54 protein-coding genes and 4 tRNA genes (1 of these 58 running past the window's edge) are annotated in these 57,671 nt (G+C 51.3%); 17 read left to right on the plus strand and 41 right to left on the minus strand.

The window, feature by feature from the left end; genetic code table 11:
• Window positions 1-421: 421 nt before the first annotated feature.
• From hemG to pepQ, 4 genes are read right to left on the minus strand one after another with little or no spacing between them, the layout of a single operon-like run.
• A complete protein-coding gene (hemG, locus tag BM191_RS12340) occupies window positions 422-949 on the minus strand; it encodes a menaquinone-dependent protoporphyrinogen IX dehydrogenase (RefSeq protein ID WP_092878824.1) in 528 nt (175 codons plus the stop codon).
• A gap of 15 nt (window positions 950-964) precedes the next feature.
• Window positions 965-2,416, minus strand: a complete 1,452-nt coding sequence (trkH, locus tag BM191_RS12345; protein ID WP_092878624.1) for a Trk system potassium transporter TrkH — start codon at window positions 2,414-2,416, stop codon at window positions 965-967.
• Between the two features lie 14 nt (window positions 2,417-2,430).
• A complete protein-coding gene (locus BM191_RS12350) occupies window positions 2,431-3,045 on the minus strand; it encodes an IMPACT family protein (RefSeq protein WP_092878626.1) in 615 nt (204 codons plus the stop codon).
• Window positions 3,045-4,376, minus strand: coding sequence for a Xaa-Pro dipeptidase (gene pepQ, locus BM191_RS12355; RefSeq protein ID WP_092878628.1), 1,332 nt, complete (start codon window positions 4,374-4,376; stop codon window positions 3,045-3,047). Before pepQ ends, BM191_RS12350 begins: the two co-directional genes overlap by 1 nt.
• Window positions 4,377-4,557: 181 nt before the next feature.
• On the opposite strand from pepQ, the gene fadB reads away from it, so the two are divergent.
• Both fadB and fadA read left to right on the plus strand, forming a co-directional pair.
• Entirely contained in the window at window positions 4,558-6,744 is a 2,187-nt protein-coding gene (gene fadB, locus BM191_RS12360; protein ID WP_092878630.1) for a fatty acid oxidation complex subunit alpha FadB, read from the plus strand.
• Between the two features lie 10 nt (window positions 6,745-6,754).
• A complete protein-coding gene (gene fadA, locus BM191_RS12365) occupies window positions 6,755-7,918 on the plus strand; it encodes an acetyl-CoA C-acyltransferase FadA (RefSeq protein ID WP_092878632.1) in 1,164 nt (387 codons plus the stop codon).
• An 81-nt stretch (window positions 7,919-7,999) separates the two neighbouring features.
• Here the strand turns inward: fadA and fre are convergent, their stop codons facing one another.
• Window positions 8,000-8,701, minus strand: a complete 702-nt coding sequence (gene fre / locus BM191_RS12370) for an NAD(P)H-flavin reductase (RefSeq protein ID WP_092878634.1) — start codon at window positions 8,699-8,701, stop codon at window positions 8,000-8,002.
• Window positions 8,702-8,724: 23 nt separating this feature from the next.
• Window positions 8,725-10,224 carry a 4-hydroxy-3-polyprenylbenzoate decarboxylase gene (ubiD, locus tag BM191_RS12375; protein ID WP_092878636.1) on the minus strand — a complete coding sequence of 500 codons (1,500 nt, stop codon included), beginning with the start codon at window positions 10,222-10,224 and terminating at the stop codon, window positions 8,725-8,727.
• Between the two features lie 205 nt (window positions 10,225-10,429).
• Here ubiD and rfaH point away from each other — a divergent pair, with 205 nt between their 5' ends.
• Window positions 10,430-10,924: a transcription/translation regulatory transformer protein RfaH gene (rfaH, locus tag BM191_RS12380; RefSeq protein ID WP_092878826.1), complete on the plus strand. Its 495-nt coding sequence runs from the start codon at window positions 10,430-10,432 to the stop codon at window positions 10,922-10,924.
• A gap of 58 nt (window positions 10,925-10,982) precedes the next feature.
• Here the strand turns inward: rfaH and hemB are convergent, their stop codons facing one another.
• The 11 genes from hemB to udp form a co-directional block, all read right to left on the minus strand.
• On the minus strand, window positions 10,983-12,008 hold the full coding sequence (gene hemB / locus BM191_RS12385) for a porphobilinogen synthase (protein WP_092878638.1): 1,026 nt from the start codon (window positions 12,006-12,008) through the stop codon (window positions 10,983-10,985).
• A 36-nt stretch (window positions 12,009-12,044) separates the two neighbouring features.
• Window positions 12,045-12,824 carry a 3'-5' ssDNA/RNA exonuclease TatD gene (gene tatD / locus BM191_RS12390; protein WP_092878640.1) on the minus strand — a complete coding sequence of 260 codons (780 nt, stop codon included), beginning with the start codon at window positions 12,822-12,824 and terminating at the stop codon, window positions 12,045-12,047.
• 60 nt (window positions 12,825-12,884) lie between these two features.
• On the minus strand, window positions 12,885-13,640 hold the full coding sequence (tatC, locus tag BM191_RS12395; protein WP_092878642.1) for a Sec-independent protein translocase subunit TatC: 756 nt from the start codon (window positions 13,638-13,640) through the stop codon (window positions 12,885-12,887).
• 2 nt (window positions 13,641-13,642) lie between these two features.
• Entirely contained in the window at window positions 13,643-14,164 is a 522-nt protein-coding gene (gene tatB, locus BM191_RS12400) for a Sec-independent protein translocase protein TatB (RefSeq protein WP_092878644.1), read from the minus strand.
• Window positions 14,165-14,167: 3 nt separating this feature from the next.
• Complete coding sequence (tatA, locus tag BM191_RS12405) at window positions 14,168-14,425, minus strand: twin-arginine translocase TatA/TatE family subunit (protein ID WP_092878646.1); 258 nt, start codon at window positions 14,423-14,425, stop codon at window positions 14,168-14,170.
• Window positions 14,426-14,542: 117 nt separating this feature from the next.
• The gene (gene ubiB, locus BM191_RS12410; RefSeq protein ID WP_092878648.1) at window positions 14,543-16,180 is read right to left on the minus strand and encodes a ubiquinone biosynthesis regulatory protein kinase UbiB; all 1,638 of its coding nucleotides are present in this window, start codon (window positions 16,178-16,180) and stop codon (window positions 14,543-14,545) included.
• Window positions 16,177-16,782, minus strand: coding sequence for a ubiquinone biosynthesis protein UbiJ (gene ubiJ, locus BM191_RS12415; protein ID WP_092878650.1), 606 nt, complete (start codon window positions 16,780-16,782; stop codon window positions 16,177-16,179). The genes ubiB and ubiJ overlap by 4 nt, the downstream gene beginning before the upstream one ends.
• Window positions 16,783-16,794: 12 nt before the next feature.
• Window positions 16,795-17,550 carry a bifunctional demethylmenaquinone methyltransferase/2-methoxy-6-polyprenyl-1,4-benzoquinol methylase UbiE gene (ubiE, locus tag BM191_RS12420; protein ID WP_092878652.1) on the minus strand — a complete coding sequence of 252 codons (756 nt, stop codon included), beginning with the start codon at window positions 17,548-17,550 and terminating at the stop codon, window positions 16,795-16,797.
• 83 nt (window positions 17,551-17,633) lie between these two features.
• Window positions 17,634-19,145 carry a DNA recombination protein RmuC gene (rmuC, locus tag BM191_RS12425; protein WP_092878654.1) on the minus strand — a complete coding sequence of 504 codons (1,512 nt, stop codon included), beginning with the start codon at window positions 19,143-19,145 and terminating at the stop codon, window positions 17,634-17,636.
• An 81-nt stretch (window positions 19,146-19,226) separates the two neighbouring features.
• Window positions 19,227-19,997, minus strand: coding sequence for a tyrosine-protein phosphatase (locus BM191_RS12430; RefSeq protein WP_092878656.1), 771 nt, complete (start codon window positions 19,995-19,997; stop codon window positions 19,227-19,229).
• 94 nt (window positions 19,998-20,091) lie between these two features.
• Window positions 20,092-20,853, minus strand: a complete 762-nt coding sequence (udp, locus tag BM191_RS12435) for a uridine phosphorylase (RefSeq protein ID WP_092878658.1) — start codon at window positions 20,851-20,853, stop codon at window positions 20,092-20,094.
• Between the two features lie 280 nt (window positions 20,854-21,133).
• Here udp and BM191_RS12440 point away from each other — a divergent pair, with 280 nt between their 5' ends.
• Window positions 21,134-21,973, plus strand: a complete 840-nt coding sequence (locus BM191_RS12440; RefSeq protein ID WP_092878660.1) for a dienelactone hydrolase family protein — start codon at window positions 21,134-21,136, stop codon at window positions 21,971-21,973.
• A gap of 156 nt (window positions 21,974-22,129) precedes the next feature.
• Window positions 22,130-23,239 (plus strand): DNA-methyltransferase, encoded by a 1,110-nt coding sequence (locus tag BM191_RS12445; RefSeq protein WP_092878662.1) that lies wholly within the window; start codon window positions 22,130-22,132, stop codon window positions 23,237-23,239.
• A 55-nt stretch (window positions 23,240-23,294) separates the two neighbouring features.
• Here BM191_RS12445 and metE read toward each other — a convergent pair whose 3' ends face one another.
• Window positions 23,295-25,565: a 5-methyltetrahydropteroyltriglutamate--homocysteine S-methyltransferase gene (gene metE / locus BM191_RS12450; RefSeq protein ID WP_092878664.1), complete on the minus strand. Its 2,271-nt coding sequence runs from the start codon at window positions 25,563-25,565 to the stop codon at window positions 23,295-23,297.
• Between the two features lie 148 nt (window positions 25,566-25,713).
• On the opposite strand from metE, the gene metR reads away from it, so the two are divergent.
• Window positions 25,714-26,655 (plus strand): HTH-type transcriptional regulator MetR, encoded by a 942-nt coding sequence (gene metR, locus BM191_RS12455; RefSeq protein ID WP_092878666.1) that lies wholly within the window; start codon window positions 25,714-25,716, stop codon window positions 26,653-26,655.
• A gap of 15 nt (window positions 26,656-26,670) precedes the next feature.
• On the opposite strand, the gene BM191_RS12460 is transcribed toward metR, so the two are convergent.
• Window positions 26,671-27,525 carry a carboxylate/amino acid/amine transporter gene (locus tag BM191_RS12460; RefSeq protein WP_092878668.1) on the minus strand — a complete coding sequence of 285 codons (855 nt, stop codon included), beginning with the start codon at window positions 27,523-27,525 and terminating at the stop codon, window positions 26,671-26,673.
• Between the two features lie 323 nt (window positions 27,526-27,848).
• On the opposite strand from BM191_RS12460, the gene glpT reads away from it, so the two are divergent.
• Both glpT and glpQ read left to right on the plus strand, forming a co-directional pair.
• Window positions 27,849-29,195: a glycerol-3-phosphate transporter gene (gene glpT, locus BM191_RS12465; protein WP_092878670.1), complete on the plus strand. Its 1,347-nt coding sequence runs from the start codon at window positions 27,849-27,851 to the stop codon at window positions 29,193-29,195.
• A gap of 23 nt (window positions 29,196-29,218) precedes the next feature.
• Complete coding sequence (gene glpQ / locus BM191_RS12470) at window positions 29,219-30,274, plus strand: glycerophosphodiester phosphodiesterase (RefSeq protein ID WP_092878828.1); 1,056 nt, start codon at window positions 29,219-29,221, stop codon at window positions 30,272-30,274.
• A 39-nt stretch (window positions 30,275-30,313) separates the two neighbouring features.
• Here glpQ and yigL read toward each other — a convergent pair whose 3' ends face one another.
• Both yigL and pldB read right to left on the minus strand, forming a co-directional pair.
• Window positions 30,314-31,114 (minus strand): sugar/pyridoxal phosphate phosphatase YigL, encoded by an 801-nt coding sequence (gene yigL, locus BM191_RS12475; protein WP_092878830.1) that lies wholly within the window; start codon window positions 31,112-31,114, stop codon window positions 30,314-30,316.
• Between the two features lie 50 nt (window positions 31,115-31,164).
• Window positions 31,165-32,157 carry a lysophospholipase L2 gene (pldB, locus tag BM191_RS12480; RefSeq protein ID WP_092878672.1) on the minus strand — a complete coding sequence of 331 codons (993 nt, stop codon included), beginning with the start codon at window positions 32,155-32,157 and terminating at the stop codon, window positions 31,165-31,167.
• A 114-nt stretch (window positions 32,158-32,271) separates the two neighbouring features.
• Between pldB and rhtB the strand changes: the two genes are divergently transcribed.
• Complete coding sequence (gene rhtB, locus BM191_RS12485; RefSeq protein WP_092878674.1) at window positions 32,272-32,895, plus strand: homoserine/homoserine lactone efflux protein; 624 nt, start codon at window positions 32,272-32,274, stop codon at window positions 32,893-32,895.
• Between the two features lie 41 nt (window positions 32,896-32,936).
• Here rhtB and rhtC read toward each other — a convergent pair whose 3' ends face one another.
• From rhtC to pldA, 3 genes are all read right to left on the minus strand, one after another.
• Entirely contained in the window at window positions 32,937-33,560 is a 624-nt protein-coding gene (gene rhtC / locus BM191_RS12490; protein WP_092878676.1) for a threonine export protein RhtC, read from the minus strand.
• A 79-nt stretch (window positions 33,561-33,639) separates the two neighbouring features.
• Window positions 33,640-35,466 (minus strand): ATP-dependent DNA helicase RecQ, encoded by a 1,827-nt coding sequence (gene recQ / locus BM191_RS12495; RefSeq protein ID WP_092878832.1) that lies wholly within the window; start codon window positions 35,464-35,466, stop codon window positions 33,640-33,642.
• Between the two features lie 59 nt (window positions 35,467-35,525).
• Window positions 35,526-36,404, minus strand: coding sequence for a phospholipase A (gene pldA / locus BM191_RS12500; protein ID WP_092878678.1), 879 nt, complete (start codon window positions 36,402-36,404; stop codon window positions 35,526-35,528).
• Between the two features lie 187 nt (window positions 36,405-36,591).
• On the opposite strand from pldA, the gene BM191_RS12505 reads away from it, so the two are divergent.
• Window positions 36,592-37,062 (plus strand): thioesterase family protein, encoded by a 471-nt coding sequence (locus BM191_RS12505; protein ID WP_092878680.1) that lies wholly within the window; start codon window positions 36,592-36,594, stop codon window positions 37,060-37,062.
• 105 nt (window positions 37,063-37,167) lie between these two features.
• Window positions 37,168-38,070, plus strand: a complete 903-nt coding sequence (rarD, locus tag BM191_RS12510) for an EamA family transporter RarD (RefSeq protein WP_092878682.1) — start codon at window positions 37,168-37,170, stop codon at window positions 38,068-38,070.
• A 102-nt stretch (window positions 38,071-38,172) separates the two neighbouring features.
• On the opposite strand, the gene corA is transcribed toward rarD, so the two are convergent.
• Window positions 38,173-39,126 (minus strand): magnesium/cobalt transporter CorA, encoded by a 954-nt coding sequence (gene corA, locus BM191_RS12515; protein ID WP_092878684.1) that lies wholly within the window; start codon window positions 39,124-39,126, stop codon window positions 38,173-38,175.
• A gap of 148 nt (window positions 39,127-39,274) precedes the next feature.
• The gene (ysgD, locus tag BM191_RS17570) at window positions 39,275-39,331 is read right to left on the minus strand and encodes a YsgD/CorL family protein (protein ID WP_407927879.1); all 57 of its coding nucleotides are present in this window, start codon (window positions 39,329-39,331) and stop codon (window positions 39,275-39,277) included.
• A 245-nt stretch (window positions 39,332-39,576) separates the two neighbouring features.
• Here ysgD and BM191_RS12520 point away from each other — a divergent pair, with 245 nt between their 5' ends.
• The gene (locus tag BM191_RS12520) at window positions 39,577-40,059 is read left to right on the plus strand and encodes a WbuC family cupin fold metalloprotein (protein WP_092878686.1); all 483 of its coding nucleotides are present in this window, start codon (window positions 39,577-39,579) and stop codon (window positions 40,057-40,059) included.
• Between the two features lie 6 nt (window positions 40,060-40,065).
• Here BM191_RS12520 and uvrD read toward each other — a convergent pair whose 3' ends face one another.
• From uvrD to lptM, 6 genes are all read right to left on the minus strand, one after another.
• Window positions 40,066-42,228 (minus strand): DNA helicase II, encoded by a 2,163-nt coding sequence (gene uvrD / locus BM191_RS12525; protein ID WP_092878834.1) that lies wholly within the window; start codon window positions 42,226-42,228, stop codon window positions 40,066-40,068.
• Between the two features lie 108 nt (window positions 42,229-42,336).
• Complete coding sequence (gene yigB, locus BM191_RS12530) at window positions 42,337-43,053, minus strand: 5-amino-6-(5-phospho-D-ribitylamino)uracil phosphatase YigB (protein ID WP_092878688.1); 717 nt, start codon at window positions 43,051-43,053, stop codon at window positions 42,337-42,339.
• Window positions 43,053-43,961 carry a tyrosine recombinase XerC gene (xerC, locus tag BM191_RS12535; protein ID WP_092878690.1) on the minus strand — a complete coding sequence of 303 codons (909 nt, stop codon included), beginning with the start codon at window positions 43,959-43,961 and terminating at the stop codon, window positions 43,053-43,055. The genes yigB and xerC overlap by 1 nt, the downstream gene beginning before the upstream one ends.
• Complete coding sequence (locus BM191_RS12540) at window positions 43,958-44,662, minus strand: DUF484 domain-containing protein (RefSeq protein WP_092878692.1); 705 nt, start codon at window positions 44,660-44,662, stop codon at window positions 43,958-43,960. Before BM191_RS12540 ends, xerC begins: the two co-directional genes overlap by 4 nt.
• Entirely contained in the window at window positions 44,659-45,483 is an 825-nt protein-coding gene (gene dapF / locus BM191_RS12545; RefSeq protein WP_092878694.1) for a diaminopimelate epimerase, read from the minus strand. Before dapF ends, BM191_RS12540 begins: the two co-directional genes overlap by 4 nt.
• Window positions 45,484-45,510: 27 nt before the next feature.
• Window positions 45,511-45,705 carry an LPS translocon maturation chaperone LptM gene (lptM, locus tag BM191_RS12550; RefSeq protein WP_092878696.1) on the minus strand — a complete coding sequence of 65 codons (195 nt, stop codon included), beginning with the start codon at window positions 45,703-45,705 and terminating at the stop codon, window positions 45,511-45,513.
• Between the two features lie 174 nt (window positions 45,706-45,879).
• Between lptM and cyaY the strand changes: the two genes are divergently transcribed.
• A complete protein-coding gene (cyaY, locus tag BM191_RS12555) occupies window positions 45,880-46,200 on the plus strand; it encodes an iron donor protein CyaY (RefSeq protein WP_092878698.1) in 321 nt (106 codons plus the stop codon).
• Window positions 46,201-46,237: 37 nt separating this feature from the next.
• On the opposite strand, the gene BM191_RS12560 is transcribed toward cyaY, so the two are convergent.
• The gene (locus BM191_RS12560) at window positions 46,238-48,793 is read right to left on the minus strand and encodes a class I adenylate cyclase (RefSeq protein WP_092878700.1); all 2,556 of its coding nucleotides are present in this window, start codon (window positions 48,791-48,793) and stop codon (window positions 46,238-46,240) included.
• Window positions 48,794-49,091: 298 nt separating this feature from the next.
• Here BM191_RS12560 and hemC point away from each other — a divergent pair, with 298 nt between their 5' ends.
• The 4 genes from hemC to hemY are packed head-to-tail and all read left to right on the plus strand — an operon-like array spanning window position 49,092 to window position 53,147.
• Window positions 49,092-50,033, plus strand: coding sequence for a hydroxymethylbilane synthase (gene hemC / locus BM191_RS12565; protein WP_092878702.1), 942 nt, complete (start codon window positions 49,092-49,094; stop codon window positions 50,031-50,033).
• Complete coding sequence (hemD, locus tag BM191_RS12570; RefSeq protein WP_092878704.1) at window positions 50,030-50,770, plus strand: uroporphyrinogen-III synthase; 741 nt, start codon at window positions 50,030-50,032, stop codon at window positions 50,768-50,770. The genes hemC and hemD overlap by 4 nt, the downstream gene beginning before the upstream one ends.
• A 23-nt stretch (window positions 50,771-50,793) precedes the next feature.
• The gene (gene hemX / locus BM191_RS12575) at window positions 50,794-51,954 is read left to right on the plus strand and encodes a uroporphyrinogen-III C-methyltransferase (protein WP_092878707.1); all 1,161 of its coding nucleotides are present in this window, start codon (window positions 50,794-50,796) and stop codon (window positions 51,952-51,954) included.
• A 2-nt stretch (window positions 51,955-51,956) separates the two neighbouring features.
• Window positions 51,957-53,147, plus strand: a complete 1,191-nt coding sequence (gene hemY / locus BM191_RS12580; RefSeq protein ID WP_092878836.1) for a protoheme IX biogenesis protein HemY — start codon at window positions 51,957-51,959, stop codon at window positions 53,145-53,147.
• 598 nt (window positions 53,148-53,745) lie between these two features.
• On the opposite strand, the gene BM191_RS12585 is transcribed toward hemY, so the two are convergent.
• The 8 genes from BM191_RS12585 to wzxE all read right to left on the minus strand — a co-directional run.
• Window positions 53,746-53,822: transfer RNA gene (locus BM191_RS12585), tRNA-Pro, on the minus strand.
• A 26-nt stretch (window positions 53,823-53,848) separates the two neighbouring features.
• Window positions 53,849-53,935: transfer RNA gene (locus BM191_RS12590), tRNA-Leu, on the minus strand.
• A 13-nt stretch (window positions 53,936-53,948) separates the two neighbouring features.
• Window positions 53,949-54,024, minus strand: a tRNA-His gene (locus BM191_RS12595).
• 112 nt (window positions 54,025-54,136) lie between these two features.
• A tRNA-Arg gene (locus BM191_RS12600) sits at window positions 54,137-54,213 on the minus strand.
• A gap of 175 nt (window positions 54,214-54,388) precedes the next feature.
• Window positions 54,389-55,132 carry a lipopolysaccharide N-acetylmannosaminouronosyltransferase gene (gene wecG / locus BM191_RS12605; RefSeq protein WP_092878709.1) on the minus strand — a complete coding sequence of 248 codons (744 nt, stop codon included), beginning with the start codon at window positions 55,130-55,132 and terminating at the stop codon, window positions 54,389-54,391.
• Window positions 55,133-55,162: 30 nt separating this feature from the next.
• Window positions 55,163-56,506, minus strand: a complete 1,344-nt coding sequence (wzyE, locus tag BM191_RS12610) for an ECA oligosaccharide polymerase (protein ID WP_092878711.1) — start codon at window positions 56,504-56,506, stop codon at window positions 55,163-55,165.
• Complete coding sequence (locus BM191_RS12615; protein ID WP_092878713.1) at window positions 56,503-57,573, minus strand: TDP-N-acetylfucosamine:lipid II N-acetylfucosaminyltransferase; 1,071 nt, start codon at window positions 57,571-57,573, stop codon at window positions 56,503-56,505. The genes wzyE and BM191_RS12615 overlap by 4 nt, the downstream gene beginning before the upstream one ends.
• Window positions 57,570-57,671: the 3' portion of a lipid III flippase WzxE gene (wzxE, locus tag BM191_RS12620; protein ID WP_092878715.1), read on the minus strand. The gene runs 1,149 nt beyond the window's last position; only the last 102 of its 1,251 coding nucleotides appear in the window; its start codon lies off the right edge, out of view; the stop codon is at window positions 57,570-57,572. The genes BM191_RS12615 and wzxE overlap by 4 nt, the downstream gene beginning before the upstream one ends.

A 57,671-nucleotide genomic window follows, 5' to 3' on the forward strand; every position in this document is an offset into this window, starting at 1 on the left:
TCAATTTAAAAGCGTCTGATGCTCAAAGAATTAAACTCTTCATCCGTTAAAACGGATGATTACGTAATGAATTTACGTGTTCACTCTTCAAGACTTGATACATCAAATAGTTTTGCGATATCAATCCTGCGAGTGCCCACACAGATTGTCTGATAAATTGTTAAAGAGCAGTGCGACGCGGCGCTGAGCCTGCTGTCGCGAGGTGGCGTATATTACGCTTCACCGCTGAAGAGTCAAGGTTTTTTTCCTTCCCTCTCACAAGAAAATGAATCACTTCATTACCTTGCTGACCCGACCGCGTTACCGCTTTACCGTGTCAGTGGTGGCGCATTATAGGCAGCTGACAAGCGCTGGCAAGTGTTATTTGTAAAAAGAAATCCGATCGTATCAATTTTAGTCAGCTTAGTTAATTTTAATTCACTTAGCCTGATAAGGCTGCGAAATCTTGCGCAAAGCGCCTTACCTGCTGCCAGTCCGTATATTCCACCTCTTTACTGGCATTGGTTTCACCCCCGGTTATGCGCATAATAAATTGAATCGTGATGCGGTCAAACCAGCTATAACGGGGATAACGTAACGCACCAGCAAAGACGGCGCAACAGTCAGGCTCCCAAGGCGTACTAAGCAGAAACTTGCGGGTATAAACGTTAGTTTGGGGGGTTCGTTTTTCCGGCTTTCTTGCTGTCAGGTTGACGGAAAAAAAACCGCTGATGCGCTCCCGCAAGGCCGGCAAATTATTCGCAACAAATTTGGCCACTGCCGGATGAAAACGACCATAGCGTATGGAGGCACCGATCAGCACGCGATCATAATTCTCCCATTCAATGTGACTGGCGTGCAAAATATTCACAATGTCACAGGGATAAATATGTTTAATTTCCGAGGCGATTGCTGCAGCGATTTCACGAGTCTGGCCATCTCTACTAGAAAATATAATCAGTGTTTTCAACATTGTCACTCCCTGTTATTCACGCCAGAAGGTAGGGGTAAACAACACCAGCAGTGTGAAAACCTCCAGTCGTCCGAACAGCATAGTTAAAATAAGTATCCATTTTGCGACATCGTTCATCGACGCGAAATTATCCGCGACGACACCCAGACCGGGTCCCAGATTGTTGAGCGTAGCGGCTACGGCGGCAAATGCAGAGAAATCGTCCACCCCAGTAGCGATAATAGCCAACATACTCAGGATAAACACTAGCGCATAAGCGGAGAAAAAGCCCCAGACTGATTCAAGGATCCGTTCGCTCAGAGCACGATCCCCCAATTTGATAGTATATACCGCGTTGGGGTGAACCAAACGTTTCAGCTCACGATAGCCCTGCTTAAACAAAAGCAGAATACGAATAACTTTCAAGCCGCCACCGGTTGAGCCGGCGCAGCCGCCAATGAAAGCTGAGCATAACAGTAACACAGGCAAAAACAGCGGCCAGCGAGCGATGCTATCAGTAGTAAAGCCCGCAGTAGTGGCCATAGATACAACCTGAAAAAAAGCCTGATTGAGTGTCTGACCAAAACTGGTATAGACATGATGAAAATACAGCACCAGCGTACAAACGATCACCAGCGTCAACTGCACACCAATGAACATACGAAACTCGGGGTCGCGCCAGTAAACTTTCAAACTACGCCCGCTGAGCAATGCAAAGTGCAAACCGTAATTGCAGCCAGAAATAAGTAAGAAAATAGCAATGATGGTGTTAATTGTAGGGCTATGAAAATAGCCAATGCTGGCGTCATGGGTAGAAAAGCCACCAATCGCAATGGTGGAAAAACTATGGCTAATTGCATCGAACAAGGACATTCCAGCCAGCCAAAGGGAAATTGCGCAGGCTACGGTAAGCAGAACATAAATAAACCATAATGTTTTCGCCGTTTCGGCGATGCGTGGACGCATTTTATTATCTTTTAACGGCCCGGGCATTTCTGCACGATAAAGCTGCATCCCCCCCACGCCGAGAATTGGCAGAATAGCTACCGCCAATACAATGATCCCCATACCGCCAAACCATTGCAACATTTGACGATAGAATAAAATAGCTTTAGGCAGAGAATCCAGCCCTACCAAGGTTGTTGCGCCAGTAGTCGTCAATCCGGAGAAAGATTCGAAAAAAGCGTCGGTGACAGAGAGGTTTGGACGTTCGGCAAAAATAAAAGGCATCGCGCCCACGCTACCAAGAACCGTCCAGAATAAAACAACGATCAAAAATCCTTCACGTGGCTTAAGCTCACCACGCTGTTTACGATTGGGCCACCATAATAACAGGCCAATAGACAAAGCTATGAAAAAAGTCTGGGTAAATGCTCGCCCCGCACCATCACGATAAATAAGCGCAACTAAACCCGGTACGATCATAGTTCCAGAAAAAAGAATGACCAGCAGGCCCACAATGCGGGTGATGGCGCGAAAATGCATGAAAGTTCCTTACCTCATTGATCCAACGGCTTAATACTGAGCGTGCCACGACTAAGATCGGTCAACCGCGATTTAAAACCATTGACCTGGCTAAAAGGCAGCGCCAGTCTCAGCACCACCCGATCGGTAAAATCCGAGCTGACCAGCGAACCTGAAGCCCATCGAATTAACCTTTCAATATCAGCCAGCTGCGAATAGTCGCAGTAAAGATGGAAGGAGAGCATCGGCATCTTGAGCTGACGTTTTAGCAGCTTTAACGCTTGCTGAACGCCATTGCCATAAGCTCTGACCAGGCCACCGGTTCCCAGCTGAATCCCGCCATAATAGCGGATGATCACGGCGGTAATTTCACCAATGCCACTACCCATAAGCTGCGCCAGCATCGGCTTGCCCGCCGTACCTGATGGCTCACCATCATCTGAAAAGCCCAGTTTCTGTGAATCTATCGGTGCCCCCGCAACCCATGCCCAACAATGATGGCGAGCATCAGGATGCTGCTCACGGATGACTTGTACAAAACTACGCGCAGCTTCCACCCCTTCAGTATGCTGGAGTAACGTAATGAAGCGGCTTTTTTTTATCTCTTCACTGAAGCTAACAGCTTCTGCGGGAATATCGTAGGCATCCATTATTTCAGATTAAGATCACGGGTCATATTTTCAACGCGAGTATGATGAAATACCACGTTATCTTCAATGCGAATACCACCATAAGCTTTGAAGGCGTCAATAAGCGACCAGTTAAAATGCTGGCTCAAACGCCCCTCACGCCAGGGGGCGAGCAAAGACTCGATAAAGTAGATCCCCGGCTCAATAGTCAGCACCATGCCGGGTTCTATCACACGGGTGCAGCGTAGAAAGGGATATTGCTCCGGGGCGGTCAAATGCATTCCACTATCATCCTGCATAAAACCGGCAACGTCATGCACCTGTAATCCAAGTGGATGGCCCAATCCGTGAGGCATAAACGGCCCAGTAATATCTTCGACTAACAACACCTCTTCGCTAAGCCCTTTCACCAGATCATGCTTTAAAAGCAACCGGGCGATGCGCTGATGCATTTGTAAATGATAATCGCTATAACGCACGCCCGTTTTAAGATCAGCAATCAATGCCTGCTGCTCGTTGTCAATATCTGCCAATAGTGCAGCAAATTCGCTGCCGGGCTGAGCCGCATAACTGCGCGTAATATCCGCTGCATAACCATTATATTCAGCACCAGCATCCAAAAGAAAACTATAAAACTTTTGTGGCGCCTGCTGGTCAAGCTGAGTGTAATGCAATACGGCTGCGTGTTCATTTAACGCCACGATATTACCGTAAGGTACATCAATATCACGGTGTCCTGTGGCACTGAGGTAGGCCACATTAATATCAAACTCGCTCATTTCAGCCTGAAAAGCCTCTTTTGCCGCATGATGACCCAATACAGCGATTTTTTGCGCCTGTCGCATGCAGGCTAGTTCATAGCCAGTTTTATAAGCGCGGTAAAAATGGAGATAATCGATCAGCGCCTGAGGGTTGATATTACAGGCCTTGAAGCCCAGCTGGGAGGCTCGCTGAATAACCGGGCCGATATAAGCAACGTTGGTGCGCTGAGTAGGGAGCAGCCTCGCAATATCATCAGCATTACGCAATACGATAATATCGACTTCATTGCGCCAGAAACTTTGCGGTAGCGGCTTCACGTTATGCCAGTAATCTATTGGCGAATAAAACCACAGTTTGGGCTTATTAACACCATCAATCCATAACCAGCAGTTGGGTAAATCTGTTAGCGGAAGCCAATGTTTAAACTGCGGATTAACTTTGAATGGATAATGATGATCGTCGAGAAAAGCTGTCAGTAACTCGCCTGAATGAATCAGCATTGCATCCAGTTCAGTTCGCGCCAACGCCTGTTGCGCCCTACCTTGCAAAATTTGCAGATGCTCCTGATACAGCGCAACCAGTGAATCCATCCCATACCTCCGATTAAGTCATTTGCCAGCATCTTACCATAGCAGGCCAAACATTGGCTTTATCAGGTCATTGTGATCGTCACGGCAATTTATAGATATTTTTTTGCATTTTATTAACATCCATCTCACACTCAACTGAACTGGTAAGACCAGATAACTTATGTAGCTTCAGGAGAACACCATGCTCTATCAAAGCGAGACCCTTTCTCTGGAATGGATCGATGAGGGTATTGCGGAGTTAGCCTTTAACGCTCCCGGTTCGGTCAATAAGCTGGATACGCAAACCGTTGGCTGCCTGCACGAAGCTATCAACGTGCTCGAACAGCAACCCCGGCTAAAAGGCGTACTGCTCAGCTCACGAAAAGCAGCGTTTATTGTCGGTGCTGATATTACTGAATTTCTCGCTTTGTTTGAGGCGCCAACTGAAAAGCTGACCCGATGGCTGGACTACGCCAACAACATCTTCTCACGTCTGGAGGATTTACCCGTTCCGACGCTCTCTGCCGTGAACGGCTATGCACTCGGCGGCGGCTGTGAATGTATTCTTGCCACAGATTTCCGACTGGCGACGCCGAATGCGCGCATTGGTTTACCGGAAACCCAGCTGGGTATTATACCGGGCTTTGGCGGCTCGGTACGTCTACCGCGTCTGTTAGGCGCCGACAGCGCGTTGGAAATCATTGCGGCGGGCAAAGACATTACGGCAGATCAAGCACTTCGCACAGGCCTGGTCGACGCAGTTGTCACACCAGAGAAGCTGCATGGTGCCGCACTGAAAATGCTAAAAGCGGCCATGAATGATGAGCTTGACTGGCAGGCGCGCCGGGCGCCTAAGCTGGCACCGCTTAGCCTTAGCAAAGTTGAAGCTGCCATGAGTTTTACCACGGCAAAGGGGCTGGTGATGCAAACAGCAGGCAAGCATTATCCTGCGCCGATGAAAGCAGTCGAAACCATAGAAGCTGCTGCTGGTTTCGAGCGCAACGAGGCATTGAAACTTGAAACGGAGAGTTTTGTCACTCTGGCACAGAGCAACCAGGCACGGGCGCTGGTCGGTATTTTCCTTAACGATCAGTACGTAAAAAATAAAGCGAAAAAGCTAACGCAAAACACCAATCTACCTGAGCGAGCCGCAGTGCTGGGCGCGGGCATCATGGGCGGCGGCATTGCCTGGCAGTCAGCGTGGAAAGGCGTACCTGTAATACTGAAAGATATTAACCCGGACGCGCTGGTGCTGGGTATTAATGAAGCGGCGAAACTACTTAACAAACAGCTTGAACGTGGAAAAATTGACGGTCTCCAGCTGGCAAAAATAATGGGGAACATTCGGCCAACCCTGAGCTATGACGAATTTGATCGGGCAGATATCGTGGTTGAAGCCGTGGTTGAAAAGCTGACGTTAAAAATGCAGGTACTGGCAGAGACAGAAGGGACCCTGTCGGAGAATGCCATTCTTGCCTCCAATACCTCAACTATTCCTATCAGCCAGCTGGCACAAGCCTTAAAGCGCCCCTCACAGTTCTGCGGTATGCATTTTTTCAACCCAGTGCCGCGTATGCCGCTAGTGGAAGTCATTCGTGGTGAGAAAACGGCTGACAATACCATCGCTAAAGTCGTGGCATGGGCCAGTCAAATGGGAAAAACGCCCATTGTCGTTAATGACTGCCCGGGTTTCTTTGTCAACCGCGTACTTTTCCCTTACTTCGCCGCCTTCAGCCTGCTGTTACGGGACGGCGCTGACTTCCGCCAGATTGATAAAGTCATGGAAAGTCAGTTCGGCTGGCCAATGGGGCCAGCACGCTTACTGGATGTCGTCGGCCTTGATACGGCACATCACGCCCAGCAGGTTATGGCGCAGGGGTTCCCGCAGCGGATGCAAAAAGATTATCGTGACGCCATTGATGTTCTGTTTGAAGCCAAACGCTACGGTCAGAAAAACCAACGCGGTTTCTATCTTTGGCAAACCGATAATAAAGGCAAACAGCAAAAGATAAGCGATCCTGTGGTCGATGAACTGTTAAAAAGCATCAGCCAGCCGCAGCGGGTTTTCAACGATGAAGAGATAATCAGTCGAATGATGATCCCCATGCTTAACGAGGTGGTGCGCTGCCTGGAAGAAAGAATTATCTCCAGCCCGGCGGAAGCAGATATGGCGTTGGTCTATGGCCTCGGCTTCCCACCCTTCCACGGTGGCGCATTCCGCTATTTAGACTCCCTGGGTAGCGACAAGGTGTTGGCACTGACAGCGCGTTTTGTCGGGCTTGGGCCGCTTTACCAGCTACCTGAAGCGCTGCATGAAAAAGCCCGCAGTGGCGGCCATTGGTATCCGCGACCTGCTGCTATTGATGACGATTTATTAAAAACGGCCTGAGGAAAACAGCATGGAAAAGGTAGTAATCGTTGACGCTATTCGCACCCCGATGGGCCGTTCCAGGGGAGGTGCCTTTCGCCAGGTGCGCGCTGAGGATCTCTCCTCTCACCTGATACGTTCGCTGTTAAACCGCAACCCGTCTGTCGTGGCCGCAGAACTTGATGATATTTACTGGGGCTGCGTACAGCAAACCCTTGAACAAGGATTTAACATAGCGCGTAACGCCGCCTTGTTAGCAGAAATTCCTCATCACGTTCCGGCAACAACCGTAAACAGGCTTTGTGGCTCATCGATGCAGGCACTCCATGATGCCGCAAGGGCCATTATGGTTGGTGACGCTCGCCAGTGCCTGGTCGGCGGCGTGGAGCATATGGGACATGTGCCCATGAACCACGGGGTGGATTTCCATCCGGGTCTTAGCCGTACCGTGGCCAAAGCGGCTGTCATGATGGGGCTGACGGCTGAAATGCTCGCCCGTATGCATGGTATCAGCCGCAATATGCAAGACAGTTTTGCTGCACGCTCTCACCAGCATGCCTGGGCCGCAACCCAGGCCGGACATTTTTCCGCTGAAATTATACCGACCAACGGTCATGACGCCGACGGGGCGCTGATGCGCTATACCAGTGATGAGGTCATCCGACCGGATACCACCACAGAGGGCCTGGCCGCGCTCAAACCAGCATTTGATCCGGTTAAAGGCACTGTTACCGCAGGTAGCTCTTCCGCACTCTCAGATGGCGCTGCAGCCATGTTGATAATGGGCGAGCAGCGCGCTAAAGCGCTGGGACTGAAACCTCGTGCACACATCCGCGCAATGGCGGTCGTTGGCTGCGATCCGTCGATAATGGGTTATGGTCCGGTACCTGCGACACAACTTGCGTTAAAACGCGCTGGTCTTAGCCTAAGCGATATCGGGCTTTTTGAAATCAATGAAGCCTTCGCCGCGCAGGCTCTACCCTGTATTAAAGATCTTGAGCTGATGGAGCGGCTGGATGACAAAGTTAATCTTAATGGCGGGGCGATTGCACTTGGTCACCCTCTTGGCTGCTCCGGAGCACGTATCAGCACCACCCTGCTCAATCTGATGGAGCGAAAAGATGTACAGTTTGGCGTGGCAACCATGTGCATTGGCCTCGGTCAGGGCATTGCTACCATACTCGAGCGCGGATAAGAGGCTGGTAAAAAAGAATACGGTGGAGTGGCTCGAAGATGGCAAACAATTTCCGCCGGGTAGCCGGCGGTTTTTTGAATCTCAGATAAAAGCAAACGCATCACCATAAATTGCCGCCCCTTCAGCATCACGCTCGGCACAGAAGCGTTCACGGGCAATTTTCGCCATCTCAAAGCGACCGGCAATATAAATATCATGTCCTGCCAGCGAGGGATAATCCTGCATCACAGCCGTAAGTACGGTGCCACTTCGACCCGGCCAATCCTCTTGCGGCTGCTCGACAACCGGCACCACATTGAGATTGGCATGACGCACAGCCAGCGCATTGAGCTCTACGAGATCATAGAGATGTTTTATCTCGCGGCCGCCCCAGTAAAGCGCAATATGACGGTTGGGCTGCTGCGCTAGCGCGGTAAGCAGTATTGAGCGCACATAAGAAAAGCCAGTACCACCAGCAATCAGAACCAGCGGCCGCTCGCTGTCTTCGCGTAACCATGCATTGCCATGAGGTATATCAACGATTACCTTACGTTCTTGTTTAATACGATCCATTACTGCCATGGCATAAAGATTATGTTCAGAGGCTCCAATATGCAGCTCGATGATATCTTTTTCCATTGGCGTTGATGCCAGCGAGAAAGGACGCTTGTCGCGCTCATCCATCACCACCATAAGATACTGGCCAGCACGAAAATTAAAATCAGCGGCTGGCACCAGTCGCACCCGGTAAACGGTATCGGCAATTGCCTCAACGGACGTTACTTTACAGCTCAATATTGTCATGCGTTCGCTCTGCAGGGTCGTAATTAATTCAGTTTGTCCGTTTTTGTAGCGGACGTATTTATAATTGCCAGCTCGTCCCATATAGCATCAATGCGCGCGGTAACATCGGGATCTTTACGTATCGGTCGTCCCCATTCGCGCGTGGTTTCACCCGGCCATTTATTAGTGGCATCCATACCCATTTTAGAACCCAAACCGGAAACGGGCGAAGCAAAATCCAGATAATCAATCGGCGTATTTTCCACCAAAACCGTATCTCTGGCCGGATCCATACGGGTTGTAATTGCCCAGATGACGTCGTTCCAGTCGCGAGCATTGATATCATCATCACAGACAATAACGAATTTGGTATACATAAACTGACGCAAGAACGACCAGACGCCCATCATTACGCGTTTTGCATGACCGGCATACTGTTTTTTCATTGTAACGACCGCCAGCCGGTATGAGCAGCCTTCAGGCGGTAGATAGAAATCAACAATTTCCGGAAACTGTTTTTGCAGAATCGGAACAAAAACCTCATTTAGCGCAACACCCAGCACCGCGGGTTCATCCGGCGGACGACCGGTATAAGTTGAGTGATAGATAGCATCACTGCGCTGCGTAATATGGGTTACCGTAAATACCGGAAAACTGTCCACTTCATTATAGTAGCCGGTATGATCGCCATAGGGCCCTTCCGGCGCTACCTCGCCAGGCTCAATGTATCCCTCAAGGATAATTTCAGCGCTAGCCGGAACGTCGAGCTCATTGGAAACACATTTAACCACTTCGGTTTTTGTTCCACGCAGCAGGCCAGCAAATGCATATTCAGAAAGCGTATCCGGCACCGGTGTCACCGCCCCGAGAATCGTTGCCGGATCGGCACCCAGAGCAACAGCTATCGGAAAGCGTTTACCCGGGTGTTGCTGGCACCACTCCTGAAAATCCAACGCCCCCCCGCGATGGGACAGCCAGCGCATGATCAGTTTATTCCTGCCGATAACCTGCTGGCGATAGACTCCCAGATTCTGGCGCTCTTTGGCTGGCCCGCGAGTGACGGTTAACCCCCAGGTAATCAGCGGCGCGGCATCATCTGGCCAGCACTGCATAACCGGTATGCGCCGCAAATCGACATCATCGCCCTGCCATATCTGCTGCTGGCAGGGCGCGCTGCGCAGCCGTTTGGTTGGCATATTCAGCACCTGCTTCCACTGAGGGATCTTGTCGAAAAAATCACGAAAACCACGTGGCGGCTCCGGCTCTTTAAGAAAAGCCAGTAGCCTGCCAACATCACGCAGCGCGCTGACATCTTCCTGCCCCATACCGAGCGCAACGCGTCCGGGCGTGCCAAATAAATTGCACAGCACTGGCATGCTATATCCTTTCGGATTTTCAAACAAAAGGGCCGGGCCGCCAGCGCGTAACGTACGGTCGGCGATCTCAGTCATTTCGAGGTAGGGATCGACAGACTGTTTGACTCTTTTCAGTTCCCCGCGCTGTTCAAGCAGGGCAATAAAATCGCGTAAGTCGTGGTATCTCATGACTTCTCTTTTTACCATCTGTGGGACTGATCATTATAGAGTTCAATTTTTTATAGTGATACCTCAGCAGTGGCTAACGGCTCAATCCGACAACATCGGCGCACATCTGGAAGACGACCTTATGGTGGTTGCCAGCTGGCCCGGCAGTCACTATCATTATCCATTTATTATTATCAGCCGCCTGATAGTGGGAAAACGACGTATGATGGGATCCTGGCATCTTCTGTACTGCAAACGTGGTCAGCTAATGCGCGCTAGAGAACACCTTGAGCGCCAGAGCGTGAATTGCCTCAGCCCGATGATTACAATGGACAAGCTGGTGCGGGGAAGACGTACTCAGGTTAATGAACCGCTGTTTCCTAACTATCTGTTCATTGAATTCGATCCGGAAGTGATTCATACAACGACCATCAGTGCAACCCGTGGCGTCAGCCATTTTGTTCGCTTTAGCAATCATCCCGCCACCGTGCCACCGGATGTCATTCAGGGGTTACAAAACAAAGCGCCTAAAACCGGCATTGATCCAGCACTACCACAGCCAGGCGACCAAGTTGTTATTACTTCCGGCGCTTTTGAAGGGCTGCACGCTATTTTTACCGAACCGGATGGTGAAGCTCGTTCGATGCTATTGCTCAACCTGCTTAATAAACAGGTCACACACATCATGGAAAATAAACAGTTCCATAAGTTAGTACACTAATAGGTTTGCAAATCTGTAAACATCAAAAAAAACGGGCCGGACATCCGACCCCGAAAGCTTAACGTGCTTGCATCTTTTCATTGTGAAGCCACTGCGCTACTCGTTTAGAAAAGTAGGTCAGTATGCCGGTTGCCCCGGCACGTTTAAAACAAAGCAGCGACTCCATCACCGCTGGCTTTTCTGCCAGCCACCCGTTCTGTATCGCCGCCATATGCATGGCATATTCGCCCGAGACCTGATAAGCAAAAGTCGGAACACCGAAGGTATCTTTAACGCGGCGTATGATGTCCAGGTAAGGCATACCCGGTTTGACCATCACCATATCAGCACCTTCCTGCAAATCCTGGGCAATTTCCTGCAAAGCTTCATCGCTATTAGCCGGATCCATCTGATAGGTCATTTTATTGCCGCCTTTCAGATTGCCCGCAGAACCGATGGCATCGCGAAACGGACCATAATAGCAGGAAGCGTATTTTGCCGAATAAGCCATAATCTGAGTATTAACCTGTCGTTCTGACTCCAGACGATCGCGGATAGCGGCAATACGTCCATCCATCATGTCGCTGGGAGCGACGATTTCGGCTCCGGCCTCGGCGTGGGAAAGCGCCTGCCGCACCAGAATCTCTTTAGTTATATCGTTGATGACATAACCCTCGTGATCAATGACTCCATCCTGACCGTGGGTCGTATAGGGATCGAGAGCAACGTCAGTTAACAGCCCCAGTTCTGGTACCGCATCTTTCAATACCCGCACGCTACGCTGTACCAGTCCATCGGGATTATAAGCCTCATCAGCCTGTAGAGATTTCTTATCCGCCTCGATAACCGGGAACAGCGACAGAACCGGAACGCCAAGTTTGGCAACCTCTTCTGCTTCTTTTAACAGCAGATCGATAGTCATACGATAGACGCCTGGCATTGAGGGCACTTGTTGCTTCTTATTCTGTCCTTCCATCACGAAGACCGGGTAGATCAGGTCATTAATGGTCAGCTGGTTTTCCGCCGCGAGGCGGCGGCTGAAATCATGACAACGAATGCGACGCAGGCGGCGTCCGGGAAAGCTCCCTGGAAACACATAACTCATTTTTCTTTTCTCCGGATTACTAGAGGCCCGGCCTTGTCAAAGTTGAAAAAGTCGGCGCGTATTTTCATTAGTTTTCTGCGCCAGCATTTCAGCCTCTTCACCACGCCAGCGGGCAACCTGCTGAACAATATGGGGCAGAAAACAGGGTTCATTCCGGCGAGAAACCGGCTGAGGGCGTATATCGCGCGGTAGCAGATACGGTGCATCAGTCTCCAGTAGCAGTCTGTCCAGCGGTATACACGGCAAAAGCGCTCGTTGCTCAAGGCCACGGCGCTCGTCGCATACCCAACCGGTAATGCCGATATGAAGCCCGGCAGCAAGGCATTCGTCCAGCTCAGCAAGGGTGCCGGTGAAGCAGTGGATCACCGCCCCCCTCAGCTGCGGTATCCACGGCTTTAATATTGCCATAAAGCGTGAGTGCGCATCACGGCAGTGAAGAAAAACGGGTAATTGCAGTTCACTCGCCAGCGCCAGTTGAGCATTAAAAGCATAAGCCTGCTGTTCGGGAGTGGAAAAATTACGGTTAAAATCAAGCCCGCATTCACCCATTGCCACCACCTGCGCGTGGCGGGCAAGACCACGTAGCGTTCCTGCTATTTCGGCTGACCATTCACTGGCATGATGTGGATGGACTCCTGCCGTTGACCAGCAAAAGCCCTCATTTTCACAGGCAAGAGCCAGCGCCTGTTGGCTCTCCAGCGCGTTGGTCCCGGTAATTAATATGCCGGTGACACCCGCATCACAAGCCCTTTTAATCACCTGACAGCGATCTTTGGCAAATCGTGTACTGGTAAGATTTACACCAATATCAAACATGAGCCTTCCAAACATTAACCGCCCGTATGGGCGGTTGTGTCATATCTGTGGTCGCCAGACTTACAATTCTGATTCAGGCTCTTCATCTTTACGACGATTTTTACCCACATAAAAGCGCGAGAAGAAAACACCGATCTCAAACAGCATATACATGGGAATTGCCAGTAAGGTTTGTGAAAATACATCCGGGGGCGTCAGGAACATTGCAACAACGAAGGCACCAACCAGAATATAGGGTCGCTTTTTTTTAAGATCCTCTGGCGAGGTTACCCCACTCCAACACAGCAGCACAATCGCTATTGGCACCTCAAATGAGACGCCAAACGCCATGAAGAGCGTCATAACAAAATCAAGATAGTTACTGATATCGGTTGCAATCATGACGCCCTGTGGTGCGGTTTTGGAAAAAAAACCAAAAGCGATGGGGAAAACCACAAAGTAAGCAAAAGAAACACCAATATAGAACAACAGTGTGCTGGAGAACAGCAGCGGCATAATCAGCTGTCGCTCATGGCGATACAGTGCAGGAGCAACAAATGCCCAGATCTGATAGAGGATGATTGGCACGGCAAGAAACACCGAGACAACGACAGTAAGCTTGATCGGCGTTAAAAAAGGCGATGCTACACCGGTTGCAATCATACTTGCGCCATGAGGCAACTGGCGGATAAGCGGTGAGGCGACCAGATGGTAAATATCGTTAGAAAAATAAAGCAGGCAGAAAAAAATCACCACCACCGCAATGATGCAGTTCAGCAGGCGTTTTCGCAGCTCGATCAGGTGGCTGATGAGCGGTTGGGTATCTTCAACGTCCATGTTTAGCGTTCATCACTAACTTCTGAAGGAGACGTAGTGTTGCGCACAGTAGCGTTCCTCGGAGTGGCGCCAACGTCAACCTGCGGCACCGAAGTTTCAGGCGACTGCTCAGGCGCGCTCGCCTGATGGTTGGCTTGAGCGGGCGTAGCACCGTCATGAGACTCTGTCGGGTCTTTTAACAGAGGATTATGGATGGTGTGAGCCTGCTGATCATGCTCTTTTTCCGGATCATTAAGATAGGTACGTCTAAGTGATTCCGCTGAATGTTTCAACTCATCCATTGATGCTTTTAGTTCCGGAGAAAGGCTGTCTTTACTTGCCTGTTCAACCTTCTTGAGGCTGTCTTGTAACTCATGTAACTTCAGCTCTTGCGCCAGCTCGTTCTGGACGTTCGCCGCCAGCGACCTCATTGCACGGATCCAACCCATAACGGTTTTTACCGCAACTGGCAATCTTTTTGGCCCCAATACCACCAGACCAATAATAAACACCAGCAGTAACTCACTAAAGCCAATGTCGAACACGGTTTATACCTGCTCTTTATCTTTTTTAATCTCGTCTTTAACGACTGTTTCCTGTGGTTGATCGTGGGTCACTCGCGCATGGAAGTCCGCATCCTGCCCGGGCTTTTTCTCTGTTTCATCGTCGTCACTCATCGCCTTCTTAAAGCCCTTAAGAGAAGCACCAAGATCGGAGCCCAGGGTACGCAGCTTTTTGGTACCAAACAATAAGACCACGATTACCGCGACAACAAGTAAATGACCAAAACTTAAACCACCTAACATTATTCGCCCCCATATATAAAGAAAGTTTTTTGCAGTATATAACAGCTCAAACCTCGCTGACGATGCTATCAACACGTTCAGAAGAGATTCATGCGGGTTATTTACGCTTCATGACAATTATTCAGTCCGACGCCAACCCACCAGCCAGCAGACGATCCCGCCTGCTATCAACAAAGCCGGAAACAGATCCAAGCCTGGGCGTTGTAATAGTATTCCAGTGCCGCTAAGGAGCAGCGTCGCACCAACGCCGAACAGGTAGCGAGACTGACTATGGCGCGTCCGCTCAATTCTCAGGTCATTGGCTAATTTATCAACGCTATGCTGCAGAAGCTTATGCTGGCGCAAGCTATCATAAAATAACTCCGGCAACTCAGGCAGTTTCTCCGCCCAGAAAGGCGCTTTATCTTTCAGGGCACGCAGCACCGCCGGCAAACCAATTTGTTCTTTGATCCAGTTTTCAAGAAATGGCTTGGCCGTTTTCCATAAGTCCAGCTGTGGATAAAGCTGACGTCCCACACCTTCCACATACAGCAACGTTTTTTGCAGCAAAACTAGCTGTGGCTGGACCTCCATATTAAAACGACGGGCGGTATTAAACAGATTAAGTAGAACGTGGCCAAACGAAATCTCAGCTAGCGGCTTTTCAAAAATAGGTTCGCATACGGTACGAATAGAAAATTCAAAGTCTTCAACGTTAGTATCAGGCGGTACCCAGCCGGAATCGACGTGAAGCTCAGCCACCCTGCGATAATCACGATTAAAAAAAGCGATAAAATTTTCGGCCAGATAGCGTTTGTCTTCTTTGTTTAGCGAACCGACAATGCCGCAATCTATACCGATGTACTGCGGATCCTCTGGATGCTCATAGCTAACAAAGATATTGCCTGGATGCATATCCGCATGAAAAAAGCTGTCGCGGAAGACCTGGGTAAAAAACACCTGCACACCACGCTCGGCCAGCAGCTTCAGGTTTACACCATGCTGCTCAAGAGCCACCAAATCGGAAATAGGAATACCGTAAATGCGCTCCATAACCAACATATTTTCGCTGCAATAATCCGGAAACACCTCGGGTACGTACAGCATTTTACTGTCTTCAAAATTGCGCCGTAACTGAATTGCATTAGCAGCTTCGCGTAACAAATTCAGCTCATCCAGCAGCGTTTTTTCATAATCAGCTACCACTTCAAGCGGCCGCAGTCGCCGGCCATCATGCAGTAGTCGGGGCACCCAGCGCGCAAGGCGATAAATCAGCTTCATATCCGCTTTGATCACTGGCACGATATCAGGACGAATGACTTTGATCACCACTTCGCGCCCGTTTTCACGCAGTGTCGCGGTATGCACCTGAGCAATAGATGCCGAAGCCAGCGGCTTCACTTCAAAATTATCGAATACGGCGCTGACCGGCTGGCCCAATGACAACTCAATCTGCTGCTGTGCTTTGTGCCCATCAAAGGGCGCGACCCTATCCTGAAGCATTGCCAGCTGATCGGCGATATTCGGTGGGAACAGGTCGCGGCGGGTAGACATCAGTTGACCGAATTTTATCCAAACCGGTCCCAGCTGCTCCAGAGCCAGGCGCAGACGTTCGCCTAATGGTTGTCCTGCATGCTTATCAGACAACCAGAAAAGGCACTTACGCCATAACCGCAGTGGAATAGCAAAGCGCGTTTTGGGTATCAGCTCATCCAGTCCATAGCTGAGAAATACGCTAATAATATAATAGAGACGTCGAATTTCACCCGGGGTCATTGCGCCTCCAGCTTGTTGAGTCGGGCGTCAAGGTCAAGCAGATGACGTTCGATTGATTCAACTTCATCCGCAAACCAGGCAGCCTCCAGCCCACCCGGCGCCAGACGCCACTCTTCGGTGATCGTCTCGGATAAATAACGTTTTTTACGCGCCGCATCCCGACCTAAAAACGCCAGATTCTTTTTCAAAATCACGCCAAGCCCGTGAGCAGCCACGTCGCCCATCCAAGGGGCAAGGTATTCAGCCGGATCAAATTCAGCAAGATCAATTAGCGCGGAAAACTGCTGTACGACCTGTAAGTCACCATCGACTTTCAGCTCACCGCTGCGAATCAAAACCGACAACTGCTGACGGTCACGAAGTTTCTTCAGCGTAGAGAGGCGAGTGTGTACGCGACAGTCAGCCTGGTCTTCCCAGACGCTGATAACATCAACCTGATGCTCACTGAATAATAAAATTAGCGGATGGGAAAGGCCCTGCAATTCAAGTGAAAGGCTACGGCCAGCAAGGCGCTGGCGGGCAGATTTCAGCCCGCGGTCGCGATAGAAAACGTAGTTGAACACTGTTTCCAGCCCAGCGGTCAACAGCGGCATGATAGTCATGAGCTTTCCTGCTTAAAACTTAAATCCACGATGCAGCGCCACTATGCCGCCAGTCAGGTTGTGAAAGCTGGTGTTTTCAAAACCAGCCGACGTCATCATCTGCTTGAGCGTTTCCTGATCCGGATGCATGCGAATTGATTCCGCCAGATAACGGTAGCTTTCTGCATCTTTCGCCACCAGCTCACCAATGCGCGGCAAAACGTGAAACGAATAAGCATCGTAGGCTTTGCTCAGCGGCTCAAACACTGGGCGGGAAAACTCCAGAATTAACAGCCTCCCGCCGGGCTTCAGCACCCGAAACATAGAGGCCAGCGCTTTGTCTTTATCCGTTACGTTGCGTAAGCCAAATGAAATGGTAATGCAATCGAATGTATTGTCGGGAAAGGGCAACGCCTCGGCATTGGCTTGCACATAGCTGACATTACCCAGTACGCCTTTATTACGCAGCTTATCGCGCCCCATTTTCAGCATAGAACTATTGATATCTGCCAGAACAACTTCACCGGTTTCACCAATAATGCGCGAGAACTTAGCGGTCAAATCGCCGGTTCCCCCAGCCAGATCCAACACTTTCTGCCCACGCCGTACGCCGCTGCAATCGATTGTGAAGCGTTTCCAGATGCGATGTATTCCCAGCGACATCAGGTCATTCATGAGATCATATTTTGCCGCCACGGAGTGAAAAACATCGGCAACCATTCCGGCTTTTTCTTCTTTCGCCACAGTGCGAAATCCGAAATGTGTCGTTTCCTCGTTATTATCTGCCATGCGCTTTGCCTACTGGATTATCTTACATTCTCGTATTGCCACAGTGTACCAGAGTCCATCTAACCTGACACCCTGAGGACGGGCTATTGCTGGCGCTGTCGCACGGTTTTATGCGGCATCGGGCTGTCATCTTGCTCATCGCCATTTTCAACCGCCGCTTCATCCTCTTCCTTTTCCGGCATCGCCTGCTGCGCCAGTTTTGGATTAATCGGACGCTTAATATCGACGCCAAGCTGGCGGAAGCGTTCGCTCTGGGCGATCAGATTTCCGCGTCCTTCACTCAGTTTTTTCATCGCCTGCCGGTAGCTTTCGCCCGCTCTATCGAGATTTAGCCCGATGGCGCTCATATCATCAACAAATAATCGCATCTTGTCGTAAAGCTTTGAGGCGCGTTCGGCAATCAATTGCGCATTGCGGCTTTGCTGTTCATAACGCCAGAGATTGCTGATTGTACGTAAAGCCACCAGCAGCGTTGTGGGGCTGACCAGCATAATATTCTGCTGTAACGCTTCATTAATCAGCTCAGGCTGGCGATCTATCGCCAGCAGAAATGCCGGTTCTACCGGAATAAACATCAGCACATAATCAAGCGAGCGTAAACCGGGTAATTGTTGATAATCTTTACGGCCCAACTGCCGTAAATGGGCGCGAATAGCGGCGATATGCTCGCTAATCGCCAGTTCACGAACGGCTTCATCCTGTGCGTTGAAGTAACGTTCATAGGCAATCAGCGTCATCTTGGCATCGATAATAACATCTTTATTTTGCGGAAGATGAACGACCACGTCCGGTAGCATTCTGCTTTGGTTTTCCAGTTGGATAGCGACCTGCGTGTCATATTCGTAACCTTCACGCAGCCCTGACGCTTCCAGCACCCGGCTGAGAATGACTTCACCCCAGTTACCCTGTGTTTTATTATCACCTTTGAGTGCGCGGGTCAGATTGATGGCCTCCTGCGCCATTTGTGCATTCAACTGTTGCAAATTTCGAATTTCATGAGTCAGCGTATGACGCTCCCGCGCCTCCTGGCCAAATCCCTCCTGAACCTGGCGACGAAATCCCTCCAGTTGTTCTCGCAGCGGCGTTATCAATGCATTAATACTTTGACGATTTTGCTCATCCACACGCCGACCATTATTTTCAAAAATACGATTTGCCAGGTTCTCAAACTGCGCGTTCAGACGCTGCTCACTGTTGACCAGCAATCGCTGCTTTTCTTCCTCGGCCAGACGGGTTTCCTCCAGACGAATCGAGACTTCGCGTAGCTCAACTTCCTGAGCGCTGTTAACTTCCAGCTGATTGCGCAGCTCTCGACTCAGCTGGTCGCACTCATTACGCCAGTGGTCAAAGTAATGAAGTTTTTCCTGAGCGGCGCTGAGCGTACCCTGCATCTGACGCAGCTCCTGTTGCTGCGCTTCATTTTGCAACAGCAGACGCTGACGCTCTGTTTCGGACTGCTGGGCGCTGTGCGTTATCAGGCGCAGCTCCCCCTGAAGCTGCCCCAGAGTCTGCTGATGGCGTAAATGCACCACCCCTGAACCAACCAACAGTCCAGCCAGTCCTGCAACAATAAAATAAACCGCCGTTATATCCATTCCGCTCTCCTACTATCCGGCTAACGAAAAAAGGTAGAGCGGCACTGTATGAATGTCCAGATAATTTGTTAAAGCAGAGTTTCAGGGAAGCAAAAAACGCCGCTGTAATAGCGCACGTGCTGAATTGTCCAACTGAAATTCTTGTGCCAGCCAGTCATCGATTGAGCCGTAGTGTTGTTCAATTTCCTCAAACGCCGCTTGCAGACAGGATCGATGGACTGATAGCACATATTCGAGCTTACCAAGGCCGCTGGTATCTAATTTTGCGGCAAAAAGCGACAGCATGCGATCGCGAAAGGGCGCCAGATTTTGCTGCGTCTGTAAATAATCCCGCATTACCGTTTCTTTACTGGCACCGAGCGCAAACAGCACCAGCGCACTGCCAATTCCGGTGCGGTCTTTACCGACCGCGCAGTGTTGTAATAATGAAGTTGTGGTTGGATCGCGTAGCAGTGCGCTGAGGTGACGATAAGCAGGATTATTGAATGGCAGCAGTCGATACAGTTCCAGCATAAAGGATTCTGCGTCAAAGTCGTGTATCGCCTCACCGACCAGGGTATCCAGGCTGGCGCTGACTTTGGCGCTCAGCGGATTCGCCGGCATGACATGATAAACAGCGCCAGGCCAGAGTCTATCCGGGTGCAGTTCACTTTCACCCGCATCGCGATAGTCTACGACGTGTATCAACGGCAGCCCGGCGAGCTGAAGCAGATCGTCATCGCTCAACTCGTTAAGTGCTCCGGAGCGAAACAAACAACCGGGCCGGATCAGACGTCCATCCTGGGCAGGCAAACCGCCAAGATCGCGGAAGTTGATACCGTGCTGCGGATTCACCGGTGAAGAGATTGCCATACTCAGTTCCTTTTGTTGAATTTAATGTCGTTATCGCAATCTCAATAGACGAAGCCTGAAGCGACTTCGTGACAATGCGTGCCATCCTGCAGATTCAGACCAGACGACGGGCCGCCTCAACCACGATTTTCACCGCGTGGCTCTCAGTTTGCTTCATCATATCTGCATCGGGGATTTCCTGCTGAGTACGGTTAACAATGACTCCGGCCACCATGCCCGCACGCAGGCCCTGGCTGGCACACATTGTCAGCAACGTCGCAGATTCCATTTCATAGTTCATTACGCCCATCTGCTGCCACTCTTCCATTGAATGCTGAAAGCGTCTCACCACGCGACCTGAAAAGGTATCATAGCGCTCCTGGCCCGGATAAAAGGTATCTGACGAAGCGGTAATACCTACGTGAAGTTCAGCACCTGATTCACGCGCAGCGGATACCAGCGCCGTGGTACATTCAAAATCGGCAACTGCAGGAAACTCCATCGGTGCAAAGTGCAAACTCGCGCCATCCAGACGAACCGATCCGGTCGTCACCAGTACATCACCAACATTAATATGGGGTTGAATCGCCCCGGTCGTCCCCACCCGCAGGAAAGTACGGATGCCCAGCTGCGCCAGCTCTTCCACGGCAATTGAGGTAGACGGACCACCAATGCCGGTAGAACACACAATGACCGACTTACCATTCACCTGCGCACGCCAAGATGTAAACTCACGATGTGAGGCGAGATGCACCGGATTATCCATCAGCATAGCGATCTTTTTAACGCGCTCAGGATCGCCGGGAACGATAGCCAGGGTTGCTCCCTGCATATCCGCGTTGGTAAGTCCCAAATGGAAAACATCAGACTGTGCCATTACAAACTCCTGTCTACACTGATAAAGGGTAAGGCTGAGTACTCTACGCGATCTGATAGTGGTGAAATGTGACTTCTATCATCACCCTAGATACAACTAATGCAAACCAAAAGTTAATTAGTGATTAATGTCACACTTAATCAGCGTTCAGGAGAGATTTGACACAAAACGTGTCCACCGGAAAGTCGTGCGATGTTAATAGAGCAAGGTTGGCTGGCAATGCATTGACAGCAGAAAGACTACCTATACCGTTGTGTTCAGGACAGAGATGGAGAATCCGATGAAAAAAGACGATAGCAGTATGCAAAAAGCAGTTCATAGCGGATTCACCCCGGCCGTTTCACCCGTCGCTTCTACGACGATTATCACCAATGGCCCGGCCATACAGTCCGGAGAAACCTCAATACCCACCCAGGGTGAAAATATGCCGGCCTTTTACGCTCGTCCCAACGCTGTGGGAGAAATACCGCTGCCCGTCGTGCTGGTAATTCAGGAAATTTTTGGCGTTCATGAACATATTCGTGATATCTGTCGCCGCCTGGCGGGCGCAGGGTACCTTGCTATCGCTCCTGAACTCTATTTTCGCCAGGGCGATCCCGGTGAATACCACGATATCAATAAATTACTTCATGAACTGGTCAACAAAGTCCCTGATGCCCAGGTGCTGGCTGACCTTGATCATGTCGCCAACTGGGCATCACGTCATGATGGCGACATGCGTAAAATGGCGGTGACAGGATTTTGTTGGGGCGGCCGCATTGCCTGGCTATACGCTGCGCATAATCCCCAGCTGAAAGCCAGCGTGGCCTGGTACGGTAAGTTAGTGGGTGATAAGTCCATGAAGCAACCTGCACAACCGGTTGATATCGCTGTTGACCTCAACGCACCGGTTCTTGGGTTATACGGCGGTAAGGATGACAGCATCCCTCAGGACAGTATTGATACCATGCGCCAGGCACTGCGAGCCGCCAATGCCAAAGCAGAAATCATTGTTTATCCTGACGCCGGTCACGCTTTCAACGCGGATTATCGCCCCAGCTATCACCCATCCTCAGCGCAGGATGGCTGGCAGAGAATGCTGGATTGGTTCAAACAGCATGGTGTAGCTCCACACCGTTAACTAGACGTCGTTTAGGATATTTAGCTCGCCTTGCGACGGCGTTTACAGGGCATCACGCCGGACATCAGCTCCGGCGCATGACATCTTTGCTCCTGGCGTTGACCCAACGACGTCCAGCCTCTAACATTGTTTCCGCATACCAAGGGGACAACCAGCATGGCCTATGCCGCCGGTATCGTTCGCGATGCCATCATTGATTTTCTTACCCAGCATCAGCGCGAGGCTTCAACCAGCGAGATCACGCACGCCGTCAGCCGCCTTATTGGACCGGTGGCTTCATCATCTGTGCGCTCCTATCTGAATCTGAACACCCCCGGCCTGTTCACCCGGGTGGCGCGGGGTCACTATCGTTTAACGTTAACCGGCGAAACCGCTCTTAGCGGCGATTTTGCGCTGGCCCATGCCGGAGATGCCCGACTGATTCATGCAGATTGTTTCGATTGGTTGGCTCAGCAGCAGGAGAATCGTTTCCAGGCCGTTGTGACCGACCCGCCCTATAGCCTGCTTGAGTACAGCCCGACGCACACTGCAAAGCTGCGCGCCGGGAAAGGCGGCATCTGGCGCCTTCCTCCCTCTTTTGATGGCCGACAGCGCGCTCCGCTTCCTCGTTTTACCGTACTGAACGCCGCCGATCGCGAAAACCTCTGGCTATTTTTCGCCAGACTGGCGCATAGCCTGCATCGCGTTATCGTTCCGGGAGCCAACGTAGTGGTGGCTTCAAATCCGTTGCTTTGTCATCTCGTGGCCTCAGCAATGTCCAGCTCGGGCCTGGAGTTACGAGGCTACCTGGTGCGTCAGGTAATGACTATGCGCGGCGGGGACCGACCCAAAAATGCCCATAATGAATTTAATATGGTCTCCGTCATGCCACGTTCGCAGTGGGAACCGTGGGTACTGCTGAGAAAACCACTTGAAGGAAGAGCCCAGGATAATTTGCGGCGTTGGCATACCGGTGGTTTTCGCCGCCCTGCCACGGATAAACCTTTTGGCGATCTTATTCGTTCCCATCCCACTCCTGCCGGAGAAAAACGCATTGCTCCTCACCCCTCTCTCAAGCCTCAGGGTTTTATGCGCCAGCTGGTACGCGCCGTTTTGCCGCTGGCACAGGGAGAGGTGCTTGATCCTTTTATGGGCGCGGGTTCAACACTGGCAGCAGCCAACGCAGTCGGTTATCGCAGCGTGGGGGTTGAGATTGACGCAGATTTCTATCAGATGGCAAAGCAGTCTGTTCAACGGCTCAGCGCGCTCAAACTAAAAAATGAATAGAACTAGGGCATCCAATAGATGCCCTGCTCAGAAACACGCTAGATTAACAACACGCTTAACGCACGGTGGCTCGCAGGTTTTGCGCGGCTTTTACCATATTTGCCAGCGCCTGGCGGGTCTCCGTCCAGCCGCGGGTTTTCAGGCCGCAATCCGGGTTTACCCACAAACGTTCGACCGGAATACGCCGGGCGGCTTTCTTCAGCAAATCTTCCATCCAGGTAACATCAGGAACGTTAGGCGAATGGATATCATAGACGCCAGGGCCGATTTCATTCGGATACTCAAACTCCTCAAATGACTCCAGCAGTTCCATATCTGAACGCGACGTTTCAATCGTGATCACATCGGCATCCAACGCAGCAATGGAGTCCATGATGTCATTAAATTCGCAGTAGCACATGTGAGTGTGGATCTGCGTGTCATCTTTGGCAACCGCCGCATTAAGACGGAAGGCTTCCACCGCCCAGGCCAGGTATGCGGCCCAGTCCGAACGATGCAGCGGCAGGCCTTCACGCAGCGCTGGTTCATCAATCTGAATAATACCAATTCCGGCGCTTTCCAGATCGGCGACTTCATCACGTAGCGCCAGGGCAATCTGCTTCGCGATAGTTTCCCGCGTCACATCTTCACGCGGGAAAGACCAGCAAAGGATGGTTACCGGACCCGTCAACATGCCTTTCACTGGTTTGTCGGTCAGGGTTTGCGCATACCTTGCCCACTCAACGGTGATCGGCTCAGGACGGCTGATGTCGCCGATAATTACCGGGGGTTTTACGCAGCGTGAACCATAGCTTTGCACCCAGCCGTTTTGCGTAAACACAAAACCATCCAGATGCTCACCAAAGTATTCAACCATATCGTTGCGCTCAGCCTCACCGTGTACCAGCACGTCAAGTCCCAGCCGCTCCTGCTCTACAATGGCCTGCTTGATATGCTGCGCAATGCCGGTGCGATAATTACCGCCGTCGATACGTCCCTGTTTAAAGTCCAGACGCAGGCCACGGATCTCCGTGGTTTGTGGGAAAGATCCGATGGTAGTGGTCGGCCAGGACGGCAGCTGAAAACGCGCCCGCTGTGCCTCAGCACGCACTGGATAGGCACTATCACGCTGGCTGTCTTTGCTGGTGATGGTCGCAAGGCGTTTGGCAACGGCAGCGTTATGGACGCGGCTGGAATCACGGCGGGCGCGGATCGGTGCGCTCCAGGTTTCAAGCGATGCGGGATCGTTATTGTTCAGCGCACGGCTTAATAGCGCCAGCTCAGCGCATTTTTGCAGGGCGAAAGCAAACCAACTCTTCACCTCATCATCAAGTCGGGTTTCAACGCTAAGATCGATTGGGCTATGCAGCAGCGAACAAGAGCTGCCAATCCATAACTGCTGGCGTTTACCAACCACTGCCTGCAGGCGTTCAAACCAGCTGCTCAAATCGGCACGCCAGACGTTACGGCCGTTAATTACGCCCAGCGAAAGTAGCCAGTCAGCCGGAACTTGTGCGTGTAGCTTCGCCAGATCATCTTTTCCGTGAACCAGATCGACGTGTAAACCCTGCACCGGCAGGCGACAGATAACGTCCAGGTTCTGTCCAACGCTGTCAAAATAGGTAGTCAGCAGCAGCTTAACACGTCCTTGTAGCGCATCGTAGGCCGGTTTGAATGCTTCCTGCCACACTTGTGGCAGCTCGAGTGCCAGCGCGGGTTCATCGATCTGCACCCATTCAATCCCACGTTTTGCCAGCTCGTCCAGCACCTGTTGATAAACGGGCAGAATGGCATCAAGCAGCGTCAGGCGATCAAACTGGGCGCCCTTCACTTTGCCAAGCCACAGGTAGGTTACCGGGCCAAGCAGAACCGGTTTCACGTTGTGACCCAGCGCCAGCGCCTCATCGACCTCGTCTAACAGCTGTGTCCAACTCAGTTTAAACGTCTGATTTTCGCTAAACTCCGGCACCATGTAGTGATAGTTGGTATTAAACCATTTGGTCATTTCTGCCGCTGCAGCAGGTTCACCTGTCGGAGCACGGCCACGTCCTATGCGGAACAGCGTATCAAGATCAACCGAACCCTCTTTATTTTGATGGCGAGCCGGAACGTTACCGAGCAGAAGACTGGTTGTCAGTACGTGATCGTACCAGGCGAAATCGCCTACCGGAACCAGATCCACACCCGCTTGCTGCTGCTGCTGCCAATGCCGGGCGCGAAGCTCACGGCCAGTTGCCAGCAGTTCTTCCTGAGTCGATTTACCCGCCCAATAGCTCTCCTGGGCTTTTTTCAACTCGCGACGTAAACCAATACGAGGAAATCCGAGGGTATGGTTCAGAATTGTCATTACATTATCCTCTTTAACAGTGCGTGCCGGGGTCACTATTTATAAGTCCCTCGGGTCATTTAGCCATCCAGATGTTTACACATCTATATTCTGTAGGTATTGTTCAATCCTCAAGCGCAAAATATTCATGCTGATATGAAGGACTCTCATGATTGAACTTAAACACCTGCGGACGCTGCAAGCGCTGCGTAATACTGGCTCGCTGGCAGCGGCTGCTGCTCAGCTCCACCAGACACAGTCAGCACTCTCACATCAGTTCAGCGATCTGGAGCAGCGTCTGGGTTTTCGCCTGTTTGTCAGAAAGAGTCAGCCGCTGCGCTTTACCTCACAGGGAGAGATTTTGCTACAGCTGGCCGAGCAGGTGTTGCCACAAATTCAGCAGGCTCTGCAAACCTGTCATGAGCCTCATCAAACAGCATTACGCATTGCCATTGAGTGCCATAGCTGCATTCAATGGCTGACACCGGCGCTGGATAACTTTCGGCGCAACTGGCCACAGGTGGTTATGGATTTTAAATCCGGCGTAACCTTTGATCCTCAGCCGGCTCTGCAGCAAGGTGAGCTGGATGTAGTACTCACCTCCGATATCCTGCCGCGCAGCGGTTTACACTACTCGCCGATGTTTGATTTTGAAGTCCGGCTGGTGCTGGCGCCAGACCATCCACTGGCACAAAGCCCCCATATTCGTCCGGAAGACCTGATCGCTGAAACGCTGATGATTTATCCGGTACAGCGCCAGCGGCTCGATATCTGGCGCCATTTCCTGCAGCCTGCTGGCATCAGCCCGTCACTGAAAAGCGTTGATAACACGCTGTTACTGATACAAATGGTTGCGGCGCGCATGGGCATTGCCGCGCTGCCACACTGGGTGGTTGAGAGTGTTGAACGCCAGGGTCTGGTCGTGACAAAAACCCTTGGCGAAGGTTTGTGGAGCCGCCTGTATGCGGCGGTACGTGACGGCGAACAGCGCCAGCCAGTAACAGAAGCCTTTATGCGATCCGCGCGTCAGCACGCCTGCGATCACCTGCCTTTTGTTCGAAATGCCTCGCGTCCCGGAACGCCGTTGCCACAGCGTGATGCAGCGTCATAATACCGGTTATTCTCGTTATCTACTGGCGACTATCCAGCGTTTATGTACCCACAGCGAGGCAAAAATTACCACCGCGCCAAGCAAAAAGCTGGGCCAGTGCGGCCGTTGCTGCCAGATAGCCAGGTTCACCAGCAGCCCCGCCGGAACATGCATATTATTCATTATGCCCAGCGTACCGGCATCTACCTGAGTGGCACCGTAGTTCCACATGAAATAACCCAAACCGGAAGCAACAACACCCAGCCAGATTAATACGCCCCACTGAAATTTTGTCGTCGGCAGCTGATGAAGGTTGCCCCAAAGAGCAAAAGCCGGGATGGCGACCAGCACTGCACCAACGTAAAACCAGGAAAAAGCCGTATGCTGCGGCATAGGACGTATTTCCTGCAGGCGCTTATAGCCCACCATGCCAATGGCGAAAATAATATTTGCCAGCTGCACCAGCAATAAACCAAACCAGAAATGATCGCTGACTTTGTCATAGCGAATAATCGCCGCCCCCAGCACCGCCAGCAGCGCACTAAAAATGTAGCCCGGTCGCACACCTCTGCCCCGTAGCAGATCATATATCAGCGTCACATAAAGCGGCGTCATGACGGTAAACAGCAAAAACTCGGTCACGCTCAGGTACAGATAGGCCTGAAAACTGATGAGATACATAAATCCCAGCTGTAACGCGCCCACGACCATATACAGCAGCAGCGTTGAAGCACGATAACCACGCCAGCGCAGAAACGGCAGAAAAACCAGTGCGGCAAGCGCCAGCCGGAAAAGTACTGAAAACCAGCTATCAACCTGGCCTGCCAGATATTCCCCAATCAGACTGAATGAAAAAGCCCACAACACAGTAGTAATAATAAGAAATGTCACAGCAAACGACCTTTAAACATCATGGAGGCTTACTTTAACTGATGTTTTGTCATTCCGTGTCGATATTTCATTTACATCTGGTCACCATTAAACCACAGCCAAAACACGCTTATTGGCGCAAATAAATCCATAAAACGAATATTTCTCAAAAAAACGAAAATTAAAATGGAATATTCATCACATAAAACCATCATTCCATGAGTGAATTATCACAAATCATGAACGACACCGTAGTCATGAGATCCTAAAAATGCAACATTTCACCACTATATGTAACAGAGATGCATCGTAAGAAAAAAAATACATACTATCGGAGTCTCAGAATGCTCAGCATATTCAAACCCGCCGCGCACCAGCCCTATGTCACTGCAGATCGGGTCGATCCACTGTACCGTCGTCTGCGCTGGCAAATATTTATCGGTATTTTTTTCGGCTACGCCGCTTATTACCTGGTACGTAAAAACTTCGCACTGGCTATGCCTTATCTGGTTGAACAGGGTTTTTCTCGTGGCGATCTGGGTTTTGCGCTGTCAGGGATTTCTATCGCCTATGGGTTTTCTAAATTTATCATGGGTTCGGTATCCGACCGCTCAAACCCTCGCGTTTTTCTTCCTGCCGGGCTGATAATGGCGGCGGCGGTGATGCTATTTATGGGTTTTGTTCCCTGGGCGACCTCCAGCATTGCGGTGATGTTTGTCCTGTTGTTTTTATGCGGCTGGTTTCAAGGGATGGGGTGGCCACCTTGCGGGCGCACGATGGTTCACTGGTGGTCACAAAAAGAGCGCGGCGGTGTTGTTTCCGTCTGGAACTGCGCTCACAACGTAGGCGGTGGCATTCCCCCCCTGCTGTTCCTTCTTGGAATGGCCTGGTTTAACGACTGGAAAGCCGCGCTTTATATGCCGGCTTTTGCTGCGATCCTTATCGCCCTGATTGCCTTCGTGCTAATGCGCGATACCCCACAATCTTGCGGCCTGCCACCCATTGAACAGTATAAAAACGACTACCCGGTAGATTATGACGAAAAGCATGAAAAGGAGTTCACCACCCGGCAAATTTTTATGCAGTACGTTTTACCCAACAAGCTACTGTGGTACATCGCTCTGGCTAACGTGTTTGTCTATTTACTGCGTTATGGCATTCTTGACTGGTCGCCGACTTACCTGAAAGAAGTCAAACATTTCACCTTAGATACCTCATCCTGGGCCTATTTCTTTTATGAGTATGCAGGCATCCCTGGTACCCTGCTGTGCGGGTGGATGTCCGATAAGGTATTCAGAGGCAACCGTGGAGCAACGGGGGTGTTATTTATGACACTGGTTACCGTCGCTACCGTGATTTACTGGCTCAACCCTGTGGGTAATCCCGGCGTAGACATGGCCTGTATGATTATTATTGGCTTTTTTATTTATGGCCCGGTGATGCTAATTGGTTTACATGCCCTGGAGCTGGCACCGAAAAAAGCTGCCGGTACGGCGGCAGGCTTTACGGGCCTGTTCGGGTATCTCGGTGGTTCGGTAGCAGCCAGCGCCATCGTCGGTTATACCGTCGATTATTTTGGCTGGAATGGCGGCTTTATGGTCATGATTGCCGGTGGCGTGCTGGCCGTTGTTCTTCTGTTTGCCACCATGCTTAACGAAAACAAGCATAAGCGCGAAATCAATCAGGACTGAATTGATCCCGGGAGAAAGACATGATGAAGCCGCTAATTACCCTCACCCTGCTGGCAGCGGCCTTTGCGGTCAGTGCAGAAACCAACGGTAAAGCTGTCATTGCTCATCGCGGTGCCAGCGGTTATTTGCCCGAGCATACGCTGGCAGCCAAAGCGATGGCCTACGCTCAGGGCGCAGATTACCTCGAACAAGACCTGGTAATGACCAGGGACGATCGCCTGGTCGTCTTACACGATCACTACCTCGATCGCGTGACCAACGTTGCCGAACGTTTCCCCGAACGGGCGCGTAAAGATGGGCGTTATTACGCTATAGATTTCACGCTGGCAGAGATTAAGAGTCTGAAATTTACCGAAGGCTTTAACGTGATAAACGGCAAAAAAGTGCAAACTTTTGCCGGACGCTTTCCTGTGGGAAAATCCGACTTTCACGTTCACTCCTTCGAAGATGAAATCGAGTTCGTACAGGGCCTGAACCACTCTACTGGCAAAAATATTGGTTTGTACGTGGAAATTAAAGCACCGTGGTTTCACCATCAGGAGGGAAAAGATATTTCCAGACTGGTGCTTAAAACGCTGAGTCAATACGGCTACCGCCACAAGCAGGATAACATCTGGCTGCAATGCTTCGATTTCAACGAACTTAAACGCATAAAAAACCAGCTGGAGCCTGAATTAGGTATGAACCTCAAACTGGTGCAGCTAATCGCCTATACTGACTGGGATGAAACGCAGGAGCTAAAAAACGGCAAATGGGTGAACTACCGCTACGACTGGATGTTCCAGCCTGGCGCGATGACGACGCTGGCGCAATATGTTGATGGCATCGGCCCCGATTATCATATGCTTGTTGACGCCAACCGCAGCAAACCCGGTCACCTGCAACTGACTTCAATGGCCCAGGCCGCTCATGCCAGCAAGCTACAGGTCCATCCTTATACCGTCAGGGCCGACCAACTTCCTGCATGGGCTGGCAACTTCAACGACGTCTACGATGCGCTTTACAATCAGGTAAAGGTTGAAGCTTTATTTACCGATTTTCCGGATAAAGCCGTTTCATTTCTACAGCATCAGCATTAGCCACGGTCTGGCGCTGCCCGGCAACGGACAGTGCCGGAACTACACGCCAAACATGTTGCGCAGATAGTGCGGCACCGCGTCATCCGCATTGCTGCCGATAATTTCCAACTCCGGCAGTCGGGCCTTCAGCTTTGGTGCACCATTTTGCATGATGCAGCCTCTGCCCGACATCGACAGCATTTCTACATCATTCATTCCATCGCCAAAGGTGATGCACTCTTGCAGGGAATAGCCCAGCCTTTTTGCTACCGCTTCCAACGCATGGCCTTTCGATACCCCGCCCGCCATTACTTCAAGACAGGTAGGCAAAGAGAAACTGACATTCACCCGATCGCCCCAGCGCGCCAGCAGCGCCTGCTCAATGGGGTCCAGCTGGTCTGGATCGCTGCAGGTGAAAAACACTTTGCTGATGCCGTCTGTGGGTAGTCCTCCGTCCTGATAAATCTGATAAGCAAAATTGGACTCTCTGAAAAAGTCCTCTTCTTCAGGCCGATCGCGATTTAAAAACCATGCCTCATCACGATACACATTGGTAAATACGTGAGGATGATGGTAATGCATGGCAACCAGCTCGCGTGCAATATCCTCTTCCAGATTTTGGCTGAATATCAACTCACCATCAGTATTGTGTACCCTGGCACCGTTTGAGGTAATCATGTAAGCGCTAATCCCAAGGTTGTCGCGCATTTGCCCAACATCAACATAATGACGGCCGGTGGCAAAAACAAAGTGAACGCCTTTCTGCACCAATAAACGCAGGGTTTGGTAAGTAAAAGGGGTTAAACGGTGGTCGGGGTTTAATAAAGTACCATCTAAATCAGATGCGATAATCGGATAGATCATTCCTCTGGTTTCTCCTTCTCAGAACTACAGTCAAAAGGCCTGGAAATTTAATCAAACTGGTCAAAAAAAGTGATGACGGTATTGAGCGCTTCTGTTCGCATTACATCGCTTTCAAACAGGATCTCATGGCGCGCCCCGTAAATAACCCTGGGCACGCCGCCCAAGCAGGGATTGCCGGTCTCGTCCAGTAACTGACAAAATCGATCCTGCGCTTTGTTATCTACCACTTTGTCACCTTCGGCTTGCAGCAGCAGCAGCGGGGTTTTTATCGCTGAGACGTTACCCAGTACCTCTTCTCCCGCCCTAATGCCTTCACGTACCCAATGATGGGTCGGCCCACCGATACGCAGTGCAGGATCATCGCAATAAAAACGCAGGCTGCGACGATAGCGTTCGCGGCTGTGAGTCAGATCATTGAACCTAAAGGGTCGTGGCCGCCAACGCCCCGTCCCCAGTGCATAGGTCTGGCTTAGTAGCGGATGCTTTTCCGCCCAAGTCAGGATGGGAATCGCTAACCAACGTGGCAGCGGTAAGAAAATACCGAACATCGGCGCGCTCAACGCAGCGGCATCAAAAGCAAACGGATGACGTATCATCAGCAAGGTCGCTATGGCTCCCCCCATAGAGTGCGCCAGCATAAAGCGCCGACGGTAGCGCAAACTGGTCATTTCCAGCTGCCAGAGCGCTTCCAGATCATCGACATAATCGGAAAAAGAATCCACATGACCGCGCTGCTTATCATCCAGCATTCTGCCTGAGCGCCCCTGCCCACGATGATCAATAATGATAACGTCATATCCGCAGTGGAAAAGATCGTAGGCTAATTCCGGATACTTCACGTAAGTTTCATTGCGACCCGGACAAAGCAGAATAACCCGCTGATGTTCCGCACTGATGAAGTGGACATAATGGATCGGCACGCCACCGACCCCGCTAAAACACTTTTCTTCACGACGCTGCCAGAAATCCAGCAGCTGCCCGGTAACAAAAGCCGCAAACGTTTTTTCACGCTCCAGCCAGGCTTGTTTATGGTTGGTCATTGGAAGGCGCATCCTTAAACTGGTCTCCCGGTGAAACAACTTGCCAGAATCCATAGCGTGCCGCTAAACATTAACGTATTGTGTCACAAATTGGCACATACAGGGAACGTAACCATGACCATCCAATGGTGGCTGGCTTACCTTTTAACAACAGCTATTCTCAGTTTTTCACCGGGCTCCGGCGCCATCACCACCATGAGCACCGGTATCAGTCATGGATACCGTGGAGCATGGGTTGCTATCGCCGGTCTGCAAACCGGAATGATAGTGCTGATCGCGCTGGTGGGTGTTGGTCTGGGCGCCATTTTTTCGCAATCGATGCTGGCCTTTGAATTAATGAAATGGGCGGGAGCAGCCTATCTTTTCTGGCTGGGAATAAAACAGTGGCGCGCGGCAGGTGCAATCGACCTCTCCGCACTATCCCAGTCACTACCACACCACAAACTGTTCAAACGCGCCTTCCTGGTAAATGCCACCAATCCGAAAAGCATTGTGTTTCTGGCCGCACTTTTTCCTCAATTTATCCAGCCGGGCAGACCGCAGACCTTACAATACCTGGTATTGGGCGTCACCACCATTGGTGTTGATATAGTGGTCATGACTGGCTATGCCGCCCTTGCAAACCGCATTGCGCACTGGATTAAAGGGCCACGCCAGATGCGGATGCTGAACCGGATTTTTGGCAGTTTATTTATGACGATCGCCCTTTTGCTGGCATCCGCCAGGCGTATCGCCTGAACCTGAACCGCAAAACTATCACGCAGAAGCGGATGGTTTTTTCAACGGGACAAGATGAGATGAATACCGAAACCGGCAAACAGAACGCCAGCGCATCCGTCTATCCATTTAGCAATACGCTGATAGCCCTGACGCATTTTTGGCAGGGCAAAAATCAGCGCTACCAGAGTAAACCACGCGAACGTTTCACAACCAATCATCGCGAATAAGCCCCAGCGCGCACCGGCGCCAATATCGTTGCCAACGAACAGAGAGAACACGCTGCCAAAATAGATTACCGCTTTGGGGTTAGAAAGGTTAGTCAGCAGTCCTTTAAAAAGGCTTCGTCCCTGAGGCTTCACGATCGGTGCGGCATTTTGCGTCGGCCCCTGCTTGTGCTGCTGGCGCGCCGCACACAGCAACTGCCAGCCCATCCACAACAAATAAAGGCCGCCAGCGATCATAATGGTCTGATGCAACCATGCCATACGTTGAAGCACAAGATCCAGCCCTAACAAGGCCACTGCGGCCCATACCAACACGCCCAGCGTTATACCCAGCACTCCCAGCATGGTGTCTTTACGAGAACGGCTGGCTGCAGTCTGCGATACAAAGAAAAAGTCCGGGCCAGGGCTCATCACCGCAAACAAGTGGACGATGGCAACGGTTAAAAATAGGGTGAGCATGACGTTATTCCGGTTGTTCTGCTAAACAACCGTCTACTATGTGTCTGGCGGCAAAAAATGGCAAGCGACGACGATAATTTTATTCATCACCGTCTACGTGCTCACGGATCATAATCATAAATGGCTTGCCAAAGCGCTCCAGCTTACGCTGCCCTACGCCATTTATACTGAGCATTTCAACGGCGGTGAGCGGCATCTGTTCCGACATTTCGATCAGCGTAGCATCGTTAAAGACTACGTAAGGCGGAATATTCTCTTCATCAGCGATAGCTTTACGCAGCTTACGCAGCTTGGCGAACAGCTTACGATCGTAGCTACCACCATAGCTACGCACCTGGCTACTGCGTGGTCGGGCGCTGCTAAGACGCGGTACTGCCAGCAACAGAGGCGACTCGCCTCGTAAAACCGGGCGGGCCGCTTCAGTGAGCTGTAGCGCGGAATGCTGCGTTATATTTTGCATCACCAGCCCCAGATGGATTAGCTGACGGATTACGCTTGTCCAGTGCTCCTGGCTAGATTCACGTCCGATACCATAAACCGGTAGCTTGTCATGCTGTAGTTCGCGGATACGTTGATTATTAGCTCCGCGCAGAACTTCAACCACATAGCCAAGGCCAAAGCGCTGGCCCACACGATAGATGGTTGACAGCGCTTTTTGCGCTTCGACTAGACCATCGTAGCGTCGTGGTGGGTCGAGGCAAATATCGCAGTTCTCACAGGCTTTTTGCCGATTCTCACCAAAATAATTCAGCAGTACCAGCCGCCGGCAGGTTTGCGCCTCAGCAAAGGCGCCCATAGCATTCAGCTTGTGGCGTTCAATATCCTGCAATGGCCCGGGGACTTTTTCTTCAAGACAACGTCGTAGCCAGGCCATATCGGCAGGTTCGTAAAATAGCAGCGCTTCGGCAGGCAGCCCATCACGTCCGGCGCGTCCGGTTTCCTGGTAATAAGATTCGATATTGCGCGGAATATCGAAGTGCACCACGAAGCGAACGTTTGGCTTGTTAATTCCCATCCCGAATGCCACCGTGGCGACAACGATTTGTAAGTCGTCCCGCTGAAACGCTTCCTGCACGCGGGCACGGTGATCGTTATCCAGACCGGCGTGATAAGCACCAACGCTAATTCCACGGCTTTGCAGACGAGCGGCCGTATCCTCTACTTTTGCCCGACTATTGCAGTAAATGATGCCGCACTTACCGCGCTGCTCCTGCACATAGCGCATAAGCTGTTCGGTAGGTTTGAACTTTTCCACCAGCGTATAGCGAATGTTCGGTCGGTCAAAACTGCTTATCTGAATCAGTGGGTCCTGCATCAACAGCAGGCGGGCGATATCCTGACGCGTTGTTTCATCGGCAGTGGCGGTCAGCGCCATTACCGGCAGCGCCGGAAAGTGCTGGCGCAACTGCCCAAGCGCGCCGTATTCGGGACGAAAATCGTGTCCCCACTGAGATATACAGTGCGCCTCATCAACCGCCAGCATGCCGGGCTTCCAGTGCGCAAGGTGGTCAACAAAGTTATCCATCATCAGCCTTTCGGGCGCGATGTACAGCAGCTTAATCTGCCCGCTGCGGCAGCCAGACATAACCGCCTGCTGTTGTTCCCGGCTCTGCGTAGAGTTAAAGCAGGCCGCAGCGACGCCGTTAGCCAACAGCTGATCGACCTGATCTTTCATCAGAGAAATAAGCGGTGATACAACCAGCGTTAACCCGTCGCGTACCAGCGCCGGTATCTGATAGCAAAGGGATTTTCCTCCGCCGGTAGGCATTACGACCAAACAATCACGGCCACTAAGTGCCGCCTGAATGATTGTTTCCTGACCCGGACGAAAATGCTGATAGCCGAAGGTATCCCTTAAGACCTGCTCTGCCAGCATTTCCTGACTTAAAATGGCAGCCGTAGACACATGCTCCCCAGAATGACGTGTATAAAACATAACAGGCGGGGCCTGAGCCCACCTGACAATTAAAACAGATCGTTTAACATCACACCAACACCAATGCGCGTCTGGCGATGATTGTAATCGATAAGCGATTCGCCGTAACCGCTAAACAGCTGGGTATAAAAACGAACGTGCTCACTGATGGGATAACTCCAACCCAGTTCTGCTCCGCCGTAGCCGCTGTTCCAGTTGTAATTACCTTGCGCGCTGAAAATACTCTCGCCCCATTGATAGCCTAGCTTGAGGCGATAGTATCCCACGTACTTGGTGATATCCCGGTTATCATCGTTACTTTCACTTTCAGGAACACGATACCAGGGCTTAACTTCCGCCAGCCAATTCCCGTTTTGTGCCATCAGGCGCGCGTAAACGCGATTCCAGCTGCGTGAAGTGGGTTCTGAACGCCCATTGGACTGATGATTGAGCCCGACTTCGACATCGCGCAGCGTCCAACCAGCAACGCTGTAATCGGTCGCCCAGCCGAGAAAAATTTGCGGCTCATAGTCAGTTTCTCTGAACGGTGACGACGCGCTGCGGTTAGAGAATTGCCACCAAGAACGCTGAGTGTATGACGCAGCCAGAACGGAGTTATCACCCAGAACGCCGCGCCACAGCGGAAATGCCAGACTTAACTGAAACTTAACTTCGTCTTTTTTTGCTTTATCTGACCAGTTATAAGAGTCTATCGCGTCTTTATTCATGTTACTGGTGTAAGTGTAAAGCACATAGTTGCTTTCATAAGGGTAAAGCAAAAAAGGATTGTCGTGATTCTGCAACAAGTTAGCAATGATACTCCCCTTCACCACCGGTTTGTCATGCACATCTTTAATCGTTGCTTCTTTGGCATTGGCGACTACGGGCAATAGAAGCACAGTCATCAGAAATCCTTTCAACACCCACATAGATTTCTCCAGAGAAATATAATCGCAAAATAATTAATAAAGGTAATAAAAAAGCAGGCCATTCTACACAGAATCTGCACGTTCCATCAGGAATGATTTCCGGATGTGGAAAGCACACCATCACACGCTTAAAATGCCTCAGCAAATAACATAATCATTACATTCGATCTAACAAGGAAAGGCTGCAATGTCCGGCAATCTGCTCAGCTCTCAGCAAGCTCGCCAGCTGATTAGTGATATATTTGTTAATCATATGCCCTTTAATCAAGCGCTTGGCATGAAGTTGCTAAGTCTCGAACCTCATTTCGCCCAACTGCTAATCAAAAATCAGCAAATGCTGGTTGGCAATGTTACGCAAAAAATTTTACATGGCGGCGTTATTGCCGCCGTACTTGACGTTGCCGCCGGGGTGGTTTGCGTCACCTCGGCACTCACCTGTCACGATCACATTGCAGAAAATCAATTAAAGCAGCGTCTGGCGCGTATGGGTACTATTGATCTGCGCGTTGACTATTTACGCCCGGGGCGCGGCGATCATTTCATCGCCAGCAGCAGCCTGCTACGCGCCGGAAATAAGGTATCGGTTGCACGGGTGGAGCTTCACAATGACACCGGTATCCATATTGCCAGCGCCAGTGCAACTTACATGGTTGGCTAGCCTGTCGACGTGTTTTAACGAACAATTGGTGCGGATTATCCGTTTAATTGTTATTTAAGAACACCGATTATAGTTGATCTTTATTATTGATTTTTAAGGTTTTTCATGGATACACAACAAACCCGGCAGGGTATTCTGTATGCTCTCGGCGCTTATTTTATCTGGGGTATCGCGCCGGCCTATTTCAAAACCATTCAGCAAGTATCTCCCGATGAAATTATGACGCACCGGGTCATCTGGTCATTTTTCTTTATGCTCATTCTGTTAAGTATCAGCCGTAGCTGGCCTAACGTACACGTCGTCCTACGTCAGCCTCGCAAAGTGCTGCTGCTGGCGGTAACTGCGATCACTATTGGCGGTAACTGGCTGTTATTCATCTGGGCGGTTAATAACCATCATATGCTTGAATCCAGCCTGGGTTACTTTATCAATCCGCTGGTGAATGTGCTGATGGGCATGTTGTTTTTGGGAGAACGCTTCCGACGTTTACAATGGCTTGCCGTAGCACTCGCGTCCTGTGGGGTGATTATTCAGCTATGGAAGTTTGGCTCTGTCCCCTGGATTTCTCTCGGCCTTGCGCTAAGTTTCTCTTGTTACGGATTAATGAGAAAAAAACTGGCGGTCGATGCCCAAACGGGCATGCTGCTGGAAACCAGCTGGCTACTCATTCCCTCGGCGCTTTACCTGTTTTGTATCGCCGACAGCCCAACCAGCCATCTTGCCAACAATACGCTGTCGTTGAACCTGTTGTTGATGGCCGCAGGTATTGTTACCACTATCCCCCTGCTGTTTTTTACCGCTGCCTGCGCCAGATTACGTCTCTCCACCGTTGGCTTTTTCCAGTATCTCGGACCGACACTCATGTTTTTACTGGCAGTAACATTTTACGATGAGACGCTCAGCCAGGATAAAGCCATCACCTTTGCCTTTATCTGGGGCGCTCTGGCGCTGTTTATCCTGGATGCGCTGCTGGCAATGGGGCGTAATGCCGCGCAAAGAGTCACCTGACCGTGTTAATTCTCTCTACAACCAATGGGCATGAAGGCCGTTGGTTGTAGAGAATGATAAGCAGATCAATCCCCTGCCTGTCTCACATCGCTGCGTAGCAACTCACAGCCAGTTACGCCGTTTAAAATAGAGGTAAGGTGCCAGTCCGGCCAGTATCATCAGCGAAATAGCGCCCGGATAGCCAAAGCTCCAGTGCAGCTCCGGCATAAAGTCAAAGTTCATCCCATAGCTGGATGCAACTAACGTTGGCGGCAGGAAAACAACTGACACCACCGAGAAGATTTTAATGATCCGGTTCTGCTCAATGCTGATGAATCCCATAGCAGCCTGCATCAGGAAGTTTACCTTCTGGAACAGTGACTCATTGTGGGGTAGCAGCGATTCGATATCGCGTAGTACCTCTCGCGCCTGCTCCAGCTGGTTAGTCGGCAAGCGCGCCTTACGTATCAGGAAATTAAGCGCACGCTGAGTATCCATCAGGCAAAGACGCACTTTCCAGCCAATATCTTCCAGACCAGCGAGGCGAGCCAGCGCCTGATCAAATTCATCCCCCTGATGGCCTTCCATCAGTACACGGCTTAGCTTCTCCAGCGAGGTGTAAATGCTTTCAATTTCATCCGCCAGCTGCTCAATTTTGGTTTCAAACAGATCGAGTAACAGCTCAAAAGCGTTGCCATCAATGAGCGTCTGATTACGCGCGCGCATGCGGTAAAGTCGGAAGGCTGGTAGTTCACGTTCGCGCAGGGTGTACAGGCGCCCTTCACGCAAAGTGAAAGCTACCGTACTGTTGCCTGCATGATCTTCGGCATCTTCATAAAAGAAAAAAGAGTGGATGTGCAAACCATCTTCATCTTCAAAAAAGCGAGCGGACGCCTCGATATCTTCCAGTTCAATGCGGGTCGCAAGACTCTGGCCCAGCTGGCTTTGCACCAGATTTCGTTCGTCTTCCTGGGGTTCAATCAAATCGACCCAGAGAGAAAGTTGCAGATCGTCTGGCTGTTCATCAAGTTCCAGGCGCGTCAGACGACTGTCATCCAGTTTAAAAGCGCTCAGCATTGCAGTACTCCCAGCTCATGGTCACAGACGGGGTATTAAGCTTGAACACGGAGGAAGCTGACGTTTCTGTCAGCATGTGGTGCTGACTCAGAGCGACGGGTATGTGGTCGCCAAAAACCACTAAGGTTATCAGCGCAGAGTGATAGCCTTAGAAGTTGCACCTGTTGGTCAGGTGGTTGAGCCAGCATCTACTGGGTGTGTCCAAGGCAATTGTCCCTTCAGGATAATGGTGCGCGCATGTTACGCCGGGATGAAATCATCGTCAACCGCAGCAGCGGCGAAAGGCTGGTTATTCATTAACCTGCCGTACTTTCAAACTCTTTATAGTTTAGCAGCTCATCACCTTGCCAGAAGCAGACTGGCATCTAACTTACGCGGGCCGATCCCTGGAGGACAAAATTCTGCTATGTTAACGCTCTTTCTGACCATGCTTAGGCGACGAAACCACACATGAAACACCTTACCCCGAATGATTTAGCTACGCTGAGCCAGAAGGCCGCCAGCGCCGTGCGTTTGCGCAGTAACCTTAACCTGCACGCTGAGCTGAGCGATCCGGTACAACGGCTGGCGATCGCCATGGAGCCGGGAACCTATATTCGCCCCCATCGTCATCTGCAAACCTGGGAAGTGCTCACTCCCCTTACAGGGCGCTTTGTCGTGCTGCTATTTAAAGATGATGGCAGCGTTTTGCAACGCGTAGTGCTCGGCGAGGACGCCCAGCTGATTGAAATACCGGCCGGAGCCTGGCACGCGGTGCTTTCACTGGACAACAATGGCGTTATTTTTGAAGTAAAACAGGGCCCATATTTGGCGCTAGACGAGGAGCATTGTCAGAGCTGGGCGCCGCGGGAAGGTGAGGCGGGCTGCGATCAGGTAGTAGACTGGTATCGTACAGCCAGCATCGGCGAGCGGTTCAGCCCGGAGAGTGCCTGAGGTTTCTTACTCTGTTTCCAGTCTGGCATAGGCGGCAACCAGCCATTTAATGCCCTGCCCCTGAAATGCCACCTGCAGACGACTGTGCTCACCGCTACCCTCAAGATTGATAATGGTACCCTCGCCAAACTTAGCATGGCGTACCCGCTGACCCAGCGCAAAACCACTGTCATTTTTAGCCACCGGCGTTCCCATTCGCTGGTGGCTCACCGGACGGCTTACGCTGGCGCGCAGGCGAACCTCTTCAACGCAGGTTTCCGGCAGTTCACCAATGAAGCGCGAGGGGCGATGATAAACCTCTTTGCCATACAGGCGCCGGGTTTCCGCATAGGTGAGTGTGAGTTTTTGCATCGCGCGGGTGACGCCAACGTATGCGAGACGGCGCTCCTCCTCCAGACGCCCTCCCTCTTCCAGTGACATCTGGCTGGGGAACATCCCCTCTTCCATGCCGACAATAAAAACCTGCTGGAACTCTAATCCTTTAGCTGCATGCATCGTCATCAGCTGCACGGAGTCTTGCCACTTATCGGCCTGGCCTTCTCCGGCTTCAAGAGCCGCATGAGAGAGAAACGCCTGCAACGGCATCAGGTCCTGATCTTCATCCTGATAGCTGAACTGGCGCGTGGCGTTGACCAGCTCCTCCAGGTTTTCGATACGAGCCTGGGCCTTTTCGCCCTTTTCCTCTTCGTACATTAACCATAGCCCGGAGTCTTTAATCACCCGATCGGTCTGTATGTGCAACGGCAGCTCTGCGGTGTCGTAAGCCAACGCGTCCACCAGCTCGCTAAAACGCTGTAGCGCTGATGCTGCACGCCCTGCCAACGCTTTTTCCTGTAATAATGTACGGCTTGCCTGCCACAGCGTGATGCCGCGATCGCGCGCAGTCTGACGCACCACATCAAGTGTACGATCGCCAATGCCACGCGTCGGCGTATTAACCACTCGTTCGAAAGCCGCATCATCATTGCGATTGGAAATCAGACGCAAATATGCCAGCGCGTCTTTAATTTCCTGACGCTCAAAGAAGCGCATGCCACCATAGATACGGTAAGGCATGCTGGTCTGCAGTAGCGCCTCCTCCAGCACGCGCGACTGGGCGTTACTGCGATAAAGAATGGCACAATCGCTGAGCGCGCCGCCATTTTCCATCCAAACCTTGATGCGATTCACCACAAAGCGCGCTTCATCCAGCTCGTTAAAGGCACAGTACAGAGATATGGGTTCACCATCGCTACCGTCGGTCCACAACTCCTTACCAAGCCGACCGCTGTTATTGGCAATCAGGGCATTGGCTGCGGTAAGTATATTGCTGGTCGAGCGGTAATTTTGCTCAAGACGTATGGTTTGCGCACCGGGAAAATCACGAAGAAAACGCTGAATATTTTCCACCTGCGCGCCGCGCCAGCCATAAATTGACTGATCATCGTCGCCAACGATAGTCACGCTACCGCTGTCGCCGGCCAATAGCCTGATCCAGGCATACTGAATGCTGTTGGTATCCTGAAATTCATCCACCAATATACTGGCGAAACGTTCGCGATAGTGGTTAAGAATATGGGGCTTTGTCAGCCACAGTTCGTGGGCTCGCAGCAGCAGCTCAGCAAAGTCTACAAGCCCTGCGCGATCGCAAGCCTCCTGATACGCCTGATAGATGCGCAGCCAGGTCTGCTCGACGGGGTTACCGTAGGATTCAATATGGTCAGGTCGCAAGCCTTCGTCTTTTTTACCGTTGATGTACCACATGGCCTGTCGCGCAGGCCATTGTTTCTCATCAAGATTCATCGCCTTAATCAGGCGCTTTAACAAACGTAGCTGATCTTCACTGTCCAGGATCTGAAAATCCTGAGGCAGCCGCGCATCAAGATGATGTGCACGCAGCAGGCGATGTGCAAGGCCGTGGAAGGTGCCAATCCACATCCCTCCCTGGCTGGTGCCAATTAGCTGTTCAATGCGATGACGCATTTCCGCTGCGGCTTTATTGGTGAAAGTCACCGCCATTATCGAATAGGGTGAACAGTGCTCCACCGCCAGAAGCCAGGCGATACGATGCACCAGCACACGGGTTTTACCACTGCCTGCTCCGGCCAGCACCAGCATATTGCCGCGCGGGGAGGCTACGGCTTCACGTTGTTTATCGTTAAGGCTGTTGAGCAGGTCAGAAACGTCCATAAGCACCATCAAAGTTGCGCAGCGTTCGCCGCATCACTGGATATTTATCCACTAAACTTTATCCCGCAACCGGGCGTATGTCACGTCAATTGCGCGACGCGACCGGGATTATACCAGCGCAGTCAGCGATGCCAATTGAGTGATTTCGAGTGTGGGAAGCAGGCGTGAATCGGCGATCTTCAGCAGATTACCACTACGCAGATTAATCCAGCAGGCCTGCATACCACAGCGAACCGCACCGGCCACATCAGTCGTCAGATCGTCGCCAACGTGCAATATCTGCGACGGCGTAAGTCCGAGGCGCTGTACGGCAACACGGTACATATCATCGCAGGGTTTAGCCCGCCCATCCGGGCCGGCCCGCAGTACAAACTGGAAGTATGACTCAAGGCCTAAACGCGCTGGTTCCGCATTACCATTAGTGATAGCGACTAGAGGAAAATGCTGCGCCAGCACCGCCAGCGTGGTATGCGTTTCCGCCGGTACCTGCACTTCGCTTCGCCATCGGGCAAATACGGACATGACCTCTGCAGCGCCGGACGTTGCCTGTCCAGGGGTTAACCCTCTGGTCTCCATCGCTCGCACCACGGCTCGCCGACGCCATTCGGTCACGTCGTGATAGATATCCGGCTCCTCCTCTAGCAGCCGATCGCGGATTTCCTGATATGCAGCTACGCTGAAGTCCTGCATAGCTGGATGCCAGGCTTGCAGCGCGGCGTGTGACTCCGCCGTGGTTTTACGGATCACCGGCCTATTGTCATACAGCGTATCGTCAAGGTCGAAAGTGATAGCGGCTAGAGGACACAGTGGGCGGTAGAAGTGCATCAGGATTTCCCTCGTTTTGCCCTCGGATGGGCGGCATCATACACCGATGCTAAATGTTGAAAGTCTAAATGCGTGTAGATTTGGGTGGTGGTAAGATTCGCATGCCCCAGTAGCTCCTGGACGGCACGCAAATCACCGCTTGATTCGAGCATGTGAGTAGCAAAGGAGTGGCGTAATTTATGCGGATGGACATGACTGCTGACTTGCTGTCTGACACCCCATTGCGCGAACCGCTTTTGTACACTGCGCGCGGAAAGACGCCCACCATTTTTGGATAAAAACAACGCGTTGTCTTCCGGCTCCAGTAGCTCGCGCCACTCCAGCCAGTGCTGAAGCCAGCTTACGGCCGTGGTACCAACAGGCAGACGACGCTCCTTACTGCCTTTACCCACAACCCAGACTTCGCCGCTGTCGAGATCGAGGTGACTCGTGTCGAGACCAACCAGCTCGGAAAGACGTAATCCCGCGCCATACATCACCTCCAGCATCGTCCGGTCACGCACAGAAAGCGGATCGTTAAGATCAAAATTGAGTAGCTGACTAACTTCATCAACATCCATATTCTTAGGCAGATGGCGACCCGACCTCGGTGTGGTAACGCTTTTCGCCGGATTAACTTTCAGTTCGCCCTGACGCACTAACCAGTCAAGTAAGCTTCGGAGTGCCGAGAGGCGCAGTGCCAGGCTGGATGCCTGCAGGCCATCACGACGGCTACGGGCCGCCAGGGCGCGTACTCGCGTTACGTCAAGATCACGCCATGCCATGACGCTCATCTCTGCAGCAAGTGCAATGACCGCCATCAGTTGACGCCGGTAGTTTTTTTGCGTCAGAGGGCTGAGCTGGCGCTCAATTTTGAGATAGCGCAGAAAGTCTTCAACTGCAGGCGTCAGCGGCGAATCAAGGCTCATACCCGCTCAATCCAGCGCAGCAGTATATCTGGCATTATAGCGCTCAGATGCTGCAACAGCACCGTGCCCATACCCGTCTGATAGTGCTGAGCGTCACGGCTACTAAAAATCAGAACCCCGAGCTCGCCACGCTCTCCCATCAGAGACATTGCCACTGAACCAATCGCTTTTGCTTGCGGCAGCAGTAACAGTAGCTCCGGGCCATTCAGGCTACCCAAATAGTGTTGCTGCTTGCCAAAGCGCTGAATACGCACCGGCTCAAAGGCCTGAGACGAAAGCGCCAGCTGGGTAAAATCCGACGGCGCACCCAGTCGCCAGCGATCGCTGAACAGTCGGAGATTCGCCCCCGCCAGCCCCAGCTCCCGCGCCCAACGATGTAGCCGGTTTAGCATTTCCTGCAGGCTGGAAGCTGAAGCCAGACGGCCCTGGAGCGCCAGCAGGCGATCGAACAGCTGCTGGTTGGCATGGGCCTGTTCCATCAGCAACGTGATCTCCTGCTCCAGCTCGGCAATATGTTTGCGCTGGCGGGTTAGTTGCCATTCAACCAGCGATACCGTTCCCCGCACAGGATGAGGAACAACCATCTGTTCGGTCTGGCGTGCATTACGAATAAAGAAATCCGGATTGCACATCAGATAGTCGCTCACAACCTGATCATCGGGCAGAAGTTCACTGGCTGTCTGTTCTCCAGGGATTTTCATAGATGAATAAATCCGTCATAAACGTGTGTGGCTGGCCCGATCATATATAAGGGATGACCAGGTCCATTCCAGACAATATGCAGCGTACCGCCGGGCAAATCGACACGTACTCTCTCAGTCAGCAATGCCTGCTGAATACCCACCGCAACGGCGGCACAGGCTCCACTGCCACAGGCTTGAGTTTCACCAGCACCACGCTCGTATACCCGCAGACGGATAAACTCGCGGTTGACGACCTGCATAAAACCAACGTTAACTCGCTCCGGAAAGCGCTCGTGGCTCTCCAGCAACGGGCCAAGCATTTCAACCTGTGCCATTTCTACGCTGTCGACCTGTATAACGCAATGGGGATTGCCCATGGAAACCACCCCCGCCATCACCGTCTGCTCTGCGGCACGCATCAGATAAAGGGTTTCCGCTTTGTTGGCGCGAAACGGTATTTGCTGCGGTTCAAAGTTGGGCTCCCCCATATTCACCTTTACCAGCTCATTGTCCATGACGCTTAGCACCATGCGCCCGGTCTGGGTACTCACACGAATATCGCTTTTATTAGTCAGCCCCTTCAGACGAACAAAACGAGCAAAACAGCGGGCACCGTTGCCGCACTGAGCGACCTCGCTACCATCAGCGTTAAAGATGCGATAATGAAAATCCAGCTCAGGATCGTAAGGCGGTTCAACGATCAATAATTGATCAAAACCGATACCGCAATGACGATCGGCCAGACGACGAATCAACTCTGGCGAAAAGTAAACGTTTTGAGTCACCGCATCAACGACCATAAAATCATTGCCAAGGCCGTGCATTTTCGAAAACTGCATGTTCTGCTCCGTCGGTCCGGGACCGGATTACTGGCTGATCCCGACCCCCGCCCCACGGTCAGCCGTGGTGGTGGTACCGTCTTGTTGCACCGAAGTTTTTTGATCCGTTTGCGACTGAGCTGGCTGTTTTTCTGGCGGGAAATAGAGAGGGCCTTTCAATCCACAGCCCACCAGGCTAAGCAGCGCTAGCGCCATTGCCGCCTGGTAAATTATCGTCTTCATGCAGATTTTGCTCGTAATTAATTCATACTGGTTATCTATCATCGCAGGTGAACGTTGAAAAGCAATAGTTAAAGGCAATATGACGCTGCGGTAATCATGCGCACAACAGGCCGGCACGCTTGGGCAACGCGACGACTGAGGATATAATGGAGAAAAATTTGGACGGACAAACAAATGAACGATAGCGAGTTTCACCAGCGCGCCGATGACCTGATGCTTTCAGTTGAACAACAGTTAGATAACTATCAGGGAGATGCCGACATCGATTATCAGATCCATGCCGGAGTGATGACGCTTAGCTTCGCTAATGGCAGTAAAATTATCATTAATAAGCAGGAGCCGCTGCATCAGGTGTGGCTGGCCACTAAAGCCGGCGGCTATCATTATGATCTGCAAGACGAGCGCTGGATTTGCAATCGCAGCGGCGAGGAGTTCTGGAAAAGGCTTTCGCAAGCATGCAGCGAACAGGCGGGTGACAGCCTGAACTTAAGCTGAGTGAAGACGAAAAGTAAGGGGGCTAATCGCTCCCTTTTTAATGAACTCGATAGCGTGGGGCATGCGTACTCTCTCCCTGGTTACTAGTAGCCAGATCAACAGCGCATAGTTGCGTTAGCGTCTGACTCCTGAAGGGGATAACCTGCGACCGACCGTCGGTTTGAATTATCTGATAGAACTGCGGTAGGTTAAAATTGATAAAGCTTGAACCAAAGGTGAAGCGATCGTGTGACGACGAATAAAAACGGCTAACGTCGCGAACAAGCTCCTCTTTGCTGCCTTCGCAATGGTGATAAACCTCTACGCGATTGGTCTCATCCAGAATGTAGATATTAAAACCGCGATCGCCTGAGGTTTCTTCAAAAAAGAACTGAATAATCCCCTCACTGGCATAACTGTTCACCACCGTCGGCACTGGCGGCGTCTGGTTAGACTCGACTTTAATCGACAGGCCGTGCAATTTGTTATTAGAAATGGCGCCATAAAATTCAACGGCATTTTCCAGCTTCTGAACCGAAACACTCATCCGCTCGAAAAACAGCCCCCAAGTCTGCCCTGCCATCCTGACGGCTTTGAAACGACCAGGCTCCTGACGTGAACTTGAAAGTCGCAGTTCAATGCATTCAGAAACCAATTGTTGCACGCGCGTACGAATCAGCCCGCGCAGATGCTGGCTATAGCAGAAAACCTCGACTGCATCCGGTGGCGACGCGTCCTGATGCATTTTACCAAGAATGGTTTTTAATGCCTCAATCATCGAATGTTCACCGTTAAAGTGCAGCGTTCGTACTTCATTCCATGAGTTACGGTATAAAAGATCGATGCTGCCGATCAGGCACTGCTGCTGCTGACCGAAGCTTAATACATCCAGCTTACGAAAATCAAAGTGCACGACCTGATTACGGAAGGCTGCCGTTGGATCATGCTCAAAATTAACGATAATCGCCAGATGACGAATTTCACAAGGGCTATAGAGCGCACGCGGCGTCGGCGCAGGCAGGCGTAGCGGAAAATGGCGCGAAACATCAGCAACCATCTCCTGAAGTTTAGCCAGGTCACATACGCCATTGCCTTTTATATGCAGTTGGGTTTTTTCAGTCAGCAGGCCATTGAACCATGCCCATGCGACCAGCTTATTGAGATAACGGTTATATTCCAGCGGCTGATGGCTGATTATCGATTGCATGTCCGGTGCCTGATTATACAGATACCAGCCTGGGCGATTGGCACGGCCATCCGGCACATAAATAAAGGTCAGGTTAGTTTCAGACAGGTCTGGCGAGATCTGCGGGTTAAGCAGCGTAACTTTACCCGGCAGCGCTTCAAATGCGGCGTACAGTTTACGGGTTAGAACACCGATATCCTGCGGGCTGGCACTGACACTCAGATTGTTACGACGCGCAAAGCGGATCAGGTTACGATAGCTTTGCATCATGGCATCAAGCAGCTCGTTATGAGCTTCGCGTACCCGACCAATTTTCCATTCAGACCGACTGTCAAGCACCGCAATGCGAGCCGCATCCCATCTCCACTCTTTAACCAGCTGACTGAGTACTTCACGTCGCCAGCCCGTTTTTTCTTCTTTAATGGAGAGGCGTTCACAAACTTTCAGGTAAAAACATCGACGTACTAAATCCAGCCTGGCGTGATCGTCGATACTCATCAGATAGCGCGTTACCCGCTCCAGCATCATACAATAAGGATCAAGACCAAAAGAGACGATCTCACCGTCATGCAGACGCTGCTTGATGTCAGTAGCCAGCATATGGCTGTTAGGATACTCCCATGAATATGCTTCCAGCAGCAGCGTTTTCAATACGGCTTTATAAGGTGAGTCGATGCTTTTATATAGCTGCCAGAGGCTGGCGCCGAAGTACTCCTCGGCGGAGAGCGTGCCTAATCCGCCCAAGTCAAGCCACTCATTTGGCGTCAGCACGCCGCGCGCATAGAGTGACATCACATAGTCGTCGTAATGCTCTTCTTTTTTACATGGCACCATATTCCACAGGATACGCTTACCTGCAATGCGTACCGCTGAGCGGTAAAATTCCTCAAGCAGCAGAATGTGTTGGGTTGAGCCGCAATCCTCCCCTCCGAGAGAGCCACTTTCGTTGTGACGAAAACGGTTCTCGTCAATCAGAAAAAAACTGACCTCTACGCCTAGCGACAGGCACCATTTTTGTAATAAATGACATTTTTTCTGCAGGCAAAGACGTTCTTCGTTATCCAGCCACGACTGGTGGCAAACCCAAATATCAAGATCGGACGTGCTGTTTTGGCCAACAGAAGAAGTACTCCCCATGGAATACACCCCGGTGATAGGCATTTCAACCGGCTCGTCAACCAGCGGAAGGTGCCACCCCAGGCGTGTAAGCCAGGATTTTTGAGTTTCATCAGGCTCAAAAAAGCTAATACCGCACGGAACGTTCCCGTCGAGGTAGCCCGGCAGTTGTGGATGATGATGATGTAATAAGATTGGCAGCAAACTGTACGCCTGCCTGAAGGCAGGACCCATAACATCCAGTGCGCGATCAACACGCAGCTGATTGATGGCATCCAGTCTCTGTTTCAATGTCTCTATATAGAGGTACAAGACGTTTCGCCTGCGTTATCCCAGTGCTGTAAAAAACCGTGTTTCCGAAATCCATCACTTAATTTTAAAAAAAAATGGATAAATTATTACTGGAAACGTGATCAATCTAACACCTGACAGGTTGACCGTAAAGAAAGTTCGGCTAGCTAATATCTAACATGAATTTACGATCTCTTTGCAGATGGATATCGCTTCCCTGATAACGTCGCTGTAAATCCATTTCAGCAGACCTGGGAAACTGACAGCATTCCCATATCAATGATAGGATAATCATTGAACGATCAAATCGGTTACAGGTATGTTAAACAAAATTATAAGAATTGCTACAAGACAAAGCCCACTCGCGCTTTGGCAGGCACGTTATGTTCAGCAACGACTAATGGCCTGTCATTTTGGCTTACAGGTGGAGCTGGTGCCCATGGTGACGCGAGGCGACGTACTCTTGGATTCGCCTTTGTCCAAGGTTGGCGGTAAAGGACTGTTCGTTAAAGAACTTGAACTGGCGCTGCAAGAAGATCGCGCCGATATTGCCGTTCACTCAATGAAAGACGTTCCCATCGCATTTCCCGAAGGACTTGGGCTGGTAGCCATCTGTGAGCGAGAGGATCCGCACGATGCCTTTGTTTCTACACACTATGAGAATATTGATGCTCTACCACAGGGAGCAATAGTCGGCACCTCCAGCCTGCGCCGCCAGTGTCAGATCAGTGCCCGGCGTCCGGACCTGATTATACGTTCATTGCGTGGCAACGTCGGCACACGCCTGAGCAAGCTTGATGCTGGCGCATATGATGCCATCATTCTGGCAGTAGCCGGTTTAAAACGGCTCGAACTCACCTCACGCATTCGTCAGATCATCCCAGCGGAAATATCGCTACCCGCCGTTGGTCAGGGAGCCGTAGGTATTGAGTGCCGACTGGATGACAATAAAACCCGCCAGTTGCTCAGCGCATTGAACCACGATGAGACGGAAGTTCGGGTGCGCGCCGAGCGGGCAATGAATATCCGGCTGGACGGTGGTTGCCAGGTGCCAATTGGCAGCTATGCCCTGTTACAAGGGGATGAACTGTGGCTGCGAGCCTTAGTCGGCTCCCCCGATGGCCGTGAAATAGTTTACGGTGAGCGTCGCGGCCCGCGTGATCAGGCAGAGCAGATGGGCATCTTGCTGGCTGATGAGCTGCTGGAGCGCGGCGCTCGCGCAATCCTTGCTGAGGTTTATCAACAGAGTCGGCCCCTGTGACTATTCTGGTGACCCGACCATCACCCGACGGTGACGAGCTGGTTACCCGCCTGCGCTCAATGGGCAAAGAGGCCTGGGCACTGCCGCTGATTGAATTTGGCCCAGGCGATGACCTTCCCCGCCTGCCCGGCTTGGTCTCCGGTCTACAGGCTGGCGATCTGATATTTGCACTGTCTCAGCACGCCATCAGCTATGCTCAACCGGTTTTAAACGAAACAAACGTACGCTGGCCGCCATCAGTAGGCTATTATGCTATAGGGCGCAAAACTGCGCTGGCGCTTCACACCGCTAGCGCTCGCCCGGTAGGCTGGCCCAAAGAACGTTCAACCAGTGAGATTTTAATTCAGCTGCCCATACTTAACAGCGTTGCAGGCAAGCAGGCATTGATTCTACGTGGTAATGGTGGCCGCGAGTTGTTGGCAACAACGCTCGTCGAACGTGGGGCTACGGTACACATCGTTGAATGCTATCAACGTCGTGGAAAGGTTTACGATGGCGCAATTGAAGGCAAGCGCTGGCGGGATCGGCAGATAACGACCTTGGTAGTGACCAGCGGTGAAATGCTACAACAGCTTTATCAGCTGTTTCCCGATGTGGATCGCAATGAATGGCTTCTGCACTGCCGGCTGGTAGTCGCTAGTGCGCGTTTGGCTACCCTCGCCAGGGAGTCTGGCTGGGCCTGTATTACAGTAGCCGATGGAGCCGATAACGACGCGTTGTTGCGGGCGTTACAATAAACTTTACAATGGGATAAGCCACAATGACGGAACAAAAAGAAAGCTCCGCCATCGTTGATGATACTGCCTCCACAGGAGAGGACCCATCAGCAATGGGTAAAACGAATAAAGAAAAAAGCGGTAAAGGCATTGTCGTCGGTGCAATTGCTATTGCCATCGCACTGGCGCTAAGCGGCAGTCTCTACTTTTATCAGCATCAGTTAGTGCAGCAGCAGGCGGCAGAAAACCAGGCGTTACGCGATAAACTCAATAGCCTGGAGCAGCAAACGCAAAACGAAAAACAAACGCTAATTCATCAGCTGGCAAGCACTGACGCAGCGCTAAAAGACGTCCGTCAGCAACAGATTAACAACGTAAAAGACCTGGATCAGGTGCGCCAGAAAGTCGCCAGTATTACCGGCAGTGATGCCCGGACCTGGATGATTTCTCAGGCCGATTATCTGGTAAAACTAGCCGGGCGTAAGCTTTGGAGCGATCAGGATATCAACACCGCGGCGGCGTTGCTGAAGAGCGCCGATGAGACGCTGGCTGATATGAATGATCCCAGCGTAATAGATGTACGTCGCGCAATAACCCAGGATATCAGCAACCTGGCCTCCGTCAACCAGGTGGATTTCGACGGCATCATTCTCAAGCTGAACCAGCTTTCAAATAACATCGATAATCTTCCGCTAGCCGATAATAACGATAATGATGAGCCAATGGATGCAGACAGTAACGAGATTTCCTCATCCATTCACCAATGGCGTCAGAATCTGTTAAAAAGCTGGCATAACTTCATGGATGATTTTATTACCATCCGCCGTCGGGACACGACAGCACAGCCGCTTCTTGCGCCGGATCAGGACATCTATCTGCGCGAAAACATTCGTTCACGCTTGCTGATCGCCGCTCAAGCCGTGCCACGCCACCAGGATGAAATATATAAGCAATGTCTCGATACCGTTTCAAGCTGGGTACGCGCCTGGTACGACGTCAAAAATCCGGCTGTAAAGGCATTCCTGGCACAGATTGATGAACTAAGTCAGCAAAATATCTCGGTGGATGTGCCCGGAACGCTTCTGAGTCAGCCGCTGCTGGATAAGCTGATGGAAACGCGAGTGCGTAATCTGCTAGCCCAACCCGGTGTGCCTGTACAACCTCAAGCGGCACAGCCACAGCCACAGCCACAGCAGGGAGAATAATGATGCTCAGAGTATTATTGCTTTTCCTACTGCTGCTGGCGGGCATAGTTCTTGGCCCGCTGCTGGCAGGCCATCAGGGCTACGTGCTGATCCAGACCGATAACTGGGATATTGAAACCAGCGTGACGGGACTGGTAATTATCTTACTGATTGCGCTTGTGTTTATTCTGGCTCTGGAGTGGCTGTTGCGACGTCTGTTTAAAACCGGTACTCGCACCCGCGGCTGGTTTAAAAGTCGTAAGCGCAGCCTGGCCAGAAAACAGACTCAGGTCGCGCTAATGAAGCTTGCCGAGGGTGACTACAGGCAGGTTGAGAAGCTGATGTCCAGCCATGCCGACCATGCGGAACAACCGGTAGTAAACTACTTACTGGCGGCAGAGGCGGCACAGCAGCGCGGTGACGAAATTCGCGCCAATCAGCACCTGGAGCGTGCTGCGGAGTTGGCTGGAAGCGATCGGCTACCGGTAGAAATAACGCGTATACGTATTCAGCTGGCGCGTAACGAAGACCATGCAGCGCGCAACGGCATTGATAAACTACTTGAGGTCGCACCACGCCATCCGGAAGTATTACGCCTTGCAGAGCAAGCCTACGTCCGCACCGGAGCCTGGTCTTCCCTGCTGGATATTTTACCGGCACTGGGAAAATATCAACTCGTCGATGACAGCCAGCTTGAGGCGTTACAAAAGCAAGCATGGCTGGGGCTTATGAATCAGTCAATGGCAGACAACGGCAGTGAAGGCCTTAAGCAATGGTGGCACAATCAGCGTCGTAGAACTCGCCAGGATATGACGTTGCAGGTAGCAGTGGCCGAACATCTCATTGCCTGTAACGATCATCATGCTGCCCAGGAAATGGTACTTGATGGTCTGAAGCGCCACTATGATGAACGGCTGATCCTGCTGATACCTCAGTTGAAAGATGGCAACCCGAAGAAACTGGAAAAAGCACTGCGACAGCAGATTAAACAGTACGGCGCAACACCGCTGCTTTGGAGTACTCTCGGTCAGTTACTGATGCAACAGGGTGACTGGCAGCAGGCAAGTGAGGCGTTTAATGAGGCGCTTAAACAACGCCCGGATGCTTATGATTATGCCTGGCTGGCTGACGCCTTCGACAGGCTCCATAAGCCGGATGAGGCCGCCCAAATGCGGCGAGACGGGTTGCTGCTCACGTTAAAGAATAATCCCTGACCCCTACAGGCAGCGATCCGCTGCCTTTCTTGTACACACCAAAAAAACGCCTGTCGCAAGACAGGCGTAAGATCGGGCTAGTAAGATAACCGATGGTACAAGACTCAACGTAATATCCGATCATCTGCCTGTTATGGCTGACGGGTGGATAGCATGTACCGAAAATGGCTCTGCGCCATTCTGGAATGATGAAGCCTTAGCGAGCATAAGAGAGGAGTGAGCATCTACGATTTTTTCCTGCATGTGATATGCCAAATAACAAACCAGATAAATCTCTTAAGCAGCTGTTTTCTGCTGATTTCATGACTGTGCCGATCTGAATTTTCAGTGCCGTTAATGTTCCCGCATTAAGCCTGTCGCCAGGTATAGACACATGAACAGGACTCGATTAAAAAAGTATTAGATCAACACGTTAAATGTCACCCATTGACAACAGATTTATCCCGAAACAGAGACAGCTGAAGGGATATTTTGCCAACAGGACGACTACTGGGAGAGCGTGAACAGAAGATACCCGAGGTCCGGGTCGAGAGGATCAGGAAGAGATCGTACCAGGCTAATAAAGAAAAAACCTGCTTAAAAAGCAGGTTCCTAAAAATGGTCGGCGAGAGAGGATTCGAACCTCCGACCCACTGGTCCCAAACCAGTTGCGCTACCAAGCTGCGCTACTCGCCGAAATACTGCTATCTTGTTATTTTGATTGGTGCGAGGGGGGGGACTTGAACCCCCACGTCCGTAAGGACACTAACACCTGAAGCTAGCGCGTCTACCAATTCCGCCACCTTCGCATTCCATCAAAATTGGGGTGGCTAATGGGACTCGAACCCACGACAACTGGAATCACAATCCAGGGCTCTACCAACTGAGCTATAGCCACCATCGCCTTACTACAAATCACCTACCGCTACCGGACAGCTTCTGCACGAGAAACAATGATTTGTTTGTTAACGCGGTAAATGTTACCACCGCAGCTCTTGCGCACAACTTAATGGCGCGCCCGACAGGATTCGAACCTGAGACCTCTGCCTCCGGAGGGCAGCGCTCTATCCAGCTGAGCTACGGGCGCGTAGCGCCGTTGCGGATGGGCATACTACGGATTTGCTCCCATGCTGTCCAGTGGTTTTTTCATAAAAAAATGTGTTTGATTACGCTTTGTGCACTCTCAGCGCTACACGCGCTTATTTGCGCTGCTTTATGCCAGAAAATAGCCTTTGAGCAATCAGATAGCGCCTCAACGGCTGTTACAGATCGCCTCGCAAATACCAGCGAAGAAAGGTCAGCATTTTTATCAGTCGTCGAATGCGTGCTGGCTGACGAATAACACGATACAACCACTCAAGTCCTAATCTTTGCCAGACTTCTGGCGCACGCTTCACACGCCCGGTAAATACATCATAAGTGCCTCCAACTCCCATATAGAGCGCCCTGGGATAAACTTGCAGGCAGTCGCGCATAAAGATCTCCTGCTTTGGCGATCCCATGGCTACGCTAACAATCTCTGCACCGCTGGCGGCAATGCGGGTAACAATCTTTTCCTGCTCGTCGGCGTTAAAATAGCCGTCCTGCATACCAACAATATTTACCTGCCAGCGCTGACGCAGTTTATCAGCCGTTAATTGTAATATTTCTGGCGTGCCACCAACCAGAAATACCGCGCTGTCAGTCCGGCCTGCCTCCTGCATTATACCTTCCCATAAATCCGCACCGGCAATACGTTCGAGACGAACCGGCGGAAATTTGCGATGAACAGCGCGCACGATACTAATGCCATCGGCATAACGGTAGCGAGCCGCGTTGATTAACGCTTTGATTTGAGGGTCCCACTCAGCCGTTAGCATTTTTTCTGCATTTATGGCAACAATCATTCCCGGAAGCCAGCCGCCGCGAGCCGTGAGATGGTCGATAAAGGTTTCTCGGTTGGCAAATCCGGCCAGCCTGATGCCGCGTAAGGTATAAATTGGAGGTTCTTCTTCCTGACTACTCATATAATTTAATCAACGCCGTATATATGCACTCTAATCGTGATTGAGAATAGCTTTGGTAGGGTCGGAACGAATAAGACCTGCGTTCTCTAACAGCCAGTATAGTAATTTAGCAACCACAATGCAGAAGACAAAAATTAAAATAAAAAACACCACGCGCGAAGTAAAAGCGTCCAGACCTTCGCGCGCCAGAACAATCAGATTAAATACCGCCCCAAAGCAAAAACTTTTCAGTACGGCGGCTTTATAGCGTTGAGTCTCGTTACACCCGGACTGATAAAGCCAGTCAAACCATTTAATTATTAAGCCGACAACCACGGCACCAAAAGGTAAAATCCAGACGCCGCCCATTACCAAAAATGAACCAATCAGCGTAGGTGAAATCGCCAGTCCTGAATGGTTATCAAGCACTTCCCAGGTAAAGTAATTGGCCGTATTTAATATCTCAGATGGACGCCCAGGCCATAACCAGCCAGGAATAAAAACATAGCAATCACGTGCGATTGGTGCCAGTCCCTGGAAGGTTATATCGTGATAGTGGCTAAATAAAAGCGCGAGATTCTCCCACGGAGAAAAAGTGTCGCGCGTCAGATACAGAAAAGTATAAAAAGCTTCGCTGCCGCTTACGTCCAGATTATATCGACCCAGCGCCATAAAGAACATCGCCACAATACCAGCCACACCGGCAACTGCCAGCATCCACAGCGTGACCCATCCTCTGGTGAGGCCAATAAACAGAAATATTGCAAAAGCAATGATGGTATTAGCTCGGGTACCGCCAACAATGACATAAGTCAGCAAGCCGAAAGTCACCGTAACCAATAAAAACAGAATCCATTGTCTGCGCGTTTCACGGTTGAAATACACCAATAACATCGCAGGAATAAAAAAGTAGAAAAATCGTTTCAGCGCCACGTCGGAAACTTCGGCGGAAAATATCTGGCTATAGGATTGCAGTCGGAAGAGCAAAAAACCGTTGTGGATGAAAAAGACGGCCACTGACCCTAGAGCAATCAACATCAGCAGACCGATCGTAAGCTGATATTCAACCCGATTAATGGAAAACGCCGATCGCCGCAGGCCATTCCGCAGCGGACGAAGACGAGTTTTGTAGCAAACATAATAAATAGCATAAAAGCCGGTGGCGGATAGTAACGCTTCCAGCAAGTAAGCCGACGGTACGATTTCAACATTGAAACCAAATACCAACATACTTGAAAGCGGAAAACCGAGATAAAAGGTCAGTAAAAATAGCAGTGAAAAGAAAATATGAAAGCTAAAACGGACCCGCCGAAAGTCCCGCCAAGTGAGCGTGAGTATAAATCCAAGTGACAGTAAATAGATCACTAATAAGCCACTAAACTGTGGTAGCGTCATTCGCCTTGCTCCTCAAGTTGTTGTAGCAGCGCTTTCCAGCCAGCAACATAGCCCGGCTCAAAAAAGCTAATTAACGATTTATCCATTAATAACAGCTGTTGTCGCGCATCAGCGATCTGCTGTGGGCTCAGGGCATCCTCCGCAAACAGCAGCGGTATATTTGCCGCTGCCAGATCCTGACTGAAGGGATTATGACGGCTGATAACCAGCGGAACATTTGCCTGAATCAGCAGGCAGAGGGTACCAATGCCCTGTTGACGTTCGAAAATAAAATAGCCCAAATCACTCTGCGTTATCAGCGAAAGATAGCTATCGAACTCTAACGTTTCCCGCAGGATAGTCGGATTATGCGCAGGAAACAGGCTACGACCAACGGCCTCAACTTGCGTAATATACGCCTCGTTTCCCGGTGGATAACCCATTGGCACCACAACCTGAACCGAATCGCCAAGGCTACGCCGTATCGCCTGTAATCCAGCAATATGACGATTACTGGCATCTCCTGAATTGCCCAACAGAAGCGTCAGGGATGCCGTTTGCCGTGGTTTGAGCGCCGTCGGCACCTGCGGCATCCTGGTAGGAAAATAGATCGGTGTACCGGGTATCTGTGGGCAACGCGCGTGAAAAACGTTCAAATCACCCAGCGTAGCGAACACCTGCCCGACCCGGCGTTGAGCCAACCGGCGCAACGCATAAAACAGACGGAATGTAATTCCGGAACGATCCTGATAAAGGTCTGCGCCCCAGATATGCCAGAGCACCTGGTGGGATTGTAGCGCGCCACTCAGCATTGCCAGCCAGATCCGCAAATTGAATTGGCCGTGGAATAGAAAGCGATCCTGCCGGTTGCTGCGAGCATGAGCGCTCACTGCTTTCGCCAGCTGCACTTGAGTTGCAAACGAGCGAATATCCAGTGCAGGCAGCTTTTTTTGCACGTCCTGCGGGCAGTTTACTACCCAGAACTGACGACGACGCACCGTTGTCGGCGCCAGCGTCTCGTTAAAAAAACGCAGAACGGTTTGATTATGATGGGGAATATCAGCCCCAAGTATATGAATCAGCATCATTTACGAAAGCGATAAATCAAAAAGGCGCCAACACAAAGCGCAAAATAAACGATATAGGTGGCCATATAGGCTTGCGCCGCGCCGCGCGTACCGTGCAG

Source organism: Izhakiella capsodis, from assembly GCF_900115045.1.
GTDB lineage: Bacteria > Pseudomonadota > Gammaproteobacteria > Enterobacterales > Enterobacteriaceae > Izhakiella > Izhakiella capsodis.

Excerpts from the sequence above, each read along its gene's own strand:
- trkH (WP_092878624.1), bottom strand. The coding sequence starts at position 2,416 with ATGCATTTTCGCGCCATCACCCGCATTGTGGGCCTGCTGGTCATTCTT.
- BM191_RS12350 (WP_092878626.1), bottom strand. The coding sequence starts at position 3,045 with ATGGATGCCTACGATATTCCCGCAGAAGCTGTTAGCTTCAGTGAAGAG.
- pepQ (WP_092878628.1), bottom strand. The coding sequence starts at position 4,376 with ATGGATTCACTGGTTGCGCTGTATCAGGAGCATCTGCAAATTTTGCAA.
- fadB (WP_092878630.1), top strand. The coding sequence starts at position 4,558 with ATGCTCTATCAAAGCGAGACCCTTTCTCTGGAATGGATCGATGAGGGT.
- fadA (WP_092878632.1), top strand. The coding sequence starts at position 6,755 with ATGGAAAAGGTAGTAATCGTTGACGCTATTCGCACCCCGATGGGCCGT.
- fre (WP_092878634.1), bottom strand. The coding sequence starts at position 8,701 with ATGACAATATTGAGCTGTAAAGTAACGTCCGTTGAGGCAATTGCCGAT.
- ubiD (WP_092878636.1), bottom strand. The coding sequence starts at position 10,224 with ATGAGATACCACGACTTACGCGATTTTATTGCCCTGCTTGAACAGCGC.
- rfaH (WP_092878826.1), top strand. The coding sequence starts at position 10,430 with ATGGGATCCTGGCATCTTCTGTACTGCAAACGTGGTCAGCTAATGCGC.
- hemB (WP_092878638.1), bottom strand. The coding sequence starts at position 12,008 with ATGAGTTATGTGTTTCCAGGGAGCTTTCCCGGACGCCGCCTGCGTCGC.
- tatD (WP_092878640.1), bottom strand. The coding sequence starts at position 12,824 with ATGTTTGATATTGGTGTAAATCTTACCAGTACACGATTTGCCAAAGAT.
- tatC (WP_092878642.1), bottom strand. The coding sequence starts at position 13,640 with ATGGACGTTGAAGATACCCAACCGCTCATCAGCCACCTGATCGAGCTG.
- tatA (WP_092878646.1), bottom strand. The coding sequence starts at position 14,425 with ATGTTAGGTGGTTTAAGTTTTGGTCATTTACTTGTTGTCGCGGTAATC.
- ubiB (WP_092878648.1), bottom strand. The coding sequence starts at position 16,180 with ATGACCCCGGGTGAAATTCGACGTCTCTATTATATTATTAGCGTATTT.
- ubiJ (WP_092878650.1), bottom strand. The coding sequence starts at position 16,782 with ATGACTATCATGCCGCTGTTGACCGCTGGGCTGGAAACAGTGTTCAAC.
- ubiE (WP_092878652.1), bottom strand. The coding sequence starts at position 17,550 with ATGGCAGATAATAACGAGGAAACGACACATTTCGGATTTCGCACTGTG.
- rmuC (WP_092878654.1), bottom strand. The coding sequence starts at position 19,145 with ATGGATATAACGGCGGTTTATTTTATTGTTGCAGGACTGGCTGGACTG.
- BM191_RS12430 (WP_092878656.1), bottom strand. The coding sequence starts at position 19,997 with ATGGCAATCTCTTCACCGGTGAATCCGCAGCACGGTATCAACTTCCGC.
- udp (WP_092878658.1), bottom strand. The coding sequence starts at position 20,853 with ATGGCACAGTCTGATGTTTTCCATTTGGGACTTACCAACGCGGATATG.
- BM191_RS12440 (WP_092878660.1), top strand. The coding sequence starts at position 21,134 with ATGAAAAAAGACGATAGCAGTATGCAAAAAGCAGTTCATAGCGGATTC.
- BM191_RS12445 (WP_092878662.1), top strand. The coding sequence starts at position 22,130 with ATGGCCTATGCCGCCGGTATCGTTCGCGATGCCATCATTGATTTTCTT.
- metE (WP_092878664.1), bottom strand. The coding sequence starts at position 25,565 with ATGACAATTCTGAACCATACCCTCGGATTTCCTCGTATTGGTTTACGT.
- metR (WP_092878666.1), top strand. The coding sequence starts at position 25,714 with ATGATTGAACTTAAACACCTGCGGACGCTGCAAGCGCTGCGTAATACT.
- glpT (WP_092878670.1), top strand. The coding sequence starts at position 27,849 with ATGCTCAGCATATTCAAACCCGCCGCGCACCAGCCCTATGTCACTGCA.
- glpQ (WP_092878828.1), top strand. The coding sequence starts at position 29,219 with ATGAAGCCGCTAATTACCCTCACCCTGCTGGCAGCGGCCTTTGCGGTC.
- pldB (WP_092878672.1), bottom strand. The coding sequence starts at position 32,157 with ATGACCAACCATAAACAAGCCTGGCTGGAGCGTGAAAAAACGTTTGCG.
- rhtB (WP_092878674.1), top strand. The coding sequence starts at position 32,272 with ATGACCATCCAATGGTGGCTGGCTTACCTTTTAACAACAGCTATTCTC.
- rhtC (WP_092878676.1), bottom strand. The coding sequence starts at position 33,560 with ATGCTCACCCTATTTTTAACCGTTGCCATCGTCCACTTGTTTGCGGTG.
- pldA (WP_092878678.1), bottom strand. The coding sequence starts at position 36,404 with ATGTGGGTGTTGAAAGGATTTCTGATGACTGTGCTTCTATTGCCCGTA.
- BM191_RS12505 (WP_092878680.1), top strand. The coding sequence starts at position 36,592 with ATGTCCGGCAATCTGCTCAGCTCTCAGCAAGCTCGCCAGCTGATTAGT.
- rarD (WP_092878682.1), top strand. The coding sequence starts at position 37,168 with ATGGATACACAACAAACCCGGCAGGGTATTCTGTATGCTCTCGGCGCT.
- corA (WP_092878684.1), bottom strand. The coding sequence starts at position 39,126 with ATGCTGAGCGCTTTTAAACTGGATGACAGTCGTCTGACGCGCCTGGAA.
- BM191_RS12520 (WP_092878686.1), top strand. The coding sequence starts at position 39,577 with ATGAAACACCTTACCCCGAATGATTTAGCTACGCTGAGCCAGAAGGCC.
- uvrD (WP_092878834.1), bottom strand. The coding sequence starts at position 42,228 with ATGGACGTTTCTGACCTGCTCAACAGCCTTAACGATAAACAACGTGAA.
- yigB (WP_092878688.1), bottom strand. The coding sequence starts at position 43,053 with ATGCACTTCTACCGCCCACTGTGTCCTCTAGCCGCTATCACTTTCGAC.
- xerC (WP_092878690.1), bottom strand. The coding sequence starts at position 43,961 with ATGAGCCTTGATTCGCCGCTGACGCCTGCAGTTGAAGACTTTCTGCGC.
- BM191_RS12540 (WP_092878692.1), bottom strand. The coding sequence starts at position 44,662 with ATGAAAATCCCTGGAGAACAGACAGCCAGTGAACTTCTGCCCGATGAT.
- dapF (WP_092878694.1), bottom strand. The coding sequence starts at position 45,483 with ATGCAGTTTTCGAAAATGCACGGCCTTGGCAATGATTTTATGGTCGTT.
- lptM (WP_092878696.1), bottom strand. The coding sequence starts at position 45,705 with ATGAAGACGATAATTTACCAGGCGGCAATGGCGCTAGCGCTGCTTAGC.
- cyaY (WP_092878698.1), top strand. The coding sequence starts at position 45,880 with ATGAACGATAGCGAGTTTCACCAGCGCGCCGATGACCTGATGCTTTCA.
- hemC (WP_092878702.1), top strand. The coding sequence starts at position 49,092 with ATGTTAAACAAAATTATAAGAATTGCTACAAGACAAAGCCCACTCGCG.
- hemX (WP_092878707.1), top strand. The coding sequence starts at position 50,794 with ATGACGGAACAAAAAGAAAGCTCCGCCATCGTTGATGATACTGCCTCC.
- hemY (WP_092878836.1), top strand. The coding sequence starts at position 51,957 with ATGCTCAGAGTATTATTGCTTTTCCTACTGCTGCTGGCGGGCATAGTT.
- wecG (WP_092878709.1), bottom strand. The coding sequence starts at position 55,132 with ATGAGTAGTCAGGAAGAAGAACCTCCAATTTATACCTTACGCGGCATC.
- wzyE (WP_092878711.1), bottom strand. The coding sequence starts at position 56,506 with ATGACGCTACCACAGTTTAGTGGCTTATTAGTGATCTATTTACTGTCA.
- BM191_RS12615 (WP_092878713.1), bottom strand. The coding sequence starts at position 57,573 with ATGATGCTGATTCATATACTTGGGGCTGATATTCCCCATCATAATCAA.